Source organism: Xenorhabdus anantnagensis (assembly GCF_028598555.1).
Taxonomy (GTDB): domain Bacteria; phylum Pseudomonadota; class Gammaproteobacteria; order Enterobacterales; family Enterobacteriaceae; genus Xenorhabdus; species Xenorhabdus anantnagensis.
In genome coordinates this window covers 1-57,671 of the sequence record NZ_JAQRFN010000007.1, presented here as the reverse complement: position 1 = coordinate 57,671, position 57,671 = coordinate 1, and the positions used below count along the sequence as shown (strand labels likewise).

Genomic DNA, 57,671 nt, shown 5'->3' with positions numbered 1-57,671 from the left:
ATTTCTCCGGGCGTTTATGCACGTGCATTCCTTGAAGGTCGTCTGACTGAAGAACAGATGAATAATTTCCGTCAGGAAATCGGGGGTAATGGCCTGTCTTCTTACCCGCATCCAAAACTGATGCCTGATTTCTGGCAGTTCCCTACTGTTTCAATGGGTCTGGGACCAATCTCCGCTATTTATCAGGCTAAGTTCCTGAAATATCTGGAGCACCGTGGCCTGAAAAATACTTCTAAACAAACCGTTTACGCTTTCTTGGGCGACGGTGAAATGGATGAACCAGAATCTAAAGGTGCGATCACTATCGCAACTCGTGAAAAACTGGATAACTTGGTATTCATCATTAACTGTAACTTGCAGCGTCTGGATGGCCCAGTAACCGGTAACGGCAAAATCGTTAACGAACTGGAAGGTATCTTCGACGGTGCTGGCTGGCAGGTACTGAAAGTCCTGTGGGGTGAGCGTTGGGACGAACTGCTGCGTAAAGACACCAGCGGTAAACTGGTTCAATTGATGAACGAAACGCTGGACGGCGACTATCAAACATTCAAGTCCAAAGATGGCGCTTATGTTCGTGAGCACTTCTTCGGTCGTTACCCAGAAACTGCGGCATTGGTCAAAGATATGACTGATGACGAAATTTGGGCTCTGAACCGTGGTGGTCATGATCCGAAGAAAGTTTACGCTGCACTGAAAAAAGCGCAGGAAACTACGGGTAAACCAACTGTAATCTTGGCTCAGACTATCAAAGGTTACGGCATGGGTGATACCGCTGAGGGTAAAAACATTGCTCACCAGGTTAAGAAAATGAACATGGAAGGCGTTCGTCAATTCCGTGATCGTTTCAATGTACCTGTATCTGATGAGCAGATCGAAAGCCTGCCATACGTGACTTTCGACAAAGATTCTGAAGAATCCAAATACCTGCATGAGCGTCGTAATGCACTGGGTGGTTACCTGCCAAGCCGTCGCGTTAACTTCGACGACAAACTGGAAATCCCAGCTCTGGAAGACTTCAGCTCTCTGCTGGAAGAACAATCCAAAGAAATTTCTACCACTATCGCTTTCGTTCGTGCATTGAACGTCATGCTGAAGAACAAGTCGATCAAAGATCGTCTGGTTCCAATCATTGCTGACGAAGCACGTACTTTCGGTATGGAAGGTCTGTTCCGTCAAATCGGTATCTACAGCCCGAATGGTCAGCAGTATACTCCGCAGGATCGTGAGCAGGTTGCATACTATAAAGAAGATTCTAAAGGCCAGATCCTGCAAGAAGGTATCAACGAACTGGGTGCTGCTTCATCTTGGCTGGCTGCTGCAACGTCTTACAGCACCAACAACCTGCCAATGATCCCATTCTACATCTACTACTCCATGTTCGGATTCCAGCGTATCGGTGATCTGTGCTGGGCAGCGGGTGACCAGCAAGCTCGTGGCTTCTTGGTTGGTGGTACTTCTGGTCGTACAACTCTGAACGGTGAAGGTTTGCAGCACGAAGATGGCCATAGCCATATTCAGTCTCTGACTATTCCTAACTGTATCTCTTATGATCCAGCATTCGCTTATGAAGTTGCTGTTATCATGCATGATGGTTTGGAGCGTATGTATGGTGAGAAACAAGAGAACATCTACTACTACATCACCACACTGAACGAAAACTACCACATGCCAGCAATGCCTGAAGGCGCTGAAGAAGGTATCCGTAAAGGTATCTACAAACTGGAAGTCTTGGAAGGCGCGAAAGGTAAAGTTCAGTTACTGGGTTCAGGCTCTATCCTGCGTCATGTTCGTGAAGCAGCGAAGATCTTGTCCGCTGAATACGGCATCGGTTCCGATGTATACAGCGTAACTTCCTTCACTGAACTGGCTCGTGATGGTCAGGATTGTGAACGTTGGAACATGCTACATCCATTAGAAGAACCTCGTGTTCCTTATATTGCTCAGATCATGAATGAAACTCCAGCAGTTGCTTCTACTGACTACATGAAACTGTTTGCAGAACAAGTACGTAACTTCGTTCCTGCAAGTGACTATCGTGTATTGGGTACTGACGGTTTCGGTCGTTCTGACAGCCGTGAAAACCTGCGTCACCACTTTGAAGTTGATGCTTCTTATGTGGTTGTGGCGGCTCTGGGTGAATTGGCTAAACGTGGCGAAGTTGATGTAAAAGTCGTTGAAGAAGCTATTAAGAAATACAACATCAACCCAGAAAAAGCTAACCCACGTCTGGCATAAGAGGTAAAGATTAATGTCTATCGAAATTAACGTACCTGATATTGGTGCAGATGAAGTTGAAGTTACCGAGATTCTGGTGAAAGTAGGTGACACAGTTGAAGTAGAGCAGTCGCTGATCACGGTTGAAGGTGACAAGGCTTCTATGGAAGTCCCATCTCCACAGGCGGGTGTAGTTAAAGAAATTAAAGTTGCGGCTGGCGATAAAGTTGAAACTGGCAAACTGATCATGATTTTTGAATCCGCAAACGGTGCAACAGAAGCTGCACCTGTACAGCAAGCAGCGCCAGCGGCGGCACCAGCAGCAGCCGAAAGCAAAGAAGTGAACGTACCAGATATCGGTGACGATGAAGTTGAAGTTACCGAAATCATGGTAAAAGTGGGTGATACCATCACTGAAGAGCAGTCACTGATCACAGTTGAAGGTGACAAGGCTTCTATGGAAGTTCCTGCACCATTCGCGGGTACTGTGAAAGAGATCAAAATTGCCGCTGGCGATAAAGTCAAAACCGGCTCTTTGATCATGGTATTCGAAGTTGCGGGTTCTGGTGCAGCACCTGTAGCATCTGTGGCAGCGGCTCCAGCAGCGCCTGTAGCATCTGCGGCAAAAGAAGTGAACGTACCGGATATCGGTGGTGACGAAGTTGAAGTTACCGAAATCATGGTAAAAGTGGGTGATACCATCGCTGAAGAGCAGTCACTGATCACGGTTGAAGGTGACAAGGCTTCTATGGAAGTTCCTGCACCGTTCGCGGGTACTGTGAAAGAGATCAAAATTGCCGCTGGCGATAAAGTCAAAACCGGCTCTTTGATCATGGTATTCGAAGTTGCGGGTGCAGCACCTGCGGCGGCGGCTCCAGCTCCAGCTCCTGCGGCTGAACCTGCGAAAGCAGCACCAGCTCCAGCAGCAAGCAAGCCAGCAGAAGGCAAAAGCGAATTTGCAGAAAATGACGCTTATGTTCATGCAACTCCAGTGATCCGTCGTCTGGCACGTGAATTTGGCGTAAATCTGGCTAAAGTTAAAGGTACTGGCCGTAAAGGTCGCATCCTGCGTGAAGACGTTCAAACTTACGTGAAAGATGCTATCAAACGTGCAGAAGCAGCTCCTGCTGCTGCGGGCGGTGGTTTGCCTGGCATGTTGCCTTGGCCGAAAGTTGATTTCAGCAAGTTCGGTGAAATCGAAGAAGTTGAAATGAGCCGCATCCAGAAAATCTCCGGTGCTAACCTGAGCCGTAACTGGGTCATGATCCCTCACGTTAACCTGTTCGATGAAGCGGATATCACTGAAGTTGAAGAGTTCCGTAAACAACAGAACAAAGAAGCTGAGAAGAAACAGCTGGGCGTGAAGATCACTCCGCTGGTATTCGTGATGAAAGCAGCCGCGAAAGCACTGGAAGCAATGCCTCGCTTTAACAGCTCCATTTCTGAAGATGGTCAGAAGCTGATCCTGAAAAAGTATGTCAACATCGGTATCGCGGTTGATACACCTAACGGTCTGGTTGTTCCTGTATTCAAGGATGTCAACAAAAAAGGCATCATGGAACTGTCCAGAGAATTGGCTGAAGTTTCCAAGAAAGCTCGTGCTGGTAAATTGACGGCTTCCGACATGCAGGGTGGCTGCTTTACCATCTCCAGCCTGGGTGGTATCGGTACTACCGGTTTTGCACCAATTGTAAATGCGCCAGAAGTGGCAATCATGGGTCTGTCTCGTTCTTCCATGAAACCAGTCTGGAATGGCAAGGAATTCGTTCCTCGTCTGATTCTGCCTATGTCTTTGTCTTTCGATCACCGTGTGATCGATGGAGCAGATGGTGCGCGCTTCATCACTTATATTAATCAATTTATGAGCGATATCCGCCGTTTGGTGATGTAATTCAAAGGCCGGTATATTTACCGGCCTAATGATTACTATCGTGACAGATATTTTCTTCTTGTATCTGGCAGGTTGGGATTTCTGTCACGTTAACGCGCTTTTCAGGTTATTTACAATTCTGTAAACTGCTCGCGGTGTGTACGTCCCGGTGGAATATGGTTTTTTTTCGTCTGACCCGCCGGACAAACAATTAAGAGGTCATGATGAGTACTGAAATTAAAGCCCAGGTAGTGGTGCTTGGAGCAGGCCCAGCAGGGTATTCTGCTGCTTTCCGTTGTGCAGACTTAGGTTTGGATACTGTTCTGGTTGAACGTTACTCTACTTTGGGTGGTGTTTGTCTTAATGTTGGTTGTATCCCATCCAAGGCGCTGCTTCATGTTGCAAAAGTAATTGAAGAAGCAAAAGCACTGGCACAGCACGGTATCGTGTTTGGTGAGCCACAAACTGATATCGATAAGATCCGCCTGTGGAAAGAAAAAGTTATTTCCCAGCTGACAGGTGGTCTGGGCGGCATGGCTAAAGGCCGTAAAGTTAACGTTGTTAATGGTGTTGGTAAATTTACAGGTGCTAACACTCTGGTAGTTGAAGGCGAAAACGGCGCAACAACGATTAATTTTGATAATGCCATTATCGCAGCGGGTTCACGCCCAATTCAGCTGCCATTCATTCCACATAATGATCCTCGCGTATGGGATTCTACCGATGCACTGGAACTGAAAACTGTTCCGGGACGCCTGTTGGTAATGGGCGGCGGTATTATCGGTCTGGAAATGGGTACTGTTTATCATGCTCTGGGTTCCCAGATTGATGTGGTAGAAATGTTCGATCAGGTTATTCCTGCTGCGGACAAAGACATTGTTAAAGTGTTCACTAAGCGCGTCAGCAAGAAATTCAACCTGATGCTGGAAACTAAAGTGACAGCGGTAGAAGCTAAAGAAGATGGCATCTACGTAACAATGGAAGGCAAGAAAGCCCCTGCTGAACCACAGCGCTATGACGCAGTTCTGGTTGCTATCGGTCGTGTACCAAACGGTAAACTGCTGGATGCAGGTAAAGCTGGTGTAGAAGTTGATGAGCGCGGCTTTATCCATGTGGATAAACAAATGCGTACTAACGTACCTCACATCTTTGCTATCGGTGATATCGTTGGTCAGCCAATGCTGGCGCACAAAGGTGTCCACGAAGGTCACGTTGCTGCTGAAGTTATTTCTGGCAAGAAACATTACTTCGATCCAAAAGTTATCCCATCCATTGCTTACACTGAACCAGAAGTGGCATGGGTTGGTCTGACTGAGAAAGAAGCGAAAGAAAAAGGCATCAGCTACGAAACTGCAACTTTCCCATGGGCAGCATCTGGTCGTGCAATTGCATCTGACTGTTCAGATGGTATGACCAAGCTGATTTTCGATAAAGAATCTAACCGTATTATCGGTGGTGCTATTGTTGGTACTAACGGCGGTGAACTGCTGGGTGAAATCGGTCTGGCTATCGAAATGGGCTGTGACGCAGAAGATATCGCTCTGACTATCCATGCTCACCCAACTCTGTACGAATCAATCGGTATGGCTGCGGAAATTTACGAAGGCAGCATTACTGATTTGCCAAACCCTAAGGCAAAGAAAAAGAAATAATTCTTTAGTTCTTGTTATAGCTTAATATAGCTTAAGCAAAATTTTAAACGGCTTTCCAATTGGAAAGCCGTTTTTATTTGATAACTGCTATCGTGCTTTTCCATAAAAAACTCGATTGAAACTACAGTAAATGACATCGCCAACTCGAATTATGTGGACGAGGGATTCTTTTAAGTTGATATTCTCCGTTGATTTGATGCCATTTATTGCTATCAGCTGGGGTTAATTTCATCGGTTTCAAATCAAAAAAATCATCATTAATAACAACAAAGCCTAATTTTTGGTAAAAAATTTCGGCATCACGTTCTGCTTTAACTTCTAATATACCTTGATGGCCTAGGGTGAGGGATATATTGATCACATGTTGAATAAGCAGGCCACCATAACCATAACCGTTAGGATAAGTTACTATGAATGATATTTGGTCAACGTCATTATCAGATAGATTAGATTTGGCAGGACTCAATATTATGATCCCAACGGCTTTCGCTGTAACTGAACATGAACAAATAAAATGGCGATAGTTTTGTAGACCCCCAGTGACACTTATGTCATTAAAGATTTTTTTTATGGAGTCACAAGTCTTGATGAATGTGGCATGCCTATTGCTAATCGACATTGTCCCTATTATAGGCTCATAATACCAACTAGATTCGTTTCTCTGAAGTTCGTTAAGTGCAGATAGCATACCATGTTGACTCACTTCCTTAATTTTGGCTTGATATTCAAGGTAAAGTTTTTCCTCCATAATCATTGCAGAATGATAATCAGCTCTAGCTCTTGCTGTAGCCTCAAGTTCTTCTCTCTTGGGCATAATGATATCCTTTTAAATGATGTTAGCCTCAGCGTTGAAATGCCCCCTGCTTTATTTAGATACAATATGAAGTGTTGCTGATTTGTTGATATTGAAAGATTTTTGAGTTGTGTACTATGATTAGAAACTCGGTTAAAAGAAAACGCAGCATAGGCAGTTAGACAGTATAGAAAATCCGCGCATTCCATAAAAATTCCGATAGAAATTAAGAAATTTTTAGACTGAAATAGCAACAAATAGCATTTAAAACCTTAATACTCTCTTTATGCATATTTATCTAGCATTTTATTATTGTTCAATGTTGATTTTATGTGAATGAATTAACATGCCATTCAAATTTTGGTATGCTAAGCGCCCGAAGCTGGGCATAATTCTAATGTTATGCGAGCAAAATCCTCTGACCTGGCACCCTTGATGATTGTTTTAGGTGATTGTTTTTGGATGATCGTTTTCGATGATCGTTACCGGGTGCAGACAGCCGGGTATATAAAATGACAATGAGAGCGAGGAGTAAGTCGTGCTAGAAGAATACCGCAAGCACGTAGCCGAGCGTGCAGCTCAAGGCATCGTCCCTAAACCGTTAGACGCAGCTCAAGTAGCAGCGCTGGTCGAATTACTGAAGAACCCACCTAAAGGTGAAGAAGATTTCCTGGTAGATCTACTGACCAATCGTGTTCCTCCTGGTGTAGATGAAGCCGCTTATGTTAAAGCAGGTTTCCTTGCTGCCGTTGCTAAGGGAGAAACGGCCTCTCCTTTGGTTACACAGGAAAAAGCCATTGAATTATTGGGGACTATGCAGGGTGGATATAATATCCACGCTTTAATTGATGCCCTTGATGATGAAAAACTCGCTCCGATTGCGGCGAAAGCACTTTCTCATACTTTGCTGATGTTCGACAGTTTCTATGATGTGGAAGAAAAAGCAAAAGCGGGTAATGCCCATGCCAAACAGATCATTCAATCATGGGCTGATGCAGAATGGTTCCTTGAACGCCCTGAATTGGCAGAAAAAATCACAGTTACAGTCTTTAAGGTCACGGGTGAAACAAACACCGATGATCTTTCTCCTGCTCCTGATGCGTGGTCACGCCCTGATATTCCTCTACATGCTTTGGCAATGCTCAAGAATGCCCGTGAAGGTATTGAGCCTGATCAAGCCGGTGCCGTAGGGCCGATTCAACAAATCGAAGCACTGAACAAAAAAGGTTATCCATTAGCCTATGTTGGTGATGTTGTTGGTACGGGTTCCTCCCGTAAATCGGCAACTAATTCCGTCTTGTGGTTCATGGGAGAAGACATTCCATTTGTACCCAATAAACGCGGGGCAGGCGTGGTACTGGGCGGAAAAATTGCACCAATTTTCTTCAACACTATGGAAGATGCAGGTGCGTTACCAATCGAGGTAGATGTTTCTAGACTTAATATGGGTGATGTGATTGATATCTACCCGCATAAAGGTGAAATCCGCGATCACGAAACAAATGAGTTGCTATCTACTTTTGAATTGAAAACCGATGTTCTGATTGATGAAGTACGTGCCGGTGGCCGTATTCCATTGATTATCGGGCGCGGTTTGACTGGCAAGGCACGTGAATCACTGGATTTGCCACATAGTGATGTATTCCGTCAGGCAAAAGCAGTTGCGAAAAGTGATCGTGGCTTCTCATTGGCACAGAAAATGGTTGGCCGTGCTTGTGGTACAGTCGGTATCCGTCCGGGGGAATATTGTGAACCTAAGATGACCTCTGTTGGCTCTCAGGATACCACTGGGCCAATGACACGGGATGAATTGAAAGATTTGGCGTGTCTGGGTTTCTCTGCGGATCTGGTTATGCAGTCATTCTGTCATACAGCCGCTTATCCAAAACCTGTGGATGTGACGACCCATCACACTTTGCCTGATTTCATTATGAACCGTGGTGGGGTATCTCTGCGTCCGGGAGATGGCATTATCCATTCATGGTTAAACCGCATGTTGCTGCCAGATACTGTGGGTACAGGCGGCGATTCCCATACTCGTTTCCCAATTGGCATTTCTTTCCCGGCTGGTTCAGGGCTGGTGGCATTTGCGGCCGCAACAGGTGTAATGCCATTGGATATGCCAGAATCCGTACTGGTTCGCTTTAAAGGAAAAATGCAACCAGGAATCACTTTGCGTGATCTGGTTCATGCCATTCCTTACTATGCAATCCAACAAGGTCTGCTGACTGTTGAGAAGAAAGGCAAGAAAAACATTTTTTCTGGCCGTATTCTTGAGATTGAAGGTTTGCCAGAACTCAAAGTCGAGCAGGCATTTGAGTTGGCTGATGCATCGGCGGAACGCTCTGCGGCAGGATGTACCATTAAACTGGATAAAGAACCAATCATTGAATATCTGCAATCGAACATTGTATTACTGAAATGGATGATTGCGGAAGGTTATGGTGATCGCCGGACACTGGAACGCCGTATTATAGGTATGGAAAACTGGTTGAAAGATCCTCAATTGTTGGAAGCGGATGCCGATGCAGAATACGCGACTGTTATTGAAATCGATCTGGCGGACATCAAAGAACCCATTTTGTGTGCGCCTAACGATCCCGATGATGCGCGTTTGTTATCTGAAGTTGCTAACAGCAAAATTGATGAAGTTTTCATTGGTTCTTGCATGACCAATATTGGTCATTTCCGTGCAGCAGGTAAATTGTTGGATCAGCACAAAGGCCAGCTACCGACTCGCTTGTGGGTTGCTCCTCCGACTAAGATGGATGCAGCACAGTTAACGGAAGAAGGCTATTACAGCGTCTTTGGCAAGAGTGGGGCACGTATTGAGATCCCGGGTTGTTCGTTGTGTATGGGAAATCAGGCGCGTGTGGCTGATGGTGTAACCGTCGTATCCACTTCTACCCGTAATTTCCCTAACCGCCTTGGTACAGGTGCAAATGTTTACCTTGCGTCTGCGGAATTGGCTGCGGTGGCTTCTTTGTTGGGGCGCTTGCCAACGCCAGAAGAGTACTTGCAGTTTATGGATAAAGTCGATGAAACCGCAGCAGATACTTATCGCTACCTCAATTTTGATCAATTGAGCCAATACACTGAAAAAGCGGATGATGTGATCTTCCAAACCGCAGTATAAAAAAGTATATTGAAATGAATGGGGAGGCAAATGCCTCCCTTTTTTTGTATCAGTTTGTGGACTGCTTCAGAGGTGGAAGTAGCAGAAATGTTTAAAATCCAAATGGGTTATTTGGAGTCTGTAAAAATGGGAGGTATGTGATGGAATATGAATTTATGCAGGATATTACCGGTCAGGTAACAACATCCTTTTCAATGGATCATGAAGCTATCGGTCATTGGTTGAATGAAGAAGTGAAAGATGATTTGAGTATATTGGATAAAATCACTGTAGCTTTGCAAGAGATTAAAGGTAGTGAACGTCAGTGGCAGTTGTCTGGTCATGAATATACGCTATTGATGAGCGAAGATGAGATCATGGTCAGGGCTAATCAACTCCAATTTGATACAGAGGTTATCGAAGAAGGAATGAGTTACTACGATAACGAGAGTCTGGCCTTTTGTGGAACAGACGATTTTATCGATATGTTGGCTGATTACAGAGAATTTATTTTGCAAAAAAAGAGAGCATAAGTGTTAATGTTCAATCAATGGAGGCTTTCTGCCATAATCTATATTCCATCACATTTTTGTGTTGTGACAGTGGCTTTCTATTTTTTGAACAGGAAACTGTTTTTAAACAGAAATCTATTTTTGAACAAAAACCTATTTTTGAACAGGAGCCTATATCTGTTGTTGGTGTTGATTGCGAATTACAGCATTGAATGGAAATAGGTTTCAACAATAACGGTGGGCTTTGTATGGAAGAGATCAATCTGTCAAATGAGATTGATAAAGCGGCAAACTGGTTTGCCAGCAATCAGGATCTACTGATTCAGTATGCGGTAAACATTGTATCTGCCATTTTGATTCTTATCGTTGGCTTATTTGTAGCTAAATTGGTTAGTAAAGCAGTTAAGCGTGTTATGTCATTGCGTGGCATTGATGCCACCATTTCTGATTTTCTATCCGCGATTATTCGTTATGCCATTATAGCGTTTACGATTATCGCCGTTCTTGGGAAATTGGGAATTCAGACTGCATCTGTGATTGCAGTCATCGGTGCCGCAGGTTTGGCGGTTGGTCTGGCATTACAAGGTTCATTGTCTAATTTTGCAGCCGGTGTTTTATTGGTAATTTTTCGTCCACTTCGTACTGGTGAATATGTCATTATTGGAGCGGTGGAAGGAACTGTCGTGCAAGTACAGATTTTCTCGACAACATTGCGCACGGCAGATGACCGCATCGTCGTGATTCCCAACGGTAAGATTATTGCGGACAATATTATCAATACCAGTCGTGAACCTAACCGCCGTACCCAAATTATGGTAGGAGTTGCGTATAATGCGGATATTGATGAAGTGAAAAGAGTGTTGGGTGATGTGATTAAAGAAGATAAACGCATTCAACATGAAAAAGGTGTCACTATTCGCCTACATGAAATGGCGCCTTCATCATTAAATTTTGTGGTTCGCGTGTGGACCATCAATGGTGATGCCTGGAGTGTATATTGGGATTTGATGGAAAACTTTAAGCGTGCTTTGGATAAGCACAATATCAACATTCCATTCCCACAAATGGATGTTTATCTGTATCAGCAAAATATGGCCTTACAGAAGAAGGCAGACGAATAATTAAAATATCGCGGTGTGAGAATTTCTTTTTCTCACACCAAATTAGATTTCTCTCATTTTTTGATTTTAAGTCTGGATAAAACCACCATTATTTTTTCTAATGATGTATTAGAATGATTCATTTCTCCTAATCCTTAATCTTACCTAATATGCATGGATAACGTAACTAATTGAATATTTATTAGGGATCTTTGCATGTTTTCGACATTTATCCAGGGCTTTTTTCTCAGTGCTGCGATGATTCTCCCGCTTGGACCACAAAATGTATTTGTAATGCAGCAAGGGAGTAGGAAGCAGTTCCATTTAATGAGTGCCGCGTTATGCTCGGCCAGTGATGCTTTCCTCATCGCTGCGGGGATATTTGGTGGAAGTGCTTTGCTGGGGCAATCGATACTTTTATTGCAGGCTGTGACATGGGGAGGTGTTGTATTTTTACTATGGTATGGATGGGGCGCTTTTCGAACAGCGCTATCAGCGGAAATCGCCCTTTCCCGTACTGAAAAAATTATCCAAAGCCGTTGGCGAGTCATAGTAACGTTATTCGCAGTAACATGGCTGAATCCCCATGTTTATTTGGATACCTTTGTTGTATTAGGAAGCATAGGGGGACAATTATCAGCAGAGCTTAGACCATGGTTTACCACCGGAGCGGTAATAGCATCGATTAGCTGGTTTTTTGCATTGTCATACTTGTCCGCATGGTTTTCACCTGTGCTCAATCAGCCTCGAGCACAACGAATCATCAATATTTTTGTTGGCTGTGTAATGTGGTACATCGCTTGGGAATTAATTAAGCAAGGATACAGATTTTTTATTGATTACAATACTTCTCTATAGATAGTGTGCTAATGTTTTTGCAAGCACCTTACTAATGTAACTTTGCTGTATTTAAGGAGGTTTTGTGAAACATAAATCACTGGTATTGGCCACGATAATGGCTCTGGGAAGCTTATCTTGCATGACTGCTTCCGCTGCTGATTCGCTCTCTGTTCCACATATTTCTACTTCTGGCAACGCGATAGTTAAAGCGGCACCAGATATGGCTACGTTGATAATCTATGTGAGTGAAACTCAGAAAAGTGCGGCAGATGCAAAGAAAAAAGTAGATACACGCGTCGCGAAATATTTTGATTTTCTAAAAAGTAGTGGCATCGAAAAGAAATATATTGATGCTGCCAATTTGCGCACTCAGCCTGAATATCAATATGAACAAAAGACGGGAAAATCAAGTATTACGGGTTATAAAGCGTCACGTTCGGTTGAAGTGAAGGTTCACAAACTGGATAAACTGAATGCTTTACTGGATGGAGCCTTGAAAGCAGGTTTGAATGAAATCAGTTCCGTTCAGTTTAGTGTAGATAATCCACAACGTTATCGTGATGAAGCCAGACAAAAAGCCATCCAGAATGCCATTCAACAGGCAACTGTATTGGCAAAAGGGTTCAACGGTAAGTTAGGCCCAGTATACAGTATTAACTATCGTGCACCTGAAGCTGTGCCTATACCAATGAGCCGTCTGAAATATCAGACAGCTCTGATGGCAGCATCAGCTTCTGATTCGGCCAGTGAAACTTACGAACCTCAGAGCATTGAGTTTTCTGATCACGTTGATGCGGTTTTTGAGTTACAGCGTTAATTAGCATCATCTTCCTGACGTAGCATCTGGCGCCCTAGTTTTAGCAGGGCGTCAGTGACTTTTCTCATCGCTCCACTTTCTGGGGCAAAACGATGCCAATAAAGCATACGGCGTTGATACAGTCCTGGCGTTAGATCGACTAATTCACCGGCTCTCAGCTCTTTGTCGATTTGCAGGTGTGGGATCATACAACAAGTCGAACCTTGTTTTGCCAATTGAACGAATGCCTCGGAAGAATTCATGATATGGCAGGGCACACTTCCCGGTGATAAATCAAAATTCTGCTGTAAAAATGCTTGGTGCATATCATCTAAATGGTCGAATGCAACAGCAGGTGCTTTCAGTAGTGCCGAACGCGTGACACCATTCTGGAAAAAACGGTTTGCAAACTCTGGAGAGGCAACAAACAGATAATCCAGGGCACCTAATTTATCAACCAAACAGCTTGGTAGAGGCTGAGGCTGAATACTAATCGCCCCGACGACTTCGCCACGCCGTAAACGCTCTTGAGTCCGGGTTTCATCTTCCACCTGAATATTTAGCCGAATGGGTAAATCAGACAAAACAGGGTGGAGAGCCGGTAAAAACCATGTTGCCAAACTATCCGCATTAACAGCAAGAGAAAGTAATAACGGGATCTCGTTACTATTTTCATCGCCGAGCCATTGCGCTTCCAGCAGTTCTACCTGATGTAATAGCGCAAGCAGCTTTTGCCCTTGTTCTGTGGGGTGGGGGGGCACAGTGCGTACCAAGAGCGGTTGACCAAACATATTTTCTAATTGTTTGATTCTCTGAGATACCGCTGATTGGGTAATACAAAGTTTTTGCGCTGCTCGCTCGAAACCACGTTCTCTAATCACTGCATCTAATGCTTGCAATGATCGATAATCAGGACGTTTCATTGAAAATAAGATTCTCCGTGTTTGCTCTTTTTGTGTGATATGGCCCAATATCTTGAAGCGTTAAAACCATTATGTGGCCTAAATAGCACTATGCCATAAATAGCACTATGCCATATTTTTTCATGAGATGAGCCAATATTGTTTATACTAGCTGTCAGATTTTTTCTTGTAACTGATTATAGGCTGTGATTGATATGACTCAGGATGAACTGAAAAAAGCAGTAGGTTGGGCGGCATTAGAATACGTTAAACCAGACACCATTGTCGGTGTTGGTACAGGTTCTACGGCTGCGCATTTTATTGATGCGTTAGGAACTATCAAAGATAAAATTGAAGGTGCGGTATCTAGCTCAGAAGCATCGACAGAGAAACTAAAAAGTCTTGGCATCCCTGTGTTTGACTGCAATGAGGTTGACACTTTGGATATTTATGTTGATGGCGCAGATGAAATTAATGATCAAATGCAGATGATCAAAGGCGGTGGTGCAGCATTAACTCGAGAAAAAATCATTGCTGCGGTTGCAAAGAAATTTATCTGTATTATTGATTCATCTAAGCAAGTCGATGTGTTAGGTAAATTCCCTCTGCCAGTTGAAGTCATCCCAATGGCACGAGCTTATGTGGCCCGTGAGTTGGTGAAACTGGGTGGAACACCGGTTTATCGTGAAAACGTAGTGACAGACAATGGCAATGATATTTTGGATGTTCACAATCTCTCTATTGTTGATCCTGTTGAGTTAGAAAATAAAATCAATGGAATCGTTGGTGTGGTAACAGTGGGACTTTTTGCTAATCGAGGAGCTAACGTGGTACTGGTAGGTACTGCGGATGGCGTTAAAGTGCTCGCTAAATAATCGTTTTTGAGGGTGGAATATCCTGCCCTCAAAATATTTTTGTATTTTTTCAAAAAAAGAAATTTAGTGATATATATCACTCCGTTGTCTAACGAAAACTCAAAATCCCGTCTTTGTTCCGTAACGAATTATTTTACTTTGCATAACAACTTATTTACTGTTGCTTATTCTGTAATATAAGCAATCGATTGTATTGCCGTTGCTGTTTTTTTTGTTATTTTGATGGAATCGATATGCATTATGAAAGTTAGTGCAATTTTAGTACAACTTTAGTACAACTAGGGCGGGCAAATGGTTAAGGTATCTTTAGAAAAGGATAAAATTAAATTTCTGCTACTGGAAGGTGTTCATCTAAGCACAGTAGATAACTTAAAAGCAGCAGGATACAGCAATATTGAGTATCACAAAGGAGCATTAGAGCCTGAAGCGTTGAAAGAAGCGATTCGTGATGCCCGATTTGTGGGGATTCGTTCCCGTACTCAGCTGACGGAAGAAATTTTTTCCGCAGCGGAAAAGCTGGTTGCAATCGGGTGTTTTTGTATTGGCACTAACCAAGTTGACCTGAAAGCCGCTGCAAAACGTGGTATTCCTGTATTTAATGCACCTTTTTCCAATACTCGTTCAGTAGCTGAAATGGTATTGGGTGAGTTGCTGCTGCTATTGCGTCGTATTCCTGAGGCAAATGCAAAAGCGCACAATGGGGTATGGGATAAGCAGGCAAAAGGCTGCTACGAAGCGCGTGGGAAAAAATTAGGTATTATCGGTTACGGGCATATAGGCACACAGCTTGGTATTTTAGCTGAAAATATTGGTTTGAATGTCTATTTCTATGATATTGAAAATAAATTACCACTGGGTAATGCACAGCAAGTTCATCATTTATCTGAATTGTTGAATATGAGTGATGTTATCAGCCTGCACGTCCCTGAAACAGTTTCAACTAAGAATATGATTGGTGTGGCAGAATTAGAATTAATGAAGCCAGGTTCAATTTTGATCAATGCTTCACGTGGTACTGTAGTTGATATTCCGGCACTCAGCGAAGCGCTGGAAACAGGGCATCTCTCTGGTGCAGCTATTGATGTTTTTCCTCAGGAACCTACAACAAACAACGATCCTTTCATCTCACCATTAAGCAAGTTTGATAACGTATTGTTGACACCACATATTGGAGGATCAACACAAGAAGCCCAGCAAAATATTGGTTATGAAGTCTCAGGTAAGCTGGTCAAATACTCTGACAATGGTTCTACATTGTCGGCAGTTAACTTCCCTGAAGTATCACTTCCTGTTCATGCCAAAGATAGTCACCGATTACTGCATATCCATGAAAACCGCCCTGGTATTTTAACCAGCATTAACCAAGTGTTCACTGAGCAAGAAATCAATATTGATGCTCAATATTTACGGACTGACAGCGATATTGGTTATGTGGTGATTGATATCACGACGCAAAATTCAGCCCAAGCTGAATTGGTCTTGCAGAAACTGAAAGCCTTGCCAAGTACTATCCGTTCTCGTTTGCTTTACTGAAATATGATTGGTTGAGATATAATTGCCCGTTAACAAGAGCAATTATTGATTAAAACGAGATTCATTAGAAAAGGGGCTATTGAAAATACAATAGCCCCTATTAATCATTTAGAGATTTATACCCATCGCCATACTTTTTCTGGTGTAATAATTTCTGGCAGAGGGATATCCCAACTCGCACTGGGTAATTTCTCAACTAACTGAAAATTGTGAGCTAACCCAATAGGATAAAAATTCTGTTGTTGCCATCTTGCGAGGGTTCTATCGTAGAATCCCCCCCCCATACCTAAACGTTGCCCTGTATAATCGAAAGCGACAAGTGGAATAAGCATGACATTCAGTTCAGAGATGGGTAAAACCTGTCGGACATCCAATTGAGGCTCTTCTATATTAAAGCGGTTCCGAATAAGGGGGGTATCGGCGCAATAACGAAGAAACAGCAGGTGATTCCGGCTGAAGGGATGCAAGATTGGCAAATAGACCTGTTTATTTTGTTGCCAAAGTTGTTGAATCAGCGGCCGTGTATCTAATTCCCCATCAAAGGAGAGATAGAGGGCGATTTTATCTGCTTGCTGGATCTTAGGGTGAGCCATGACCTGTTTAACGGCTTGCTGGGCAAACTGTGATTGTTGTTCAGGAGATAGGCTTTGACGTAATTGGCGAACTTTTTTTCTAATGGATTTACGGAGAGAAAAGAAAGAATCTGATTGCATGATACCTGCCTATTAATTAATGCAGAAAAGGATACAAAACAGATAAAAATGTGGGGTTCTCCAAGATGCCGTTGCAGGTGGTAACCCTTGAACCCTTGGTTCAAGGTGAACGCAGAGTCGTTTCTATTAGGCTTCTTGGTCTAGGCCAAGCATGCTCACAAGAAACAGAGCACTACATTCTATGGATATAAAATATCGGCTCAGGGGACTTACCTGCTCACGAACACCTCAGAGAAATTTTTTGCTGCTTAACTACCTAAATAGACTCTAAGCAACGTTATGAAGCCTATTGTATGGAACTAAATGAAGAAAGCAACTGCTTATATTAATCTCTAGTGACTACTGCCTGATTTATCAACAAAATTCAGTTGATGGGTCGGAGTATCAGGTAATTTTACCTTGTTCTAACAGTGCTTTTTCAATGGACTGCTGGAGCATTCTTATTTTTTGTTCCATATTGTAGGCATAATCACGGGTTTTCATCTTCTCCTGTGCCAACTCGTGACAAACATTCAGTGCCACAATAAAAACCAGTTGCTCAGTGTTAGTTACTCTGGTGCGTTCTTTGAGGTTATGCAAACGCTGATCAAGTTCCTCAGCAGCAGCTTGCAATGCTTCAATCTGCTCTGGAGGACAATTGACACGTAATGACCGCCCAAAAATCTGAATATCTACTGGCTGTGCAGACATGACACCTTCCTGATTTATTACTGTGCCGACACCTTGTTTTTGACATATACCCCTTATCTTTCAAATTGCGGCTTTATTTGGCGGAGCTGCAATTTGAAATCTATTGGGCATAAATACATTTTGGTATAAAAACAAGGCCGACACCAATCATTACCGTACAATACCAAAAGCTTCCCTTTTTCTTCCCTTTATCTTTCAAGCCGCTGCTTTTGGGCAATGTTCATTCATCCCAGTCAGTTAGTTATAGATACAAAATGATCTATATCTCTGGGGATGGATGTCCTTGCCCTCACGCTGCAACTCGAAATCTATTGGGGATATATCGGTGTGTGCTGTCTGGTATAGCGACTCCCCTTGATGGTAGCATAGCATGAACTTATATCGCCAACGATGATCAATATACATGTCTATACAAAACTCATTACCTAATTATCAGTCATTTGATGAAATTTTGCATCAACAGTCCGTTGCGCTGACAGCAGCAGAAATGCATGGCTTAATCAGTGGATTACTATGTGGTGGAAGTCATGATAGTAGTTGGCAGACATTGGTGCATGATCTCACTAATGATGGTTTGGCATTTTCTCAGGTTTTGGCTCAGCCACTCAGGGAATTGTATGAAACGACGTTTGAATCACTGGATAACAGTAATTTCTCGTTTCATCTGTTACTTCCTGATGACGAAGCCGGGATTTTTGAATGCGCAGATGCGTTGGCGGGATGGGTGAATCACTTTCTGTTGGGGTTGGGAGTAGCGAATCCCAAATTAACAGAAAGGCCGGAAATTAAGGAAATTATCACCGATTTACGTAATATCGGCATGTTGGGCTATGACGAAAGTGAAGATCAGGAAGAATTATCTCAAGCCCTTGAAGAAATACTGGAATATATTCGTGTTGCAGTTCAACTCTGCTATATCGCGTTAGTGACACCTAAAACAGCAGGCAATGTAAAAAACGAAAAGCCAACGTTGCACTGATTGGCGATATTTATCCAATAGATTTCAAATTGTAGTGTAATGGCTGAAAGGAATCCTCAGAGACGTAGCTGATTGTATGATCAGGGAGGGGGAGTTAATACGACTAACCAAACAGCGATTTGAAAGATAAAGAGCATAATAATCAACAATGGAATTGCAGGAGAGGGTATGACTAAGCAAGAGTATTTATCCCGTCGTCAGGCATTATTGTCAAAAATGGCACCGGCCAGTGCTGCTATTATTTTTTCAGCCTCGCCTGCGACACGTAATTCAGATAGTGAATATCCCTACCGTCAGCACAGTGATTTTTTTTATCTGACAGGGTTCAATGAGCCGGAAGCCGTTCTGATACTGATCAAAAGCAATGAAACCCACAATCATAGCGTGTTGTTTAATCGAGTTCGTGATTTAACCGCGGAAATTTGGTCTGGTCGTCGCCTTGGTCAAGAAGTTGCACCGGAAAAATTGGGGGTGGATCGCGCCCTGCCATTCGATGATATCAATGAACAACTTTATTTGTTGCTGAATGGCTTGGAAGTGATTTATCACGCTCAAGGAGAATTTGAGTACGCTGATAAAATCGTATTTGATGCTTTGGATAAATTGCGCAAAAACGGCCGCCGTAATTTCAGTGCACCAATGGTTATGGCAGATTGGCGTCCGTGGGTGCATGAAATGCGTCTGTTCAAATCAAAAACAGAATTGGAAATCATGCGTAAAGCTGGGGAAATCAGTGCCCAGGCGCATACCAGAGCGATGCAGGTTTGCTGTCCTGACATGTTTGAATACCAGCTTGAAGCCGAAATTCACTATGAATTTACCCGTCAGGGTGCCCGTTACCCTGCTTATAACACCATCATTGGGGCGGGAGAAAACGCTTGTATCCTGCATTACACTGAAAATGAGCGTCGCATGAAAGACGGCGATTTAGTGTTGATTGATGCGGGTTGTGAATATGAGGGATATGCTGGTGATATTACGCGGACATTCCCGGTAAATGGTAAGTTTACGCGCCCTCAACGTGAAATCTATGACATTGTGCTGGAAGCCATCAATCTTTCCCTTGAACTGTACAGACCGGGTACTAGCATAAACAAGGTTACGGAGCAAGTTGTACGCGTCATGGTGGAGGGATTAGTTAAATTGGGAATTATGCATGGCGAAGTCGAACAATTGATCGAAACCAATGCTTACCGCCAATTTTTCATGCATGGTTTGAGTCACTGGCTGGGGCTGGATGTGCATGATGTCGGCGATTACGGTGTTGATCGTAATCGCATCCTGGAACCCGGTATGGTGCTGACTGTAGAGCCTGGGCTTTATATTGCACTGGATGCGGATGTCCCGCAGGAATACCGTGGTATCGGTATCCGTATTGAAGATGACATTGTGATAACGGAAACAGGAAATGAAAACCTGACTGAATTTGTCGTGAAAGATCCGGATGAGATAGAAGCTCTGATGGCACAGGCAAAGCACAATTAAGATAAAAGTAATCAGGAAGCTATAATGAACGTGATTATTGTGGGCGGAGGAATGACGGGAGCTACATTGGCTCTGGCTATTGCTTCGCTGAGTCGGGGGCAATTGCAAGTCTCCCTGATTGAAGCAGCAGAACCCACTCAGGAACATCCCGGTTTTGATGCAAGGGCTATTGCTTTGGCTTATGGGACATGTCAGCGCTTGAATCAGATTGGTATCTGGCCTGCGCTACAACATTGTGTTACCCCAATAACTCACGTTCATGTCAGCGACCGTGGTAATAGCGGTTTCGTCAATATCAGCGCTGGTGATTATGATATACCGGCATTAGGCAATGTGATTGAATTGCATGATGCTGGAATCCATCTTTTTGATTTATTAAAACAGTCTCCAAATATTAAACTTCACTGTCCGGCCAGAGTGAGTTCCGTTGACCGTTTGGAAAGTTCTGTGGTGGTTACGCTGGATAATGGTGAAAAATTAACAGGAGAACTGTTGGTGGCTGCGGATGGTAGCCACTCTGCAATAGCTCAAGCGTGCAATATACCATTTCAGCGGCAATCTTATGAGCAGACAGCAATTATTGCCAATGTACTGACTTCTGAACATCCTCAAGGAAGGGCATTCGAGCGTTTTACCAAACATGGCCCATTGGCGCTGTTACCTATGTCCGAGGGACGTAGTTCGCTGGTATGGTGTCACCCACTGGAAAAACAGTCAGAAATCAATAACTGGAACCAAAACGAATTCCGCCAACATCTGCAAAAAGCATTTGGCTGGCGTTTGGGGAAAATGCTGGAAACCGGCCAACGACACAGCTATCCATTAGCTTTGTCGACAGCCAGTAGGCAAGTTAGCCACCGTCTGGCCTTGGTAGGCAATGCATCCCAAACTTTGCACCCTATCGCTGGGCAGGGTTTTAACCTTGGGATGCGTGATGTTATGGCTCTGGCACAGGTTATTTCAGCAGCGGTTACTTCAGGGCAAGACATTGGTTCCTATAAGGTACTGGCACAATATCAGCAACAGCGTCAGGCAGATCGTGAAACCACCATTGAAATCACAGATGGATTGGTCAGGTTATTTGCCAATGACTATTTACCGTTAAGAATTGGGCGTAATTTAGGCTTAATGACGATGGAAATATTACCACCAATGCGGGATTTATTTGCCTGTCGGACATTGGGTTGGGTTGCACAGTCACCATTGGCAGATTAAGAGGAAAGAAAAAATGCAATCATTTGATGTGGTGATCGCAGGGGGCGGAATGGTTGGCCTTGCGCTGGCCTGTGGTTTGCAAGGTAGCGGTTTGCGCATCGCGATTGTAGAAGAATACCCACCGATAAAGCCATTTGATGCCAATGATGAATATGCGTTGCGGGTTTCAGCCATCAATGCAGCCAGCGAACGATTACTAACCCACCTTGGTGTCTGGCAGGATATCCTCGCGATGCGAGCCAGACCTTATCAGGGCATGGAAGTTTGGGATCAGGATAGTTTCGGGCGTATTCAGTTCAATGTGGCAGAAAATGGCCTGACACACTTGGGCCATATCATCGAAAACCATGTAATCCGACAAGCGCTCTGGCAACGTGCGGAAAGTCTGCCAAACGTGATGATTTTTACTCCATCCTCTCTTAAGAATGTTGCTTGGGGAGAAAACGAAGCCTTCATTACTTTATCTGATGAAAGAATGCTGACTTCACGTTTAGTCATTGGTGCAGACGGCGCTCATTCTTGGTTGCGCCAACATGCAGATATTCCGCTGACTTTCTGGGATTATGAACACCATGCGCTGGTGGCGACAATTCGTACTGAGGAACCGCATGACAATGTTGCGCGGCAGGTTTTCCATGGTGATGGAATACTGGCTTTCTTGCCACTGCCAGATCCTCACCTATGTTCGATTGTTTGGTCATTACCGGCTGGATCTGCACAACAGCGTAAATCTATGGAGCCGGAACTGTTTAATCGGCAACTGAGCGTGGCATTTGATATGCGTCTTGGTCAATGTGAACTGATCAGTGATCGACAAACCATTCCATTGATAGGGCGTTATGCCCGCAATTTTGCTGCTCATCGATTGGCACTATTGGGTGATGCGGCACACACTATCCACCCACTGGCTGGTCAGGGCGTCAATCTAGGGTTTATGGATGTGGCAGAACTGATCGGTGAATTGAGTCGCTTGAACCAACAAGGAAAAGATATCGGTCAGTATCTCTATCTGGGGCGCTATGAACGTCGCCGCAAACACAGTGCTGCGGTTATGCTCGCGGGTATGCAGAGTTTCCGCCAGCTATTTGATGGCAATAATCCAGCTAAAAAATTATTGCGTGGAATTGGATTAACACTGGCTGATCACTTACCAGGAATGAAACCGCAGTTGCTTCGCCATGCAATGGGACTCAATGATCTCCCTGATTGGCTAATGTCTCAAACCTCTTCAGTTGAAAAAATCTAATTCAGCTCATTATTTATAATTAGTTTTTCTAATGTTGATCTAAAGTGTGTTAAGTGGATTTGCTTCACACTTTAGTCTTTTTTTAACCTAAAAATATTGTTTCTGGCTGTTTATTAAAAATTTTGAGTGTTATGACACAATAAATTAGATAAAAATTCCGCATGATAGTGAGTGGTTTTCAGGATTATCACTACAGCGTAGCTAATTTATTTTATGGTTCATTTCCTGTTTCAGTGATAACTTCTGATCCCAAGGTATCGTTTGCGTTATTAACCGCTTCTTTGCTTCATGATCCAACACCTGTCGGTTAATACGCCGTATGTTTTTTCAGGTCACGAATGTTTTCATGTCAAGAATGGAAAGAGGGAAATAATGTCAAAACACACCCCACTATATGATCAACATCTGGCATGCGGAGCACGCATGGTCGATTTTCATGGCTGGATGATGCCTCTGCACTATGGCTCACAAATCGACGAGCATCATACAGTGCGTACTGATGCCGGTATGTTCGACGTTTCCCACATGACAATTGTGGATCTACACGGTACTGGTTGCCGTGATTTTCTCCGTTACCTTCTGGCCAATGACATTGCCAAGCTGACCGAGCAGGGCAAGGCACTTTATACCGGAATGTTAAACGCTTCTGGCGGTGTCATTGATGATCTGATTGTCTACTTCTTCACCAATAACTTTTATCGTATGGTTGTTAACTCGGCGACCCGTGAGAAAGACTTAGCATGGATTAACCAACATGCTGGGAAATATGACGTTGAGATTACCGTGCGTGATGATTTGGCTCTGATTGCTGTTCAGGGGCCAAACGCGCAAGCTAAAGTTCAATCGTTGTTAAGTGATGAACAGAAGCAAGCAGTAATCGGGATGAAACCTTTCTTTGGCGTTCAGTCGGGAAATCTATTTATCGCAACGACGGGTTATACCGGTGAAGCAGGTTATGAAATCGCATTGCCTAAAGAACAAGCGGCAGATTTCTGGCAACAGTTGTTGGTAGTCGGCGTGAAGCCCGCTGGATTGGGGGCACGTGACACATTGCGTCTCGAAGCAGGTATGAATCTTTATGGTCAAGAAATGGATGAAACCATTTCACCACTGGCAGCCAACATGGGATGGACAGTAGCTTGGAAACCGGAAGATCGTCAGTTCATTGGCCGTGAAGCATTGGAGAAGCAACGTGAAACAGGCACTGAACAATTGGTTGGATTGGTCATGCGTGAAAAAGGAGTATTGCGTGGCGGTTTAACGGTCAGCTTCACTAATGATTCAGGCGAAATGCGCTCCGGAATTATTAGCAGTGGAACATTCTCCCCAACCTTAGGATTTAGCATCGCTCTTGCACGTGTACCGCAAGGTATTGGTGAACAGGCGGTTGTCCAGATCCGTAATCGTGAAATTCCCGTTCAGGTTGTTAAACCGGGCTTTGTGCGGATGGGTAAATCGCTCGTAGAGTAATTTTTTGGTTGTAATGCTTTGATTATTGTAATGTTTTAGTTGTTGTAACATTTTGCTCAATGAACAAAAAACAAGGAGATGGCAACTATGAGTCATGTACCAGCAGAATTAAAATATACAGAATCACATGAATGGGTTCGTTCGGAAGGTGATGGTGAATACACCATAGGTATTACCGAACATGCCCAGCAATTATTGGGAGATATGGTATTTGTTGATTTGCCTGAAATAGGCACAGCGGTAAATAGTGGTGATGATTGTGCCGTTGTAGAATCAGTCAAAGCGGCATCTGATATTTACGCGCCACTGAGCGGTAAGATTATCGCTGTTAACCCTGAGCTGGAAGGTTCTCCCGAATTAGTGAACAGTGAACCCTATAACGAAGGTTGGCTGTTCCGCATCAAAATAACTGATGAGAGTGAACTCGCTAATTTGCTTGATGCTGAAGGTTATCAGTCACTCTTGGAAGAAAACGAGTAACTGTATTTGAGCGCCCCATTCACAATGTGATATGGGGCGTTTTTTTATATGCCGTTTTTTATAGCCGACAAATTTCAAGTAACAGAACATAACGCTGTAACTTGCAAGATAAAGGCATAGTTAGTTTCAGGAAATTATCATCAATGACTCAGACATTAATCCAACTTGAAAATCAAGGTGAATTCATTCGTCGCCACATTGGTTCTTCTGCTGAACAGCAAACAGAAATGCTGGCAATAGTAGGCGCAAATTCTCTTGATGATCTGACCAATAAGATCGTTCCCCGTGATATCGCATTATCAGAGCCTCCTGCGGTTGGTGAAGGCGCAACTGAACAGCAGGCATTGGCTGAATTGAAAGCGATGGCGAGCCAGAACCAACGCTATCAATCGTATATCGGCATGGGATACACACCCTCAATACTTCCCCCTGTCATTTTGCGTAATTTGCTGGAAAACCCTGGCTGGTATACTGCATATACCCCCTACCAACCAGAAGTTTCTCAAGGCCGATTAGAAGCTTTGCTGAATTTTCAGCAAGTTACCATTGACCTGACGGGATTGGATCTTGCTTCTGCTTCATTACTGGATGAAGCAACGGCAGCGGCAGAAGCCATGGCAATGGCAAAACGGATCAGCAAGCTGAAAGGTGCTGAGCGTTTCTTTGTGGCAGATGACATTCATCCACAGACGTTGGATGTTGTGCGTACCCGTGCTGAAACATTTGGATTTGAAGTCATTGTTGATAAAGCAGAAAAAGTACTGGAACTGGAAGGGATCTTTGGTGCCCTGCTGCAACAAGTGGGAACAACGGGCGAAGTTCACGATTACAGTGACCTTATTGCAAAACTGAAAGAACGTAAAATCATCGTCAGTGTTGCTGCGGACTTTATGGCACTGGTCATATTGACCGCGCCGGGTAAACAAGGTGCTGACATTGTATTTGGTTCTGCACAGCGTTTTGGTGTGCCGATGGGATACGGTGGCCCTCATGCCGCTTTCTTTGCCTGCCGTGATGAATCCAGGCGTTCCATGCCGGGTCGTATTATCGGTGTTTCCCGTGATGCAGCAGGTAACAGGGCGCTGCGCATGGCGATGCAAACACGTGAGCAGCATATTCGCCGTGAAAAAGCGAACTCCAATATCTGTACTTCTCAAGTTTTGCTGGCGAACATTGCAGGAATGTATGCCGTTTACCACGGTTCAGAAGGTCTGAAGCGCATTGCTGGCCGTATCCATCGATTGACAGATATTCTGGCTGCTGGCTTGCAAAAAGCGGGTGTCACACTGCGTCATAAAACATGGTTTGATACGTTGACCATTGACGTATCGGATAAGGCCCAGATACTGGCAAGAGCGGAAAAAGCGCACATTAACCTGCGTACCGATATTCTTGGTGCTGTTGGGGTATCATTGAGTGAAAAAACCAGCCGTGATGACTTGATAACCTTGTTTCAAGTGATTACGGGTTCTGACTCAATACTGGATATCAAAGCTCTTGATCTTGAAATAGCGGCAGACAGCCAATCCATTCCTGCCTCCATGCTGCGTAATGACGAAATTTTGACACATGACAACTTCCGTCGTTACCACAGTGAAACCGACATGATGCGATATATGCATAGTCTGGAGCGTAAAGATCTGGCGCTGAATCAAGCCATGATTCCGCTGGGTTCATGTACCATGAAACTGAATGCAGCAGCGGAAATCACACCGATTACATGGCCTGAATTTACCGATATGCACCCTTTCTGCCCAGCAGAGCAAGCGGAGGGTTATCATCAGCTGATCAGCCAGCTTTCCCATTGGTTGGTACTGTTGACCGGATATGATGCATTTTGCATGCAGCCCAACTCCGGTGCACAAGGGGAATATGCTGGTCTGCTGGCAATTCGCCGCTATTACATCAGCCGCGGGGAGCAACACCGCCATGTTTGCCTGATCCCAAGCTCGGCTCACGGTACAAATCCTGCCTCTGCGCATATGGCGGGCATGGCCGTTGTTGTTGTGAACTGTGATAAAGAAGGCAACATCGATCTGGTTGATTTGCGCGAAAAAGCGGAAAAGCACAGCAACGATCTTGCTTGTATCATGGTGACTTACCCCTCAACTCACGGTGTATATGAAGAAACCATCCGTGAAATCTGCGATGTCATTCATCAAAATGGCGGTCAGGTTTACCTTGATGGCGCGAACATGAACGCTCAAGTGGGGATTACCACACCGGGTTTTATTGGCGCAGATGTTTCACACTTGAACCTGCATAAAACCTTCTGTATCCCACATGGCGGCGGTGGCCCAGGCATGGGGCCGATTGGCGTGAAAAAACATCTTGCCCCATTTGTGCCGGGTCATTCAGTGGTAGAAATGGATGGAGTCACTACATTAGGTGCAGTATCCGCAGCGCCATTTGGCAGTGCATCCATTCTGCCAATTAGTTGGATGTATATTCGCATGATGGGAGCAAAAGGGTTGAAACAAGCCAGCCAAGTTGCGATCTTGAATGCAAATTACATCGCATCCCGCCTGAAAGGAGCCTATGAGATCCTCTATACCGGACGTGATGGATATGTTGCCCACGAATGTATTCTGGACATTCGCCCATTGAAAGAAGAGTTCGGTATCAGTGAAATGGATATCGCCAAGCGTTTGATTGACTACGGTTTCCATGCTCCAACCATGTCATTCCCAGTTGCGGGAACTTTGATGGTTGAGCCAACGGAATCAGAAAGTAAAGTTGAAATTGATCGCTTCATTGACGCAATGCTGGCAATTCGGGAAGAAATCAGCAAAGTGGCAAGAGGAGAATGGCCTTTGGAAGATAACCCATTGGTCAACGCACCACACATCCAGACTGAATTGATTTCTGATTGGAATCACGCATACAGCCGTGAAATTGCCGTTTTCCCAACCGTGGAAACCAAAGCCAATAAATACTGGCCGACAGTTAAACGTCTCGATGATGTCTACGGTGACCGCAATTTACATTGCTCTTGTGCGCCGATTGACGATTATCGTTAATGGCGATTTATAAATATGCGATTAAACCTTCGTCCAGCAGGACGGGGGTTTATCATTAGTGAATATATCGAAAGTGTTTTCACAACACGCTAGCGACTTTTTCTTCAAAGTATTTTTTAGTATATGGAAAAGGCGTAATATAGCGACTACGATTTCATAGGCAGCCAAGGAAGAATAACCTAATATCCAATTTTGCTTTTTGTTACCTTCACTCTGGTCGTTAGATACAATATCGGACATTCTTACTATGACGATGCTTCAAATTTCACGTACATTTATTTCTCAAACAACCTCCACCAGCGTACCGGTCTGGATGGAGTTTTATTATTTCTATAGTTAGCTAAAGTTAACCCTCCCTTTAATCGTAAACATAATTCCCTGTGTTTTTATTAATAACACACAATTATTGTTTAGTGATTTCATAACTTACATTATTTCTTAAATAATCCCATTAAAATTTAAAAAATAGGGTAAAGGCAACATTGGCTTTGGCTAATTTGTGGCGCGCTTTTTCCATACTTGAATTATGACCGTAGGAGTTAATCGGTAATGTCATTTTATAAGAAAATCAGTTCGAATAAACCAGCTGGGATGCGCAATTGGTTTGGATTGTTGGTATTAATGTTGCCTGTTTTATTAGTTACTGTGGACAATACTATTTTGGGGTTTGCCTTGCCCAAAATAGCCAGAACCTTGGCTCCGAGTGCCAATCGGCAATTATGGATAATAGATGCTTATTCTTTGGTGCTGGCAGGATTGTTGGTTTCTATGGGGAGCATTGGGGATCGAGTCGGACACCGTAAGTTATTGCTATTAGGATCGTTGGGATTCACCGTTGTTTCAGTTTTAACCGCATTATCTGCATCGCCAGAACAATTAATTGTTGGCCGCGCAGCTCTTGGTTTTTTTGGTGCGATGCTGATGCCATCAACGCTGGCTTTGATTAGTTGTCTTTTTGAAGATCGTGAACAGCGTCGTATTGCTGTTGCTATTTGGGCAACAACTCTAACCGTTGGTTCGGCTCTGGGGCCTGTTATTGGCGGCGTTTTATTGCAATATTTCGACTGGAATTCTATTTTCTTGTTGGCTGTTCCTGTATTGATCCCTTTATTGATTTTTGGCCCCATTTTATTACCTGCATCTGACCAAAAACAGACCAAATTTATTGACGGTTATAGTGTCTTATTATCAATTATCGCGATGGCAAGCATTGTATATGCTATTAAGCATATTGCTAGTGATGGATTTGAAATCGGTGTCATTGTTGCATTAATTATAGGTTTGATTACGGGAGGATATTTTATACGCAGACAGCGGGAATTACCCGTGCCGCTGCTGGATATTTCCTTGTTCCGTAATGGCGTATTTGCGGGTTCGGTGATGGTGAATTTATTGAGTTTGGGGTTATTGGTCGGTTTTGTCTTTTTTGCCACTCAGTTTCTGCAAATAGTGTTAAATATGGAACCGCTATTCGCTAGCTTTGCATTGATGCCGGGACAAATTATGGCAATTATTGTCGGAATGGCAATAGTCCCCGTCGCTCAAAGAATATCAGCACATTGGCTTATGTCTATTTTGCTCGCTTTAGCAGGATTGGCATTTTTCTTAATAGCTTGTGTCGGCAGTGATCTGATTTCCATCATTATCACTTTTGCATTGTTGTGTATAGGTGTAGGGGCGATTGCTTCTGTTTCCAATGACTTGATACTTTCAGCCGTTCCCTCTTCGAAAGCCGGCGCAGCTTCAGCCATCAGCGAAACAGCATATGAAGTTGGTGTTGTTTTTGGAACAACTATAATCGGTGGATTATTGACCGCTTTTTATCAACTGAACCTGAAATTGCCTGATGAAATTTCTCAAGAGCAGGCCAGATTGGCACTGGAAACACTGGCTGGTACTTATGCAGTCGCTGATTCATTGACTGGCATAGAAAAGCAGCTACTGGTGGATGCAGCGAAGTACTCTTTTACCAATGCCATTTATATGACAAGTTGGTTAACGGCAGTATTGACCGGAATTGTCGCTTTAGTTGCTTGGCATTTAATTAGAAAATCTGAAAAAACAAATATAATTTAACCTTAATAATCTGATAGATATTTTGATGAAATATAGGCACGTTTTTTAAGTGCCTATTTCCATATCTTAAAATAAAATTATTAGTGAAATTTAATTCCAATAAAATTGATATTATTAATTTGGAATCTCTCTTTTTATCTGTATTTTTATTGTTTTTGATATTTATATCTGAAATGAGTTAATCTAAAAATAAATCAATAAATGATCTATCGGCATCCATGAATAGGAATGCCAAATCAGAAAGAAACCGCCACCATATAGAACGAAACGGGAGTCATCCCAAAACCGGTTTTTCATTGACGACCGGTTGGTACAAAAATAATAGAAGGAGGCGTTTATGAATGGCGCGGAAAGTCTATTGAGATCGTTAATCGCCAGCGGCGTAACGGTCTGTTTCGGAAATCCTGGCACCTCGGAAATGCATTTTGTCTCGGCTCTTGATAGCGTCAGTGAAATGCGATGTATACTTGGTCTTCACGAAAATGTTGTTACGGGCGCGGCTGATGGCTATGCCAGAATGGCGGAAAAGCCTGCCTGTACTTTACTTCATCTTGGACCCGGCCTATCAAACGGACTTGCCAATCTTCACAACGCCCGTCGGGCATCCAGTGCGATTGTAAATATCGTCGGTGATCATGCCTTATCCCATGCCGGTATTGATGCGCCATTGGCATCGGATATCATCGGTATCGCTCGCCCGGTATCAGATTGGGTTTATACCTCCATCAGTGCGAGAAATGTTGGTGCTGATGCAGCAAGGGCTGTACAAGCCGCAAATAGAGCGCCTGGTAGTATTGCTACTTTGATCTTGCCAGCAGATACAGCATGGAATGATGCTGATGATATTGCGAATCCGCTTCCATTCGCATCCCCCATTGACGTTTCACATCACACAATTGAGCGAGTGGCAGCGCAATTACGTCATGCCTCATCTCCTGCCATCTTATTGCGAGGTAATGTACTCAAAGATGAGGGCCTCATCTTTGCAGGCCGAATAGCAAAACATACAGGAGCCAGATTGTTGTGTGATACTTTTGCTCCTCGTTTGCAACGTGGCGCGGGTCGGGTAGTGGTGGAAAGGTTACCCTATTTTGCCGAGCAGGTATTGGAAAGTTTACGGGGAATTGATTTGCTGGTGCTGGTCGGAGCTAAACCCCCTGTTAGCTTCTTTGCCTATCCTGAGAAATCTGGTTGGTTGACACCGGAAGGATGTATGCTTTCTGTACTTTCCCATTCCCATGAAAATGGCTGTAGTGCATTGTCTGCGTTGGTTGAAGCTCTTGGTGCGGGCAAAGATTCGTTTTCGGTTGCTAGGTTGAGTCTCCCGGAATTTTCACGCTCAGGTGCATTGGATGCGCGGGCAGTGATGCAGGCAGTGGCACGGCATATGCCAGAAAATGCAATTTTGGCGGATGAATCTGTCAGCTCTGGCTTTGCTCATTATGGTATTACAGCATCATCAGTGCCGCATGATTATCTGAATCTGACCGGAGGAGCCATTGGCAGTATGATGGCAGTATCGATAGGTGCTGCGGTGGTTTGCCCTGACCGCAAAATCATTACATTAGTGGGGGATGGCAGCGCTATGTATACTCTCCAGTCTCTTTGGACTCAGGCGCGAGAAAAACTGAATGTCACAACTGTCATTCTGGCAAACCGAGGATACAAAGTGCTCCACAATGAACTGATACGAGTAGGAGCAGCTCAGAAAGGAATAAAAGCTCACTCAATGATTGAACTGACTGATCCACAAATTGATTGGGTTTCTCTGGCGCATGGCATGGGGATTGAGGCGGTACGAGTGGAATTACACGCGGGATTTGAAGATGCCTTTTTATCTGCCATGCGACATCAAGGCCCTCGCTTGATAGAGGCGGTTATTAACTGAATATGTTTAATTACTTGAATACGTTTAAAAAGTTAATTTGAAGCTGTCAGAGTCTGTATCTGACAGCTTGGTTTAGAAGATCAAGGTGAAAATTATTTTAACCAACCTTTTTCTTTTGCTGCTTCCAATTGTGGCAGCAGATATTCCCATAGCTCAGGGTAACTTTCGGAAACAAAATGAAGCAGGTTGTAAACTTGCTCAAAGCGAATATTGTTCTCAACCCAGCTCTGCCCTTGGTTATGCAGGTTCATAAATACCGGCATAATTCTATCGAGTGTTTTGGCAAATAATGCTTCAGGAGTGATGGAATCTTCGTATTCGTACCAAAGTTCCAGAAAATAATCTCGCTGAGTTTCCGGCAATAACCCAAAAATACGGTTGGCCGCTTTAACTTCCTGTTCGTGAATGGCTTCACGGGCAGCCAGATCGAACGCGATAACATCACCTGCATCGATCTCAACAATGTCATGAATCAAAGCCATTTGCACGACGCGACCAATATTGACATCCCCGGCATAAGGAGCAAAGCCAAGCACGGCAAGAGCAAAGTGCCAGCTATGTTCAGCAGAGTTTTCATGGCGCATGTTGTTCAATAATTTCGTTTTGCGATGGACATATTTTAACTTATCCAGCTCCATGATAAACGCAATGATATCGGTGAAAGGGCCAAAATTAACAGGAGGTACAGCTAATGACATACAAAAACCTCAATAATTATTTTTCTTCGTCTAATGAATAGGGCAACACTTGAATGGTAAGAGTACTACCTTCATCTTCACGGATACGGAATACGCTTTCTATTTCCATATCATTATTCATGACCACTTGTACCCAGATTGAACCATCAACCAATTTGACCGCCGCCAGCACCGAACCTGTCCGACGCCATTTATCGCCTAATTGCCATTCCAAATCGTCACCAGCGACAGGCAGAGACGAGGCACTACCTGCCAGCCAATACATGGCACGCTTGTTTGCCCCACGATACTTGGCCCGGGCGACCATTTCCTGACCGGTATAACAGCCTTTCTTAAAGCTGATACTGTTTTCGATTGCCTGAAGATTTGTCGCTTGTGGAATAAATTGTGCGCTATTGGCCGCATCAATCACAGGTGAGCCTGCTTCAACCTCCAGTGCCAGCCATTGCTGACTATCATTCAACTGCGACTGGAACTCTTCGGTTAATGCTTCAGTTAATTTAACGGCAGTTGTTCTGTCTGTAACTAAAAGGAAACGTTCAGCGGGAAGCCCAAAGTGGAGAAGCGTTGTAGTTTCGTGCTGAATAACGGGGGATTTGGCATCGGGCAGGGTTGGGAAGAATGTTGCCAGAGCTTCCCGGCTTCCTGTACCGGCTACACCAAGCAAGATACTTTCTTCATCTTTGGTAAACGTCACTTTGGAAAACACGGCATATTTTTTTAATTCAGTTAATTGCGTTTCCAACAATGAGCGGCGTGCAATATAGGCAAAACCTCCACCGCGTTGAAACAGCCGTAAGTTACTCCACATTTTGCCTTTGGCATCACAATGTGCGGTTAACACATGCTGGTTATCATTCAAAGAGGTAAGATCTGCTGTAATTTGTCCTTGCAGATACTTTTCCGCGTCAGCCCCAGTAGCAGTCACTATTCCCCAATCATCAAGGGAAATTAAAGTTAGTGGGAGTGTTGCTGAAGGAGATGGATATTGTGCAGAAAACGGAATTTGGTAAGCCATAGCAGCTCCTGCCAGTAAACTATCTGAGAAATAACACTAATGGTAAAAGAGAAGTAGCTTAATGCAAAGGGGTTATTCTTGTTATTTATAGATGATGCATTTATTACCAATCTGTTGCGATATGCTTCGCAACTTGTCGATATATCTGGTGATTCTACCCCGGTTGGTGATGAAAAACAGGTCAGAATCGTTGATAATCTTGCCCGACTATGAAATTTTGTAACCGTGATCATATTTGAAACGACGGGTGACTTGTTAATCTTTCGCGATCTAATTGTCACGATCTTATTCTTCCCTGATCTTAATATTGCTGTCTCAATGGCACGAATGAAAATGATAAAGAGGCTTTTTAAACATGGATATTGATAATAAAGCACGTATTCACTGGGCATGTCGTCGTGGAATGCGTGAACTGGATATTTCTATCATGCCATTTTTTGAGTATGAATATGATTCATTGAATGATAATGACAAACGAATTTTTGTTCGTTTGCTGGAATGTCCAGACCCTGATCTTTTCAATTGGCTCATGAATCATGGACGACCGGAAGATGATGAGCTTTACCATCTGGTGAAATTAATCCAAAGCAGAAACCAAGCCCGTGGTCCTGTGGAACAATAAACTAAGGGAATCTCGCCATACTCGCCTGTTTTCCACGGGCGTACATGGTGCAGTTGCAATTGCGGCTTTATTGGCTCCCTGGTCAATTAACAGTGTTCTCTTCTGGCTTCCATTGTTTGCCATCATCATAAGCAGTTGGATGTGGAGTCAGAAAAATATCCGGCGATGTCAGGGCAGGCTAGTACTGTTCAAAGGCAAAAAAGTGCATTGGCAAAAAGCGGCTTGGAGCATTACTCAGCCACCGTGGTTCCATCGCTATGGAATGGTCGTTATGCTCCATGCTTTTAATCGAACAGAAAACGGTCGGGCAGAAAATATGCGCTATCAACCGCCAATCCGATTATGGGTGGCATCAGATAGTATGTCACCTGAGGCGTGGCGCCATTTGAATCAACTAATGCGCCAATACTCTGATAGCTAAAATGGATAGCTAAAATGGATAGCTAAAATGGACAGTTAAAACAGTGCTTCCATTTCAGCCAATATTTGCATGCACCATTCGCTTAAACGTTCATCTGTTTGTTCGAATTGGTTTACATCGTCCAGAGCTAGCCCGACAAATTGTTTGCCATCTTCGGACAAAGGTTTCGGGCTGGTAAATTCATAACCTTCTGTCGGCCAGAACCCAATAAACTGTACACCTGTCGGTAGCAAGTGGTGATACAGCATTCCCAATGCATCCAGAAACCATTCACTATAATCGATTTGATCCCCCATTCCATACATGGCAACGATTTTTCCTGCCAGATCCAACGAGGGAAGCTGATCCCAAATAGCCTGCCAATCTTCCTGCAACTCCCCGAAATCCCAAGTTGGGATACCGAGGATCAGGACAGAATATTCTTCCATCAATTGGGGATCACAATCTTTGACATTATGTATGTCGATCAGATCTTCACCGAGTATATCGCGTATTTTTTCTGCTACCATTTCTGTATAACATGTACTGGAACCGTAAAAGAGACCAATTTTCATCATTATTTATCAGGGAGTTTCGAATATCAGGGGCGGTATTGTAACAGAATAATTGCTTTTTCAGGCATAATAGCCGACAGGAAGGCACAGATAGGCAGACAGAAAGGAGGGCTTGTGCCAAAAGAACACAACCTGTCAGACAACCATTCATCGGACAATCCTCTGATAGAGCAATTTCTCGATACTATATGGCTGGAAAAAGAGCTGGCCGAAAATACTTTGACTTCTTATCAGCTTGATTTGCAAGCCTTAAACAATTGGTTAGTGCATTATGGCCATGATTTACTGTCAGTACAGTCGATAGAACTACAATCATTTTTGGCTGAACGGGTGGATGGTGGTTATAAAGCGAGTAGCTCAGCCAGATTACTGAGTGCAATGAGAAGGTTGTTTCAATATCTTTATCGTGAAAGAATGCGGGAAGATGATCCAACAGCGTTACTATCTGCGCCTAAATTACCTAAGCGTTTGCCCAAGGATTTAAGCGAAAAACAAGTTGAAGATTTGCTTGGTGCTCCTTTAACTGACCAACCAATTGAACTGCGGGATAAAGCTATGTTAGAAGTGCTTTATGCTTGTGGGTTACGAGTTTCAGAATTGGTTGGCTTGACCCTGTCTGATGTAAGCCTACGTCAGGGAGTGGTCAGAATTGTGGGTAAAGGAAATAAAGAAAGATTGGTTCCTCTGGGAGAAGAGGCTGTTTATTGGCTGGAAAAATATCTGGAATATGGGCGTCCATGGTTATTGAATGGCTCTGTCTCTGATGTATTCTTTCCCAGTAAGCGGGGAACGCAGATGACACGCCAGACATTCTGGCATCGGATCAAACACTATGCCATATTGGCAGGGATTGACGCTAAACGCTTGTCACCTCATGTGCTACGGCATGCTTTTGCAACACATTTACTCAATCATGGCGCTGACTTACGTGTTGTGCAAATGTTATTAGGTCATAGTGACCTCTCGACAACTCAAATATACACTCATGTAGCAACCGAACGTCTTAAGGCGCTTCATCAACAACATCATCCCCGTGGATAGCTTCAAAGTTAGATGAACATAAAGGAACAAATCATGAAGAAGATTACGTTTTGCCTTTCATTACTGTTGGCTGCTGTTGCCAGCAATGCTTTTGCTGGTGAGAGTGCTATCAATAAGTCATTGTCCAAACTGAAAATAACCGCAGAAAGCATTACTCCATCACAATTTCCAGGTGTGAGTGCAATTTTAACCGATCATGGTGTTGTTTACATGTCTAATGATGGTAAGCACATGTTAATGGGGCGACTTTATGATGTGAGTGGCAAAGCACCGAAAGATATTGGCAATCCGATTTTGGTTAAAAAATTGGAATCTTTTAAAAATCAAATGATTATTTACAAGGCGCCAAAAGAAAAATATGTTGTCACTGTTTTTACTGATATCACTTGTGGTTATTGTCAGAAATTGCATGGGGACATGCAAAAATATAACGATCTGGGGATCACTATTCGTTATCTGGCGTTTCCTCGTCATGGAGAGCACCATCAATCGGCTAAAGATATGCAGTCCATTTGGTGCAGTGCGACACCGAAAAAATCATTGGACGCTGTTTTTAAAGGTGAAAAAGTCTCTCCAATTAAAGAATGCAAAATTGATATCATGAAACAATATCAGCTGGGCCGCCAATTTGGCGTTCAGGGTACGCCAGCCATTATCCTGAAAGATGGCTATGTGCAGCCTGGTTACTCGGAACCGAAAGATTTGCTGGATACATTGAAGAAACATAGCAATTAATTGAAATAGATAATGCATCCCATTCAGTGAATGCAATTTAGTGAATACAATTTAGTGAATGCAATTTAGTGAATACAATCTAGTGAATAAAAACCTGTGAATAGAGAAACACAACTCCGCCGTCGACCAGCGGCGGATTCCAGCCATCTTCCCAACAATATCCATCCGTTATTGCGCCGTTTATACGCTATACGTGGCATACGCCAAGCTGATGAACTGGAACGTGGCGCAAGTGGTCTCCTCAATTATCAATCCCTTAATGGCATTGAGCAGGCCGTTTCCTTTCTGGTTACAGCATTACATGAACATTGGCGCATCATGATTGTTGGGGATTTCGATGCAGATGGAGCAACCAGCACCGCATTGGGTATTCGCGCTTTGCGTGCAATGGGATATCGTCACCTTGATTATCTTGTTCCAAACCGTTTTGAAGATGGTTATGGATTAAGCGTTCAGGTGGTTGATGAGGTTGTCAAAAAAAGCGCGGATTTGATTATCACCGTGGATAATGGAATCTCATCCCATGATGGTGTTGCAGCGGCACATCAACACGGAATCAAGGTGATTATTACTGATCATCATTTACCGGGTGAAACATTGCCAGACGCGGATGCCATTATTAATCCCAATTTAATAGACTGCGCCTTTCCTTCTAAAGCCTTGGCAGGCGTTGGTGTCACATTTTATCTGATGTCTGCACTCAGGGCAGAATTGCGCAAATTGGCATGGTTTGAGCAGCAAGGCATTCCATTACCCAATTTGGCTGAGTTATTGGATCTAGTGGCATTGGGTACAGTGGCCGATGTGGTTCCTCTCGATACCAATAACCGAATTCTGGTATATCAAGGATTAAACCGCATTCGTGCAGGACGTTGCTGTGCGGGGATAAGAGCACTGCTCGAAGTTTCTAAACGGGAATCGACAAAATTAGCAGCCAGTGATTTGGGCTTTTCATTGGGGCCAAGATTAAATGCCGCCGGGCGTCTGGATGATATGTCTGTTGGCGTGGCGTTATTGTTGACCGATGATATGGCCCATGCCCGCCAGATTGCCTGTGAATTGGATGGCCTGAACCAAACTCGCCGGGAAATCGAGCAGGGAATGCAGCAAGAAGCCTTACAGATTTGCGATAAAATCGAGCGGACCCATACTCAGCTACCTTACGGGTTAGCAATTTACCATCCTGAATGGCATCAGGGCGTAGTGGGCATTTTGGCATCACGAATTAAAGAGCGTTTTCACCGTCCGGTTATTGCTTTTGCTCCGGCAGGTGATGGTACTTTGAAAGGTTCGGGACGTTCCGTAAATGGTTTGCATATGCGTGATGCACTTGAACGCCTTGATACCCTGTATCCGGGGTTGATGTTGAAGTTTGGTGGTCATGCAATGGCAGCAGGTTTGTCAATCGAACAAGACAAATTTGACCTGTTTCAGCGTCATTTTTCCGAGTTGGTGGCAGACTGGCTGGATATCGCCCAATTGGAAGGTGTGATCTGGAGCGATGGTGAATTGGCGTTAGGAGAACTATCACTGGAAGTTGCTGAAATCCTGCGTGACGGAGGTCCGTGGGGGCAGGCATTTGCAGAACCGGTTTTTGACGGTAAATTCAAACTACTGCAACAGCGCATCGTTGGTGAAAATCACCTGAAAGTCATGCTTGAGCCATTAAATGGTGGGCCTATGTTAGATGGCATTGCATTTAACATTGATGTCAGTCGCTGGCCGGATAATAGTGTCAAAACGGTAGAATTAGCCTATAAACTGGATATTAACGAATTTCGTGGTAATCGTAATGTTCAGCTTTTGATCCAACATATTTGGCCCTACTGAATTATCAAATCTCCGGTAATGCTATATATCCAATTAGCTTTTACCCTTCATCTTTTAAATTGCAATTTTGTTGGTTGCTATTTAAAAGATGAAGGGTATAAACCCTTTGATAGATCCGTTACAATACGCGGTTCGAAAATATCCATGCGACCATCATTTATTCATAATACACAACGTATAAGACACAAAATATGTTTGAAATTAATCCGGTAAAAAATCACATTCAGGACCTGTCTGAGCGGACAGCAGTTCTGAGGGGGTATCTTTGACTATGATGCCAAGAAAGAGCGCTTAGAAGAAGTCAATGCTGAACTCGAACAGCCTGATGTCTGGAATGAACCGGAGCGGGCACAGGCGTTGGGTAAAGAGCGTTCGTCACTTGAAATCATCGTGGAAACAATTGATCAGCTCGTTCAGGGATTGGAAGATGTGAACGGCCTGCTGGAATTGGCAGTTGAAGCTGATGACGAAGAAACCTTCAATGAAGCAGTCGCTGAATTGGAACAATTAGAAGAGAAACTGGGTCAACTTGAATTCCGTCGCATGTTTTCTGGCGAATATGACAGCGCAAACTGCTATTTGGATCTTCAGGCGGGTTCAGGTGGAACAGAAGCTCAGGATTGGGCCAGCATGTTGATGCGCATGTACCTGCGTTGGGCTGAATCCAAGGGCTTCAAGACTGAAATTATTGAAGAGTCTGATGGTGACGTTGCTGGTTTGAAATCTGCAACCATCAAGATCATTGGCGAATATGCTTACGGTTGGCTGCGCACAGAAACGGGCGTTCATCGCTTGGTACGTAAAAGCCCCTTCGATTCAGGTGGTCGTCGCCATACATCATTCAGCTCTGCTTTTATCTACCCAGAAGTGGATGATGATATTGATATCGAAATCAATCCGGCTGATTTACGCATTGATGTATACCGAGCCTCTGGTGCTGGTGGTCAGCACGTTAACAAAACTGAATCTGCTGTACGTATCACCCACGTACCGACGGGTGTTGTAACTCAATGCCAGACCGACCGTTCTCAGCATAAAAACAAAGACCAGGCGATGAAACAGTTGAAAGCGAAACTGTACGAACTGGAAATGCAGAAGAAGAATGCAGATAAACAAGCAATGGAAGAGAACAAATCGGATATCGGTTGGGGCAGCCAGATCCGCTCTTACGTTTTGGATGATTCCCGTATTAAAGATTTGCGTACCGGTGTAGAAACCCGTAATACACAATCTGTGCTGGATGGGGATTTGGACAAATTCATTGAAGCAAGCTTAAAAGCTGGCCTATGAGGAACTAAAATGTCACAACAACAGCAGGGAGCTGAACAGGCTCCTGATTTAAATAATGAACTGAAAACCCGCCGTGAAAAATTGGCTGCTCTGCGCAGCAACGGCATTGCTTTCCCGAGTGATTTTCGTCGCGAAAACATTTCCGAAGATCTGCATGCAAAATATGATGACAAGACTAAGGAAGAACTGGAAGAGCTGGACATCGAAGTGACCATTGCTGGTCGTATGATGACACGTCGCATCATGGGCAAGGCATCTTTTGCAACCCTACAAGATATGGGTGGTCGCATTCAGATCTACGTTTCCCGTGATGATCTGCCGGAAGGCATTTACAATACTCAGTTCAAGAAATGGGATTTGGGTGACATTTTAGGCGCACGCGGTAAGCTGTTCAAAACTCAAACGGGTGAGCTTTCCATTCACTGTACTGAGCTGCGTTTGTTGACTAAAGCACTGCGTCCACTGCCGGATAAATTCCACGGTTTAGCAGATCAGGAAACCCGTTACCGTCAGCGTTATTTGGATCTGATTGCGAACGATGAATCACGCAAGACATTCCAGATCCGCTCCCGCGTAATGTCTGCATTACGTAGTTTCATGATCAAAAAAGACTTCATGGAAGTTGAAACACCAATGATGCAGGCGATCCCTGGTGGTGCAAGTGCGCGTCCATTCATCACGCACCATAACGCGCTGGATATCGACATGTACCTGCGCATAGCACCGGAATTGTACCTGAAACGTTTAGTGGTAGGTGGTTTTGAGCGCGTTTTCGAAATCAACCGCAACTTCCGTAACGAAGGTGTTTCTCCGCGCCATAACCCAGAGTTCACCATGATGGAACTCTACATGGCTTATGCAGATTACCAAGATCTGATCGTATTGACCGAAGATCTGTTCCGTACTTTGACTCAAGACGTACTGGGTACAACATTAGTGCAATACGGCGAACAAGAGTTCGATTTCGGTAAGCCTTTTGTCAAGATGACCATGAAAGAAGCGATTTGCAAATATCGTCCAGAAACCAACATCGCAGATCTGGAAGATATGGATAAAGCGGTTGCTATCGCGAAATCTTTAGGGATCGACATTGAAAAGGGCTGGGGCTTGGGTCGCATCCAGTGTGAAATTTTTGAAGAAACCGCTGAAAGCCACTTGATTCAGCCGACATTCATTACGGAATATCCGGCAGAAGTTTCTCCGTTGGCGCGTCGTAACGATGACAATCCGTTCATTACTGATCGTTTTGAATTCTTCATTGGCGGCCGTGAAATTGGTAACGGCTTCTCGGAGCTGAACGACGCGGAAGATCAGGCAGAACGTTTCGCAGAGCAAGTTCGCCAGAAAGATGAAGGTGATGACGAAGCGATGTTTTATGATGAAGACTACGTGACTGCGCTGGAGCACGGCCTGCCACCAACAGCAGGTTTGGGGATTGGTATCGACCGTATGGTGATGTTATTCACTAACAGCCACACCATCCGTGACGTTATTCTGTTCCCAGCAATGCGTCCGAATAAATAATCATTTTTGATTAAAACCAGTTAAACGCCCTGTCCGGTTAACCGGACAGGGCGTTTTTCATTCCAAATATATCAATATATTACAGGATGAACAGTTTTCAGGAGAATTCTCTAATAGCGAGAAGATAAGCGTAGCACGGCAGCGTGATTTTTATTCACTATTGAATTCATAAATAATTCTGTTACATCTTTTCTCATAAATTTACCTAAAGCATGTAATTATCGTTAATAAAACAAGAAGGTTTTAGCAGATGCCGATTATCAGATGTAATAAAGTTATATAGCTCAGGTGATTTCAATAGAAAAACTAGGATGGTATGATTTATGTCACACACAATTTATTTATCGTTAAAAGGTAAAAAGCAAAGTTTAATTTATGCTGGATGTTTAACCCCAGAATCTGCTGGGATAAATGGAATATAACAGATATGGTGAAAAAAATTATGCTATTGGTTTTTGCTGCTTTTTTCGGTGCGGGTATCGTAATGCTAATCCAATGGATGCATCCCCAAAAAATGACCCTTACTTTTTTTAAATCCGAAATCAACATCATATCAACCAATTGAAATCCCTATTAAACTTTATGAGAAAGGGGAAAATATAGAGTTAATATTTTGGAATGTTCCTCAACTTCAACCTAAAATTTTATATCTTTTCCCTGGTCATACTCCTGAACCTAGAGTTATGTTAAAAATAAAAAGGCATAAAGAAGGTGAGCTAACTTATTATACCCCTGATTTATTCAAGAATGATGGCCCATTAGCTAAACCCAAAGATGCTCCTATGTTATCTATAAAATTACATAGAATTAATGAGGATTTCACTGAAACATTAGTGTTTAAAAAAACATACTCTGAACCTGACTCCATTGCAGGTACTGCTGATGGAATTTTATGGGACGACATAATGAAATACTACAAAATATTTAGCGCTGAAAAAATGCGTTCTGGCGGTAAGACAGATACGGCGGGAAGCAGTCACGTAATCTCAGATAAAAAAATGACTGTCACAATAACAATACCCGGATAACGGTCAAAGCCTTGTATTAATCTCAATTTTATAATTTAATTTTATCTAAATAAGATTGCTTTGTTAATGCAATTACGTTTAGTGATGAAGGATCTAAGTACCCTAATTTTTCAAAGAATTTTATTGCATGATCCCGCATCGCAATTAAAAATTCATTTTTATCGATAGAGCTTTTAACCTCTGAGCAGAAAGGACGGCGAACACTTACACATACTCTTTTGTGCCCTTTTAACGGAATGAATTTCACTTCTATTGGTTGATCAGGGAAAGTACTTTCAAATTCTTTATTTTCATAGATTAATGATAATCCCTCCGAGAAATAACCCCAAATTTGATCTATGTAATCCCACATTACTTTAGTGATTAGAGGTTTGCCATTGATAGTTAATTCCAATGCACCTTCTAAATAATCAGGGTCTTTTATATTACCTTCATATTGAAAAAAATCAATAAACTCATCTCCAATTTTAATATACGAATTGATACTTATATTTGTATTTGTCATTTTTACTTTGATCCTAGTCTAACTTCGGGTAAAACTGGCCTACTCTTCCTTTTTTGAATCCTACAGTATACCAATGCCACTTATATTTTCCGTTAATTTTGAAGAACAAAATTCTTTTTTTTATTAAAACAGCCCTGTTTTTCTGCATTATACTCTCAATGGCGTTAACAATCTCGTTTACTGTCATTTTACTAGAAAAAAACTTTGTGTATCTTTAATTGAGCCATCCCAGAAACAAGGGTGATGCCGTTCAAGGATGTGTTTCAGTCCTTTTCTATCTAATTTAAAAGTCTGATTTCCAAAATGATAAATTTTCCCTTGAAATGATCTAAGTTGATTAACAACACGATGTTTACACACTTTCTTATCAGGAACGTCCATTGAATTCGCATGAGACAGTGAACCGAATGCCACACAAAAAATCGTCAAAATGACGACGAATAACTTTTTCATCATTGTTTCCTATCTTAAAATAAAAGGTTTCCCATGCCATTTTGACATGAGGTATTTGCTATTATGGGATATTATGAACATACCGTATGCATAGATGTAAAGAATATAAAATCTAACTCATTCGATTAAATAACTGAAATAGATTTCATAGATTGGTTTTTAAATAATTAACTGAATTTAATTTATAATAAATTAATGATTAACTGATCTAAAATACAAACATTATGATTTGTAATAATTTTAATTTAATGAATAAATAAATAAATTTTGTAGGCGGACAAAATAATTGTTATCAACTCGACTGCTTACCCAAACCAAGAAGTGAATTATGCGGCAGGAAAGCCATGTGCTACATGCCCCCTCCACATGCAAGACCTGAGTTTGTAGAAAACTTAATAAGATCTTTAGGTAAAAGATATACCGTCACCATCTATGCTGCTCATCCCGGAACTCCTCTTAATGAGGATAATGGAGAACCCAAATTTAAGAATGGAGAACGTGTGACATCATTTGCAGGGCATATGTGGTATGAAATCTCAGATGGAAAATCTGGTCATGTATTGAATGGTTAGTTATTGTGATATGCTCTAACTTTTTAAGGGTGGAGTATGGCTAAAGTTGACGTTTATTGTCGTTATTGTCACACATCAGAACAGGTCAAAGGACATGGAAAAGGAAATGGCGGCCATCGCTGTTATGCTTGCTGTAAGGTCTTTCAGTTGGAATACACCTATCAAGCCTGTAAACCCGGTGTTAAAGAACAGATTATCAATATGGCAATGAATAACGGAGGGATCTGCGACACCGCCCGTGTCCTGAAAGTGGCCACAAGTACCGTCATGACAACGCTAAAAACTTACCCCCCGAAACGTGACGACGCTTCCTCTTGACGGGGATAACATTCAGCTTATCTGTGAAATGGATGAGCAATGGTCGTTTGTGGGGAACAAGAAAAATCAACGCAGGCTCTGGTATGCTTGGGAACCCCGTCTGAAACGAATAGTGGCGCCTGTTTTTGGGGATCGCAGCCGGAAAACATTAGACAAACTGCTTACCCTTTTATCGCCCTTTAATATCCGGTTTTATTGTACGGATGATTATGCTGTGTATGACAGCCTCCCAGAAGAAGAACACCTGACAGGGAAGGCATTCACCCAACGTTTAGAAAGAAACAATTTAACGCATCGAATCCGGATAAAAAGACTGAATCGAAAAACGATAGGGTATTCTAAATCAGAGGAAATGCACGATAAAGTGATTGGTACTTTCATTGAGCGTGAGAACTATTTTTAATAAGAGCTCTAACTATTTAATACATAACCCCATGGAGCGTTTACCGACAGAGAGAGCCATTAAAAATACCATAGAAGTATTTAAACAAATAAAACGGAATTAATGTCTGCCATTAATATCCTTAAATAAAAAATGGCGGAATAACAATCAGATTACCGCCCTATAAATTCTAAAAATTATATTAACCCCTAGTGAACTTAGTATTCATGCGGTTTACTCGTAGGATTTTTCCTCACCAGACTCCAGCAGAAAGGAACTCATATTAACGGTTTTAGGCGAACTCATTGCTTATTGCCTTAAAAAGAATAAACCGCCACTGAATATTTTCTATTTGGAAAAGAATTTCTTAGTGACGGCTTAAAAAGGACTCAGATTAAATAATTTTTAAATCTTGAAACCTGCATCTTCAAGTTAATTGGATAGAGTATGTTAATGAATTATCACCTCTTCAAACAACCTTCACTGCCGTCCCTGATACCGTGACCATCAACATGCCGCCATTTTTGCCAACGGTTTCATAGTCAATATCAATACCGACAACCGCATTGGCTCCTAACGCCTGAGCCTGTGCATTCATTTCTGCAAAGGCGATTTCCCGTGCATTTTTTAATTCCTTTTCATAAGCACCAGAACGCCCGCCGACGATATCTCTCACTCCGGCAAAAAAATCCTTAATAATATTGACCCCAAGAATCGTTTCCCCTGTGACGACACCCAGATAATCTGTGATGGTATGGCCTTCTAGTGTGGGTGTTGTTGTATTTTTCATAATCGATCTCCGTTTGATATCACATCACTTTGATTTTTCTTGGCACTTAGGTGGCCTTATTTGCCACCTGAGCTTGATATCTTACCTTGGGATCATTTTAAACACTTTCTCATTTTTCCCAATATATTGGCGGCAAGACGTTGAATACCTGCGAGCATTATCGCTTCAATCAAAGCAATTTCTGCTTCAACCCACTGATATTGCAGATCATCGCTGGCGCTTTGAGCCAGCGCCTCAGACCAATAAGCTGCACTTTGATGTTGAATTTGATGCTCAATACTCCAGATATTTTTTGCTTTGGCTAATTTTGCGGGGGTAATCGCCCCTTGCTGAATCTGCGCCAGAGTCTGGTGGGCGAGTTCGTGAAATTCAGCCGTGCAAGATGGCCGGGTGAAATTTATTGCACCTATCATGTTTGATGCAGTGGCTATTTAACGAAAACGCTGTTGGTCCGTTGCTGGTGATTGCCCGATTCCTGTATGAAACCTATAAAGCTACGACCTACCTACGCACAGATTGCGGTTATCTGCCAACTTCTGTGTTTCGTTTTCTGTTCCATACGTCGGTCGCGAGCCATCATGATATAATCAGCTCAAATATGTCGCTTTTTGCTGGCTGTTTTAATTCTAAATAGATTAATTTTTAGCAAGATGGGGTAAGTAATATGCAACCGCGGGATAACTGCCTGACAGCTATTATCAAATGGGCAGAGAATGCAGACAACGTTCAAGCTCTGATTCAAACGGGTTCTCTGGCCCGAAAAGATAATTCCAGCGATGATCTTTCGGATATTGATATTGAAATTATTACATCCGACCCCGCATTATTGATGAAAGATGAGCAGTGGATGCATCAATTTGGTGAACTTATTACGGTGCTTAGTCTTGATCCAGATGAACATCAGAAATGGGCCACACGTCTAGCTATTTATAATAGCGGCGTAAAAGTCGATTTCACTCTGACTGGTATTGATCGTGTTCGTCATATGGCAGATAGCGGAATGCTTGATGATCTCTATGAACGTGGATATAGAATACTACTCGATAAAACGTCGATTACTCAGGGGATTCCGGCTTCAACATACGGATTTCCAGTGAGACAACTTCCATCACAGAATGAATTCAAAATTTCGGTTGAAGAATTTTGGTTTGAAGCATTCCATATACCTAAGTATTTAGCTCGCGGAGAACTCTGGTTGGTTAAGTTTCGTGACAACACGATGAAAGAATTGTTGATGTGTATGCTGGAATGGCATGCACTTGCTCGAAATAACAAACCAACAGACCTATGGCACAATGGCTTGCATGTAAGAGAATGGGTTGATTCGCAAACCTGGGCTGAATTGCAGAATACTTTCGGACGGTTTGACACATCTGATGCACTACGCGCATTTGAAGCAACGACTCAACTTTATGGGCGTTTGGGGCGGGAGGTTGCCCAATATGCCGGCTTCGATTATCCGCAGGAGTGTGAAACCCGTATAACCGAATTGAATCGGAAGATTTTGTCACAGCATCTGACCTGAGTATTCTCGATATATTTGATTTACTCATCGAACTTACACGTTCGATTATTGAATTAGATAACGCAATCCATTAAAGCGAAAAAGCTATTGGTAAAATCTGAATCTGATGGTCAGGGAATCTCACCCTTGATAAGGGTAACCCACTGGTAGGAATTTTCTGCCAGTGGGGCTGCTATCTCTATTTGGAAAGGCCGTGTTTCCAGATAATGCCTAATAGGTGATCCCTCTCTGCTATTACGGATAAGAGCCGCAGACCGGATTGTGATAAATGATAACGTTAGCCATGATATTTTTACTCATTAAGCTGTGAAAGATAGACGAAGTGCTAGTGCGGCAAGTGTCACGAACAAAACAGGGAATGTCATAATGATGCCGACACGGAAGTAATATCCCCAACTGATATTGATATTCTTTTGTGACAGGACATGAAGCCAGAGTAAGGTAGCAAGACTACCAATCGGGGTGATTTTAGGCCCAAGATCGCAGCCAATGATATTGGCGTAAACCATAGCTTCCTTAATCACACCCTGAGCTGAACTTTCATCAATGGAGAGGGCACCAATAAGCACAGTTGGCATATTGTTCATGATTGAGGACAATATAGCTGTAATAAAACCCGTTCCCAGCGTGGACTCCCACAAACCCTGATTAGCGAATGCACTGAAGATTTGAGCCAGAAACTCTGTTAACCCCGCATTACGGAGACCATATACGACAAGGTACATGCCAAGAGAAAAAATAACAATTTGCCAGGGTGCATTGCGCAGAACCTTTCCGGTATCAATAAATTTCCCTTTTCTGGCAACCAGAAACAGGATTAAAGCGCCAATAGCAGCAATTAGGCTTACTGGGACGCCAATAGGTTCAAGTAGGAAAAAACCAGTCAGCAAAAAGATAAGGATTACCCAGCCAGTGCGAAAAGTTATGGGATCTTTGATAGCATTCCGGGGAATTTTAAGCTTTGCCTGATCGTAAGCTACGGGAATATCTTGACAAAAGAAGAGATACAGCATTAGCAGTGAAGCAAGGGTTGCTACAACATAAACCGGCACCATGACCGAAGCATAGTGATTAAAACCTATGTGAAAAAAGTCAGCAGAAACAATATTAACCAAATTAGAGACGATAAGAGGCAGACTTGCCGAATCGGCTATAAATCCTGCTGCCATCACAAATGCGAGAGTGGTAGCCCGACTGAACCCCAGAGCCAGTAACATGGCGATGACAATTGGTGTGAGGATAAGCGCTGCCCCATCATTTGCGAAAAGGGCTGAGACGACAGCACCCAGCAGAATGATGAAGGTGAACAGTAATCGCCCATTACCCTTTCCCCAGCGTGCAACATGTAAGGCACTCCATTCAAAAAAACCAGACTCATCAAGTAACAGACTGATGATAATAATCGCAATAAAAGCAGCTGTAGCATTCCAGACAATATTCCAGACAATGGGAATATCGTTCAATTGAATGACTCCTGTCAGCAGGGCAAGTATGGCTCCCAGTGATGCGCTCCATCCAATACCTAACCCTCGTGGCTGCCAGATGACCAGAATTATCGTCAGGATAAAGATCGCTCCTGCAAGTAACATGTTATCTCCTGTAGAATATAAATTCTTCTGCTTTAGTTTGATTTTTATATATGAATTAACATATGTGTTTGGGTGGGAATTTTAACGGCAGAGTGCCTTGCCATCAGGCGTACAGTTTGAATCTGCCAGTTTATTTACCAGAGCTTTGATTTCTACTTGTTGGCAGTTCCATGACGCCTCAATAATATTGGCCGCCCACGCAGGAATATGGGGTGATAGACGATAATGAATCCACTTACCTTCGCGACGATCCAGTAACAACCCTGTATCACGCAGTAGTGCGATATGTCGTGAAATTTTGGGCTGAGACGCATTGAGCACGGTACAAATATCGCAGACACACAGTTCACCTGCTTCGCGTAGCAACAATACGATGTTAATACGGGTTTCATCCGCAAGAAGTTTGAAAAGCTGAACGGGGGATAGCACGATTTTATTCTCCACTGATAATTTTATACATATGTTAATTCATATATGATTGAGTTTAAAGTGGCGCTCATAAAATCAATTCAGAGGGGATTTTCGATACTGACATTGCGGGTAAATTGTCCGTCACTGCCGGTGATTCACGATGGATTCATGAAAAGGATAGCCTTAATGCGGTCGTGTATTCGTCCATCACGCGTCGTATTATGCATTAATTCAAGGGATTGTTTTTGTGTTGGCGTCAGATGAATTTTCATGGAGGCTAGTAGATCGGGTTTGCATGAAAACTCAGGCATCTTCAATGACGATAGGTATATAACGGGTTATTACAGCCAGCTTCGCTGGGCAAATAAATTGTAGCGGTGTCAGTGGCACCGCTACAATTTGTACAGAACTTATTATTTATTGTCTGCTGCGATACGATCACGAACGTGTTGAGCGCGTTCCTGTGAAGGCGGGTGTGAATTAAACATGCTGGTTTCACCACTGCCCAGTTTAGCCAGTTTCTCGAAGCTGGTTGCTAAACCTTCAGTTTTGATACTGCGTTTTTTCAGCAGATCATAAGAGAAGTCATCAGCCTGACTTTCCTGATGCTGTGAGAACTGCGAGTTGATCAGTTTTTCACCCAGTGCTGCAAGCTGAGAATCGCTTAGCTGTGCTGCTATACCACCGGCTGATGCGGCGGCGGTACGTGCAGCAACTGTAGCATAAGCAACCTGCATTGCTTTACGGGTGTGGCCCAGTGCAACGTGACCCATTTCATGACCCAGAACGCCTTCGACTTCATTGTCGTTCATCATGTTCATCAGGCCGCTGTATACACGCACACAACCGTTAGCCATTGCCCATGCGTTCACATCATCAGTCAGATAAACTTTATAGTTAACCGGCGTACCGTTAACTTCGCTACCTAATGCTTTGGCGATTTTGTTCAGACGTTTAGTGTATTGGCTGGATGCCGGTGCAATTTTATTCTGTGCATCCATATCCTTACATGCTTGGTCAGATAACTGTTTGACATCAGAGTCACTTAGCGTCGCCGCCTGAAATAATTGCATTCCTGAGTTAGCCAACATTCCCTGATCAATATTCTTACAACCTGTCAGAATTACAGCAGAAACTGCCACTGCAACAAGAGCTTTAATTTTCATAATATTGTTTTTTCCTTTGCAATATATGCAACTATAATATTTTAAGAGCATTAAAAGACTATGAATTTTGCTGAAAATAACAATAGGAATAAACCCCAATATTTATGATTATGTGAATTTGATAACACTTTAAACAAAATAATCAAATCATCAGCAGAATAATTTAGCTTAAATTTACTTAGCCAAATAACTTTACATCTATTTAAATAAGTTCTCAAAATGCTAGATCACTTTCTTACTCCTCGCATCGCGAGGAGTAAGAGAGCTACAAAAGCTAAATGTATCACTATTATGAAAAGGCATTTATTTCCTATATTAGGAAGACCCTGTACGTAATTCTGTTTATTTGTTTTATGGATGATATTATCCTCAGTATTTTTCAGGTTGTCGCTTTGTTGGTTGTGTTCACAGGGCTAACGCATGAATTTTTTTCATCAGTTGCGATGAAAAGTTAGCCTCTTAGCTGGCTTTTAACTTATTCAATTAATTGAATGGACTAATTGATTGGATAGACAGCGGCACCGAATAAAATAGGTGCCGCTATGACGGTATATGTTAAGTGATATTCATGATGTTACTTGTACTGCTCAGGCTCTTCGCTCCAGTTATCATTTTCTGAACTGTCGTTTTGACTTGGTATCCTTTTGTCCTCGCTGGCCCATTCACCCAAATCGATTAATTGGCAACGTTTACTGCAAAATGGGCGATAAGGGCTAATTTCTCCCCATATTAATGTGTTGCCACACGTTGGACATTCGACAGTCAATACTTTAGACATATTACTTTTCTCCTGCTTAATTTGAAGGTCATACCCTCCATTCTTCACGCCGTGCTTTACTTGAAATTCATTGGGCATATGTTAGCAGCACGCCAATTCAAATGATAAATGAGTAGGCATAACACCATGCTCATTATCCATTGGTAAGAAACGGATAGCAAAGCGCGTCTTGTAGCCGGAGACTTGTGGGTAAACTAATGAATTTGGCATAACGTCCAATTTTAATCTCAGCAAATCGGCTTCATCTGCGTTCCCTTGATAAAACCCATTATGGCTGTCTTTAGGAGTGAAAATGGCGGACTGGCGTATGAGACCCAGAATGCTTTCCAAGGCTTGTTGTAATGGTCGAAGGCTATCTAGCCAGATTTTGACGGATTCATCCCTGACAGATTGTGGTAAATGCAGCCACAGATGCAATGTTGGTAAGTCAAAGCTACAACATCCCCCGGGGATATTGAGCCGTTGACGTACCATGCTGATAATACGATCTTCTTTAATATGTTGGCTAAGCCGAGGGGCTTGGTTCAAGGCAATACTGCGTTCTTTAAGTTGCTCTGACAAACTATGGATCATAATTGTGTCGGCATTTGGAGCACCGAGCCATTGTTTTAATTTTGCTTGCTGGCGATCTAGCTCTTTCAATAGTTCAGAACGGACTTCACCGCGTTCTAGAATCTCAATTAATTCGGCAATTGTACGGAAAAACGAGAGGCTACTCGCTTGAGAATCCAGATAACGTTGTTTTTCCAACTGTTGCAGTGAAGACTCAATCCTCAACCATGAACGCATTTTTTCATTGAGTGGATGTTCAAAAATAATAGTAGAGGTTGCGTCACTCATTACGGTTTTCCTGTCTGACTGATTCTGCTTGTTTTAAATACTGTTGATGTAATTCGACCACACGAGAGGCAATATCCTGTTCGCTGTTGTGGTTAAAAATGACATCATCTGCCTTTTCCAGTCTGCCCTGACGGCTGGCTTGTGCAGCCAGAATATTTTCTACTTGCTCACGGCTCACTCCATCACGAGCCATTGTTCGGCTAATTTGTATTTCAGCTGGAACATCAACAACTAAGACACGATCTGCCAAATGCATTAAATTATTTTCAATTAGCAGAGGAACTACCCAAATGGCATAGGGAGTTATCAATTGGTTTAATTGCCGCTGTGTTTCCACTTGTATCAATGGATGCAAAAGTGCATTGAGCCACTTTTTCTTTTCTGGGGCAGCAAAAATTTTTTGACGCAGCATCAAGCGGTTAAGGCTGCCATCGGGCAATAATATATCGGCCCCAAAATGCTCTGTGATTGCTTGTAATGCAGTAGTGCAAGGAGCGACCACTTCTCTGGCGATAATATCTGCATCAACAATCGGGACACCAAGGGATGAAAATACATTAGAGATAGTCGTTTTACCGCTACCAATTCCACCTGTAAGCGCAACAATATAAGTCATTCTATCCCTTTAAATATATCTGATAGCATAATTAAATTGTAACTCAAGGGAAGCTGATGAGCTATAAACAAACACATACAATTCCTGATTTTGCGACCTTGAGAAAAGGTAATGAAATATGTAAGTATGTTGTTATGTTAATATTGCACCTAATTGAAAAATAGGCAAATACATAGCCAGCAATAATAAACCGACGATCAATGCCATTATCAGCATCAACAAAGGCTCCAATAATTGAACCAAACTATCAGCAAGATTGATTGACTTTTCTTGATACCATTCTGCAAGATTGCATAAAAATAATTCTAACTCTCCTGACTCTTCACCTATTGTGACAAATTGTTGACATAGAGAAGGGAAATGTGGCGTTTGTTTTAATGCATCACTCATTGGAATACCTTGTTGAATTTGCCTGTACAGGCTTTTTACTCCGGCAATAAAAACAGGGTGTTGGGTTGCACTCATTGCACATTCAAGCCCTGTCATTAGTGTCAATCCAGCTTTTTGTGTCATGAACAGGATATGAAATATTTGATTAGTCTGTTGGTAAATGGTGAGCTGTTTAAAAATAGGGAGCCTCATAAAGAACATTTTTTCCTTTGCTTTAAAAATTGGAAAACGATGTCGTAACCATAGATAACTAATTAACAATATAAATATTATTATCATTAACAATACGCCATGATGGATCAATAAATCAGAGCCTGATAGAACCCATTGTGTTAACAGAGGCAAGTTGGCATTTAGCGAGAAATAAACTTGCCGAAATTCTGGTAGAACAAAAATCAACATTAGAGTAATAACTAAAAAGCTTACAAAAGCGACAATTAAGGGATATTGATAAGCTTTTTGAACTTTCTTCTTCAACTTATTCTGCTGTTCCAACCGATTAATGATTAATTGGCAGCAATTTTCAAGCTGACCGGTTTGTTCTCCTACTGCGATCATTTGACAAAATAGGGGGGGAAATAGTTTCGGATAATGCTTAAGTGTTGTTGAGAATGATTCCCCCTGACGAATTTTCTGAATTATATCGGTTAGTACACATCGCCAGAGAGCATATTTACATTCTTGCAACAGGATGGTCAGCCCCCTGAGAAGAGGAATACCTGATGCCAGTAATGTGTTTAACTGATGAATAAAGTGCAGGCGATATGCAATTTCCTTTTCACTGTAATAAATAATTTTTTTGCATTTAATGGCATAAGGTTGAAGATCGAGATGGCTGAGATATTGGAATATACTCTTTTTGCTGTGACCAATGCTCTCACCTTTTATGGCATTTCCTTTTTTATTAATGGCTTGCCATTGGTAAATATATTCTATTTTCATACTGTTTCATGGCCTGTAATCTGATAAATCTCTTCAAGGGTGGTTATTCCTTTTTCCACCAATGCAAGCCCTGCTAAAAAAAGAGTTGAATCCTGCTGTGAGGCAAGTAAATGTGAGAAATTGGTGTTGGAATGCTCTGACAGGGCTTGCTGGAGTTCGGGCTTTATTTCGAGAAATTCATAGATGGCGGTTCTGCCATAATAGCCAGAAAAGCAGTGATCACAACCCACTGCATTCCATTTTTTTATAGAAAGCGATTGTTTTATAGAACTGGATTTTACGGTAGTACATTTGGAGGATACGGAAATATTTTCTAAATTATTAGCAATATCAGAATTAGTGATATTAGGTATCACTGTGGAAATGCTGTCTTGTTGTCGGCAATGAGGGCAGAGCTTACGAACCAATCGCTGTGCAATAATCAATTTCACACATGAAGCTGTGGTATAGCCAGAAATTCCCAAATTTTGCAGGCGAGATAATGTATCAATAGTTGAATTGGTATGTAGTGTTGATAAAACTAAGTGACCAGTTTGCGCTGCTTTCATTGATATTTCGGCAGTTTCATTGTCACGGATCTCACCAACCATAATAATATCGGGATCTTGCCGTAGTAACGCCCTCAGAACTTTGGCGAAATCGAGACCAATCTTGTTATTCACAGGCGTTTGATTAATGCCATTTAAAGGGATTTCAACAGGATCCTCGACGCTACAGATATTCTTTTTAGCATGGTTTAAATATTGCAGGCAGCTGTACAGTGTGACGGTTTTTCCGCTGCCTGTTGGGCCTGTTACTAAAATCATCCCTTGTGGCAAATGAAGCTTCTGTTTTAAAAGTTGGAATTGTGATTCAGGCAGGCCTAATTGTTCCAACGATAATTGGTGTATGGTATTTAAAATACGCAGGACTATTTTTTCTCCATGTAAAGTAGGTAATGTTGATATACGTATTGCATAACTGTTTTTATTGTCATTCCAATCAAATTGCCCATCTTGCGGCTGACGTTTTTCAGCAATGTTGAGTTTTGCCATGATCTTTAAACGGGCAGGAATACCCGTATTCATTTGAGGGGGTGGTGTTTGCATGGTATGCAATGCACCATCAACTCGAATACGTATTTGATAGCCACGTTGAAAAGGTTCAAAATGAATATCTGAAGCTCTTTTTTGTATTGAAGTTAAGATTGTCTGATTAATTAATTGAATAACAGGTGTATCTATTTCTTCATCATGGAGATTGTTTGCTTGTATTGCATCATGATGAGCATAGCTGCTATCAAGACGATCTAGACGATACGGTTCCTCTTCATTATTTTCTGAACAGTAATTTTTTACAGATATTAATGAGTTTTCTTGTGTCAGCATGGATTCTATTTTTGCCTGAGGCCAAATATCTATATTAACGATTAAGCCTGAAATAAATCTCAGTGCAGCTATGAAATCCTCATTAGGTGATTGACTACAGGCGATTGTGATCGTATAGGAATCTTTTTTTATAATAATCGCGTGATGTCGTTGACACAGTTCCTTTATTTCTTTTTCCATCAAAAGATACTCCTTATTTATCATTATCCTTATTCCTTTAATATTTCGTTGATTTGATTGTTTTCTTTTTTGAAAGACAATATGTATTCTCTTTCTAATTATTTTTGTTACTTTTTTAGCTGCATTTGTTTGATTGATTTTCTTCTTTTATCTTGTATTTAAAGCTTGTTGGAGTGAAAGGAGATGTTTAAAACTTTAAGGTTTCCTGACATTTTAGTTTTAACGATTCATCTTTAGATTCACAAATCGTTTTCCACTGAGTAAGGCCACTCTTAGTATCTCGAATGGGTTTTAGAGTGGCATGAAGTCCACTGAGATTTTGTTGGCCTAGTATGCTTATTTCCCCCTCTTTTACTGAAAGAGTGCTGATATAGCGGCTATTGTGGCCTGATGGGATGGAAGGATGATCAGAGTGGCAATCTTTGTAATTTTCAGATTCAAAGCGACAAAGTTCCACACCGGATTTATAGGGCACAATAGCTTGTAGCATATCGGTTAACGCTGCTTTTTGGATATATCCCTGATAACTGGGAATAGCAATTGCGCCAAGAATAGACACGATAGCCATAACAACCATCACTTCAATTAATGTAAATCCTTGTTGTTTCATTTTTCCTCCTTTGTGCGTATTTGGGCAGCTTATTATGTTCGATAGCAGATAGATGCCGGTGCCAATAAGCATGAAGAAAAAGAAGAAAAATAAAATATCGTTAGTAAAATTTATGAAGTTGGCTCGAAAAAATAACTTTATATTACATTTTCTTGCAAAAATTTTTCGAGGCCGCTCGTAAATAAAAAAACGCCAGAAATATTAGCGGATGGAAGGTGCTAACATGCTCACCTGTTACACTTTAAACAGCAGCATGACGCATAGCGAAGGCTCTTGATGTTATTAAATATTTAAGGGGAGAGTAAAAGAATGAAACTGTATGAAGGGTGGATTGCTGGCGCGCGAAAGGTTATTTCACCACATTGTGATTTGCGCCCAGAGGGAGAGACACCATCATTACTGGTCATTCATAACATCAGCTTACCTCCCGGCAAGTTTGGAGGCCCTTATATTGATCAATTATTTATGGGAACACTGGATCCGAAAGATGATCCTTTTTTTGGTGAGATCAAACATTTGTGTGTTTCTGCCCACTGCTTAATCCGGCGTGATGGAGAAATTGTGCAATATGTCCCTTTCAATAAAAGAGCTTGGCATGCTGGCGTTTCCTGCTACTGTGACCGTGATAAGTGCAATGATTTTTCGATAGGCATTGAACTGGAAGGCACAGATTATGAGGAATTTACTGAAATTCAGTACACCAAGTTAGCAGAAGTTACTGAGCTGCTTATTGGTCAATATCCTGATATTCGTGACAATATTACAGGACACAGCGATATCGCTCCGGGTAGGAAAACTGATCCCGGGCCTTATTTTTATTGGGAACACTATCGTCAATTATTGAAGGAGTGAGTTGAATGACTCTCTTTATTCTATTGTTAATACTGGCATGGGAACGTGTTTTTAAGATGGGGGATCACTGGCAACTGGAACGCTACTTAGCCTCATTTTTTGCCAGAGTAAAATCACATTCACTATGGAGTAGTCTGGGCATGACTTTTCTGGTTGCCCTATTAACTTGGATGTTTATTGCTATTTCCAGCTCTGTGGCTTTTGGTATTCCCGCGATTGGGCTGAGTATCATAATCAGTCTGCTATGTATTGGTGCAGGTGGGTTGCGTCATGATTACCGTGGGTATCTTCAGGCCGTGCGTCAAGATGATCCTGAGCAGCAGAATAAATATCTTGCTCGCTTGACAATGATTCAGGGAGCATTGCCTGATACCACAAAAGAAGAGCGGTTGCGTGAGATACAGAATTCATTGATTTGGATAAACTTCCGTTATTATCTCGCCCCAATTTTTTGGTTGGCTGTATTGGGTAAATTTGGGCCTGCCATTTTGATGGGATATGGTTGTCTCAGAGCTTACCAAGGTTGGTTGGCACAACACGCAACGACAGTACAGAGAGCACAATCGGGAGTAGATAGAATATTGCATTGGCTGGATTGGCTTCCTACACGTTTGGCTGGTGTTACCTATGCTTTGCTGGGGCATGGCGAGAAAGCCTTACCAGCCTGGATTGCATCACTTACTGATTTTCGATCATCGCAATATAAGGTAATCAGTCACTTGACACAATTTGCATTAAGTAAAGAGCCTCATCTGAATCCTATAGAAACGCCTGTTGCTGCTGTAACGTTGGCAAAAAAGGCGACTTTTACTATTGTGATTATTGTTGCGTTGTTGACGATCTACGGAGCATTGGTTTAACAATCGAGGGATAGGGGATTGGTGTTAGCAATCATCTGTCTCCTATCTTTTAAACCAAGGATTCGTTGCCTTACCGTTGTGACTTACCGGATTACAGGTCAGTTTGACGAAAGACACTTGCCATAGCGATAAGGATGGGATTGAAAATCCCCTGCTAAGTTAAGAAAATGTAACCAATTGATTTTTTACTTAGTTTGTATGCTCAAACGACTGAATGTACAAAATGATAATTCTTCCGATAATTTCTCCCAAAGGTGGCGAAGGTAAATCCACTCATGCTGCAAACCTGACCGGCTTTTT

Annotated in this window: 53 protein-coding genes, 1 other RNA gene and 1 pseudogene (1 of these 55 running past the window's edge); 34 read left to right on the top strand and 21 right to left on the bottom strand. The window is 42.6% G+C overall.

Going from position 1 to position 57,671, the window contains the following annotated elements:
* The 3 genes from aceE to lpdA all read left to right on the top strand — a co-directional run.
* Positions 1-2,235, top strand: the 3' portion of a protein-coding gene (aceE, locus tag PSI14_RS07300; RefSeq protein WP_273575278.1) for a pyruvate dehydrogenase (acetyl-transferring), homodimeric type. Its footprint begins 429 nt before the window's first position; the window shows 2,235 of its 2,664 coding nt (coding positions 430-2,664); its start codon lies beyond the left edge, outside the window; its stop codon occupies positions 2,233-2,235.
* A 13-nt stretch (positions 2,236-2,248) separates the two neighbouring features.
* On the top strand, positions 2,249-4,105 hold the full coding sequence (aceF, locus tag PSI14_RS07295) for a pyruvate dehydrogenase complex dihydrolipoyllysine-residue acetyltransferase (protein WP_273575276.1): 1,857 nt from the start codon (positions 2,249-2,251) through the stop codon (positions 4,103-4,105).
* A gap of 203 nt (positions 4,106-4,308) precedes the next feature.
* Positions 4,309-5,736, top strand: a complete 1,428-nt coding sequence (gene lpdA, locus PSI14_RS07290; RefSeq protein ID WP_273575274.1) for a dihydrolipoyl dehydrogenase — start codon at positions 4,309-4,311, stop codon at positions 5,734-5,736.
* Positions 5,737-5,857: 121 nt separating this feature from the next.
* On the opposite strand, the gene PSI14_RS07285 is transcribed toward lpdA, so the two are convergent.
* The gene (locus PSI14_RS07285; protein ID WP_273575273.1) at positions 5,858-6,550 is read right to left on the bottom strand and encodes a GNAT family N-acetyltransferase; all 693 of its coding nucleotides are present in this window, start codon (positions 6,548-6,550) and stop codon (positions 5,858-5,860) included.
* 517 nt (positions 6,551-7,067) lie between these two features.
* On the opposite strand from PSI14_RS07285, the gene acnB reads away from it, so the two are divergent.
* From acnB to PSI14_RS07260, 5 genes are all read left to right on the top strand, one after another.
* On the top strand, positions 7,068-9,665 hold the full coding sequence (acnB, locus tag PSI14_RS07280; RefSeq protein WP_273575272.1) for a bifunctional aconitate hydratase 2/2-methylisocitrate dehydratase: 2,598 nt from the start codon (positions 7,068-7,070) through the stop codon (positions 9,663-9,665).
* Between the two features lie 140 nt (positions 9,666-9,805).
* Positions 9,806-10,177, top strand: a complete 372-nt coding sequence (locus PSI14_RS07275) for a YacL family protein (protein WP_273575271.1) — start codon at positions 9,806-9,808, stop codon at positions 10,175-10,177.
* 227 nt (positions 10,178-10,404) lie between these two features.
* A complete protein-coding gene (mscS, locus tag PSI14_RS07270; RefSeq protein WP_273575270.1) occupies positions 10,405-11,277 on the top strand; it encodes a small-conductance mechanosensitive channel MscS in 873 nt (290 codons plus the stop codon).
* Between the two features lie 195 nt (positions 11,278-11,472).
* A complete protein-coding gene (argO, locus tag PSI14_RS07265) occupies positions 11,473-12,114 on the top strand; it encodes an arginine exporter ArgO (protein ID WP_273575268.1) in 642 nt (213 codons plus the stop codon).
* A gap of 64 nt (positions 12,115-12,178) precedes the next feature.
* Entirely contained in the window at positions 12,179-12,913 is a 735-nt protein-coding gene (locus PSI14_RS07260; protein WP_273575267.1) for an oxidative stress defense protein, read from the top strand.
* Here the strand turns inward: PSI14_RS07260 and PSI14_RS07255 are convergent.
* The gene (locus PSI14_RS07255; RefSeq protein ID WP_273575266.1) at positions 12,910-13,815 is read right to left on the bottom strand and encodes a LysR family transcriptional regulator ArgP; all 906 of its coding nucleotides are present in this window, start codon (positions 13,813-13,815) and stop codon (positions 12,910-12,912) included. The two genes, PSI14_RS07260 and PSI14_RS07255, sit on opposite strands and share 4 nt — an antisense overlap.
* A gap of 194 nt (positions 13,816-14,009) precedes the next feature.
* Here PSI14_RS07255 and rpiA point away from each other — a divergent pair, with 194 nt between their 5' ends.
* The gene (rpiA, locus tag PSI14_RS07250) at positions 14,010-14,669 is read left to right on the top strand and encodes a ribose-5-phosphate isomerase RpiA (protein ID WP_273575264.1); all 660 of its coding nucleotides are present in this window, start codon (positions 14,010-14,012) and stop codon (positions 14,667-14,669) included.
* Positions 14,670-14,960: 291 nt separating this feature from the next.
* The gene (gene serA / locus PSI14_RS07245) at positions 14,961-16,202 is read left to right on the top strand and encodes a phosphoglycerate dehydrogenase (RefSeq protein WP_273575263.1); all 1,242 of its coding nucleotides are present in this window, start codon (positions 14,961-14,963) and stop codon (positions 16,200-16,202) included.
* 116 nt (positions 16,203-16,318) lie between these two features.
* On the opposite strand, the gene PSI14_RS07240 is transcribed toward serA, so the two are convergent.
* The 3 genes from PSI14_RS07240 to zapA form a co-directional block, all read right to left on the bottom strand.
* Positions 16,319-16,915 carry a 5-formyltetrahydrofolate cyclo-ligase gene (locus PSI14_RS07240; RefSeq protein ID WP_273575262.1) on the bottom strand — a complete coding sequence of 199 codons (597 nt, stop codon included), beginning with the start codon at positions 16,913-16,915 and terminating at the stop codon, positions 16,319-16,321.
* Positions 16,916-16,968: 53 nt separating this feature from the next.
* Positions 16,969-17,153: non-coding RNA, 6S RNA (ssrS, locus tag PSI14_RS07235), on the bottom strand.
* 146 nt (positions 17,154-17,299) lie between these two features.
* Positions 17,300-17,605, bottom strand: a complete 306-nt coding sequence (gene zapA, locus PSI14_RS07230; protein ID WP_273575260.1) for a cell division protein ZapA — start codon at positions 17,603-17,605, stop codon at positions 17,300-17,302.
* Between the two features lie 403 nt (positions 17,606-18,008).
* Between zapA and PSI14_RS07225 the strand changes: the two genes are divergently transcribed.
* From PSI14_RS07225 to PSI14_RS07185, 9 genes are all read left to right on the top strand, one after another.
* Positions 18,009-18,584, top strand: coding sequence for a YecA/YgfB family protein (locus PSI14_RS07225; protein ID WP_273575259.1), 576 nt, complete (start codon positions 18,009-18,011; stop codon positions 18,582-18,584).
* A 168-nt stretch (positions 18,585-18,752) separates the two neighbouring features.
* Positions 18,753-20,069: a Xaa-Pro aminopeptidase gene (pepP, locus tag PSI14_RS07220; RefSeq protein ID WP_273575257.1), complete on the top strand. Its 1,317-nt coding sequence runs from the start codon at positions 18,753-18,755 to the stop codon at positions 20,067-20,069.
* Positions 20,070-20,093: 24 nt separating this feature from the next.
* A complete protein-coding gene (gene ubiH, locus PSI14_RS07215) occupies positions 20,094-21,284 on the top strand; it encodes a 2-octaprenyl-6-methoxyphenyl hydroxylase (protein ID WP_273575256.1) in 1,191 nt (396 codons plus the stop codon).
* Positions 21,285-21,297: 13 nt separating this feature from the next.
* Entirely contained in the window at positions 21,298-22,530 is a 1,233-nt protein-coding gene (ubiI, locus tag PSI14_RS07210; protein ID WP_273575255.1) for an FAD-dependent 2-octaprenylphenol hydroxylase, read from the top strand.
* A gap of 372 nt (positions 22,531-22,902) precedes the next feature.
* A complete protein-coding gene (gene gcvT, locus PSI14_RS07205; protein WP_273575254.1) occupies positions 22,903-24,000 on the top strand; it encodes a glycine cleavage system aminomethyltransferase GcvT in 1,098 nt (365 codons plus the stop codon).
* 87 nt (positions 24,001-24,087) lie between these two features.
* Entirely contained in the window at positions 24,088-24,480 is a 393-nt protein-coding gene (gcvH, locus tag PSI14_RS07200) for a glycine cleavage system protein GcvH (RefSeq protein WP_273575253.1), read from the top strand.
* A 143-nt stretch (positions 24,481-24,623) separates the two neighbouring features.
* Positions 24,624-27,500 (top strand): aminomethyl-transferring glycine dehydrogenase, encoded by a 2,877-nt coding sequence (gcvP, locus tag PSI14_RS07195; RefSeq protein ID WP_273575252.1) that lies wholly within the window; start codon positions 24,624-24,626, stop codon positions 27,498-27,500.
* Between the two features lie 549 nt (positions 27,501-28,049).
* Entirely contained in the window at positions 28,050-29,576 is a 1,527-nt protein-coding gene (locus PSI14_RS07190; RefSeq protein WP_273575251.1) for an MFS transporter, read from the top strand.
* A 337-nt stretch (positions 29,577-29,913) separates the two neighbouring features.
* Positions 29,914-31,464, top strand: coding sequence for an acetolactate synthase large subunit (locus tag PSI14_RS07185; RefSeq protein ID WP_273575250.1), 1,551 nt, complete (start codon positions 29,914-29,916; stop codon positions 31,462-31,464).
* 92 nt (positions 31,465-31,556) lie between these two features.
* Here the strand turns inward: PSI14_RS07185 and PSI14_RS07180 are convergent, their stop codons facing one another.
* Both PSI14_RS07180 and ygfZ read right to left on the bottom strand, forming a co-directional pair.
* Positions 31,557-32,162 carry an HD domain-containing protein gene (locus PSI14_RS07180; RefSeq protein ID WP_273575248.1) on the bottom strand — a complete coding sequence of 202 codons (606 nt, stop codon included), beginning with the start codon at positions 32,160-32,162 and terminating at the stop codon, positions 31,557-31,559.
* Positions 32,163-32,178: 16 nt separating this feature from the next.
* The gene (gene ygfZ, locus PSI14_RS07175; RefSeq protein WP_273575246.1) at positions 32,179-33,180 is read right to left on the bottom strand and encodes a tRNA-modifying protein YgfZ; all 1,002 of its coding nucleotides are present in this window, start codon (positions 33,178-33,180) and stop codon (positions 32,179-32,181) included.
* 78 nt (positions 33,181-33,258) lie between these two features.
* On the opposite strand from ygfZ, the gene PSI14_RS07170 reads away from it, so the two are divergent.
* The 3 genes from PSI14_RS07170 to PSI14_RS07160 all read left to right on the top strand — a co-directional run bounded on the left by PSI14_RS07170 (position 33,259) and on the right by PSI14_RS07160 (position 34,223).
* Positions 33,259-33,393, top strand: a complete 135-nt coding sequence (locus tag PSI14_RS07170) for a hypothetical protein (protein WP_273575245.1) — start codon at positions 33,259-33,261, stop codon at positions 33,391-33,393.
* 142 nt (positions 33,394-33,535) lie between these two features.
* Positions 33,536-33,802: an FAD assembly factor SdhE gene (gene sdhE, locus PSI14_RS07165; RefSeq protein WP_273575244.1), complete on the top strand. Its 267-nt coding sequence runs from the start codon at positions 33,536-33,538 to the stop codon at positions 33,800-33,802.
* A complete protein-coding gene (locus tag PSI14_RS07160) occupies positions 33,783-34,223 on the top strand; it encodes a protein YgfX (RefSeq protein WP_273575243.1) in 441 nt (146 codons plus the stop codon). The genes sdhE and PSI14_RS07160 overlap by 20 nt, the downstream gene beginning before the upstream one ends.
* 35 nt (positions 34,224-34,258) lie before the next feature.
* On the opposite strand, the gene fldB is transcribed toward PSI14_RS07160, so the two are convergent.
* The gene (gene fldB / locus PSI14_RS07155; protein ID WP_273575383.1) at positions 34,259-34,777 is read right to left on the bottom strand and encodes a flavodoxin FldB; all 519 of its coding nucleotides are present in this window, start codon (positions 34,775-34,777) and stop codon (positions 34,259-34,261) included.
* A 114-nt stretch (positions 34,778-34,891) separates the two neighbouring features.
* On the opposite strand from fldB, the gene xerD reads away from it, so the two are divergent.
* The 6 genes from xerD (at position 34,892) to PSI14_RS07125 (ending at position 42,225) form a co-directional block, all read left to right on the top strand.
* Positions 34,892-35,818: a site-specific tyrosine recombinase XerD gene (gene xerD, locus PSI14_RS07150; protein ID WP_273575242.1), complete on the top strand. Its 927-nt coding sequence runs from the start codon at positions 34,892-34,894 to the stop codon at positions 35,816-35,818.
* Between the two features lie 33 nt (positions 35,819-35,851).
* A complete protein-coding gene (dsbC, locus tag PSI14_RS07145) occupies positions 35,852-36,553 on the top strand; it encodes a bifunctional protein-disulfide isomerase/oxidoreductase DsbC (RefSeq protein WP_273575241.1) in 702 nt (233 codons plus the stop codon).
* 96 nt (positions 36,554-36,649) lie between these two features.
* A complete protein-coding gene (gene recJ, locus PSI14_RS07140; RefSeq protein WP_273575240.1) occupies positions 36,650-38,383 on the top strand; it encodes a single-stranded-DNA-specific exonuclease RecJ in 1,734 nt (577 codons plus the stop codon).
* Positions 38,384-38,574: 191 nt separating this feature from the next.
* A protein-coding gene (prfB, locus tag PSI14_RS07135) for a peptide chain release factor 2 (protein WP_273553521.1) occupies positions 38,575-39,673 on the top strand; the annotation gives its coding sequence in 2 pieces (ribosomal slippage) (positions 38,575-38,649 and positions 38,651-39,673; 1,098 coding nt in all).
* Between the two features lie 9 nt (positions 39,674-39,682).
* Positions 39,683-41,197, top strand: a complete 1,515-nt coding sequence (gene lysS / locus PSI14_RS07130; RefSeq protein ID WP_273575239.1) for a lysine--tRNA ligase — start codon at positions 39,683-39,685, stop codon at positions 41,195-41,197.
* A 683-nt stretch (positions 41,198-41,880) separates the two neighbouring features.
* Complete coding sequence (locus PSI14_RS07125) at positions 41,881-42,225, top strand: hypothetical protein (RefSeq protein WP_273575237.1); 345 nt, start codon at positions 41,881-41,883, stop codon at positions 42,223-42,225.
* 28 nt (positions 42,226-42,253) lie between these two features.
* On the opposite strand, the gene PSI14_RS07120 is transcribed toward PSI14_RS07125, so the two are convergent.
* Positions 42,254-42,730 carry a hypothetical protein gene (locus PSI14_RS07120; protein WP_273575235.1) on the bottom strand — a complete coding sequence of 159 codons (477 nt, stop codon included), beginning with the start codon at positions 42,728-42,730 and terminating at the stop codon, positions 42,254-42,256.
* 183 nt (positions 42,731-42,913) lie between these two features.
* Positions 42,914-43,183 (bottom strand): hypothetical protein, encoded by a 270-nt coding sequence (locus tag PSI14_RS07115; RefSeq protein ID WP_273575234.1) that lies wholly within the window; start codon positions 43,181-43,183, stop codon positions 42,914-42,916.
* A 353-nt stretch (positions 43,184-43,536) separates the two neighbouring features.
* Between PSI14_RS07115 and PSI14_RS07110 the strand changes: the two genes are divergently transcribed.
* The 3 genes and pseudogenes from PSI14_RS07110 to PSI14_RS20360 all read left to right on the top strand — a co-directional run.
* A complete protein-coding gene (locus tag PSI14_RS07110) occupies positions 43,537-43,755 on the top strand; it encodes a hypothetical protein (protein WP_273575233.1) in 219 nt (72 codons plus the stop codon).
* Between the two features lie 36 nt (positions 43,756-43,791).
* A protein-coding gene (locus tag PSI14_RS07105) for an IS1 family transposase (protein ID WP_273575231.1) occupies positions 43,792-44,476 on the top strand; the annotation gives its coding sequence in 2 pieces (ribosomal slippage) (positions 43,792-44,036 and positions 44,035-44,476; 687 coding nt in all).
* A 244-nt stretch (positions 44,477-44,720) separates the two neighbouring features.
* Positions 44,721-44,837: pseudogene (locus PSI14_RS20360) on the top strand (IS982 family transposase); the annotation flags it as partial.
* 87 nt (positions 44,838-44,924) lie between these two features.
* Here PSI14_RS20360 and PSI14_RS07095 read toward each other — a convergent pair.
* Together PSI14_RS07095 and PSI14_RS07090 are read right to left on the bottom strand one after the other, a co-directional pair.
* Positions 44,925-45,245, bottom strand: a complete 321-nt coding sequence (locus PSI14_RS07095) for a heavy metal-binding domain-containing protein (RefSeq protein ID WP_092517886.1) — start codon at positions 45,243-45,245, stop codon at positions 44,925-44,927.
* A 92-nt stretch (positions 45,246-45,337) separates the two neighbouring features.
* The gene (locus PSI14_RS07090; protein ID WP_273575230.1) at positions 45,338-45,658 is read right to left on the bottom strand and encodes a peptidase M16 family protein; all 321 of its coding nucleotides are present in this window, start codon (positions 45,656-45,658) and stop codon (positions 45,338-45,340) included.
* Positions 45,659-45,909: 251 nt separating this feature from the next.
* On the opposite strand from PSI14_RS07090, the gene PSI14_RS07085 reads away from it, so the two are divergent.
* Complete coding sequence (locus PSI14_RS07085; protein ID WP_273575229.1) at positions 45,910-46,770, top strand: aminoglycoside 6-adenylyltransferase; 861 nt, start codon at positions 45,910-45,912, stop codon at positions 46,768-46,770.
* A 299-nt stretch (positions 46,771-47,069) separates the two neighbouring features.
* Here PSI14_RS07085 and PSI14_RS07080 read toward each other — a convergent pair whose 3' ends face one another.
* From PSI14_RS07080 to ppdD, 9 genes are all read right to left on the bottom strand, one after another.
* Positions 47,070-48,359 (bottom strand): arsenic transporter, encoded by a 1,290-nt coding sequence (locus PSI14_RS07080; RefSeq protein ID WP_273575228.1) that lies wholly within the window; start codon positions 48,357-48,359, stop codon positions 47,070-47,072.
* An 81-nt stretch (positions 48,360-48,440) separates the two neighbouring features.
* The gene (locus PSI14_RS07075; RefSeq protein WP_273575382.1) at positions 48,441-48,791 is read right to left on the bottom strand and encodes a transcriptional regulator; all 351 of its coding nucleotides are present in this window, start codon (positions 48,789-48,791) and stop codon (positions 48,441-48,443) included.
* A gap of 392 nt (positions 48,792-49,183) precedes the next feature.
* Positions 49,184-49,936 carry a metalloprotease LoiP gene (gene loiP, locus PSI14_RS07070; RefSeq protein WP_273575227.1) on the bottom strand — a complete coding sequence of 251 codons (753 nt, stop codon included), beginning with the start codon at positions 49,934-49,936 and terminating at the stop codon, positions 49,184-49,186.
* Positions 49,937-50,510: 574 nt separating this feature from the next.
* A complete protein-coding gene (yacG, locus tag PSI14_RS07065) occupies positions 50,511-50,714 on the bottom strand; it encodes a DNA gyrase inhibitor YacG (RefSeq protein WP_273575226.1) in 204 nt (67 codons plus the stop codon).
* A gap of 81 nt (positions 50,715-50,795) precedes the next feature.
* The gene (gene zapD / locus PSI14_RS07060) at positions 50,796-51,554 is read right to left on the bottom strand and encodes a cell division protein ZapD (protein ID WP_273575225.1); all 759 of its coding nucleotides are present in this window, start codon (positions 51,552-51,554) and stop codon (positions 50,796-50,798) included.
* Positions 51,547-52,170, bottom strand: a complete 624-nt coding sequence (gene coaE / locus PSI14_RS07055) for a dephospho-CoA kinase (RefSeq protein ID WP_273575224.1) — start codon at positions 52,168-52,170, stop codon at positions 51,547-51,549. The genes zapD and coaE overlap by 8 nt, the downstream gene beginning before the upstream one ends.
* 132 nt (positions 52,171-52,302) lie before the next feature.
* Positions 52,303-53,502 carry a protein transport protein HofC gene (hofC, locus tag PSI14_RS07050; protein WP_273575222.1) on the bottom strand — a complete coding sequence of 400 codons (1,200 nt, stop codon included), beginning with the start codon at positions 53,500-53,502 and terminating at the stop codon, positions 52,303-52,305.
* Positions 53,499-55,073 carry a type II secretion system protein GspE gene (gene gspE / locus PSI14_RS07045; protein WP_273575221.1) on the bottom strand — a complete coding sequence of 525 codons (1,575 nt, stop codon included), beginning with the start codon at positions 55,071-55,073 and terminating at the stop codon, positions 53,499-53,501. The genes hofC and gspE overlap by 4 nt, the downstream gene beginning before the upstream one ends.
* Before the next feature lie 163 nt (positions 55,074-55,236).
* Entirely contained in the window at positions 55,237-55,659 is a 423-nt protein-coding gene (gene ppdD / locus PSI14_RS07040) for a prepilin peptidase-dependent pilin (protein ID WP_273575220.1), read from the bottom strand.
* Positions 55,660-55,968: 309 nt separating this feature from the next.
* Here ppdD and ampD point away from each other — a divergent pair, with 309 nt between their 5' ends.
* Positions 55,969-56,511, top strand: a complete 543-nt coding sequence (gene ampD, locus PSI14_RS07035; protein WP_273575219.1) for a 1,6-anhydro-N-acetylmuramyl-L-alanine amidase AmpD — start codon at positions 55,969-55,971, stop codon at positions 56,509-56,511.
* Positions 56,512-56,516: 5 nt separating this feature from the next.
* Positions 56,517-57,371 (top strand): beta-lactamase regulator AmpE, encoded by an 855-nt coding sequence (ampE, locus tag PSI14_RS07030; protein WP_273575218.1) that lies wholly within the window; start codon positions 56,517-56,519, stop codon positions 57,369-57,371.
* Positions 57,372-57,671 lie beyond the last annotated feature (300 nt).

Bases quoted from the DNA above. Each gene is read 5' to 3' on its own strand.
- aceF (WP_273575276.1), top strand. From the start codon at position 2,249: ATGTCTATCGAAATTAACGTACCTGATATTGGTGCAGATGAAGTTGAA.
- lpdA (WP_273575274.1), top strand. From the start codon at position 4,309: ATGAGTACTGAAATTAAAGCCCAGGTAGTGGTGCTTGGAGCAGGCCCA.
- PSI14_RS07285 (WP_273575273.1), bottom strand. From the start codon at position 6,550: ATGCCCAAGAGAGAAGAACTTGAGGCTACAGCAAGAGCTAGAGCTGAT.
- PSI14_RS07275 (WP_273575271.1), top strand. From the start codon at position 9,806: ATGGAATATGAATTTATGCAGGATATTACCGGTCAGGTAACAACATCC.
- mscS (WP_273575270.1), top strand. From the start codon at position 10,405: ATGGAAGAGATCAATCTGTCAAATGAGATTGATAAAGCGGCAAACTGG.
- argO (WP_273575268.1), top strand. From the start codon at position 11,473: ATGTTTTCGACATTTATCCAGGGCTTTTTTCTCAGTGCTGCGATGATT.
- PSI14_RS07255 (WP_273575266.1), bottom strand. From the start codon at position 13,815: ATGAAACGTCCTGATTATCGATCATTGCAAGCATTAGATGCAGTGATT.
- rpiA (WP_273575264.1), top strand. From the start codon at position 14,010: ATGACTCAGGATGAACTGAAAAAAGCAGTAGGTTGGGCGGCATTAGAA.
- serA (WP_273575263.1), top strand. From the start codon at position 14,961: ATGGTTAAGGTATCTTTAGAAAAGGATAAAATTAAATTTCTGCTACTG.
- PSI14_RS07240 (WP_273575262.1), bottom strand. From the start codon at position 16,915: ATGCAATCAGATTCTTTCTTTTCTCTCCGTAAATCCATTAGAAAAAAA.
- zapA (WP_273575260.1), bottom strand. From the start codon at position 17,605: ATGTCTGCACAGCCAGTAGATATTCAGATTTTTGGGCGGTCATTACGT.
- PSI14_RS07225 (WP_273575259.1), top strand. From the start codon at position 18,009: ATGTCTATACAAAACTCATTACCTAATTATCAGTCATTTGATGAAATT.
- pepP (WP_273575257.1), top strand. From the start codon at position 18,753: ATGACTAAGCAAGAGTATTTATCCCGTCGTCAGGCATTATTGTCAAAA.
- ubiH (WP_273575256.1), top strand. From the start codon at position 20,094: ATGAACGTGATTATTGTGGGCGGAGGAATGACGGGAGCTACATTGGCT.
- ubiI (WP_273575255.1), top strand. From the start codon at position 21,298: ATGCAATCATTTGATGTGGTGATCGCAGGGGGCGGAATGGTTGGCCTT.
- gcvT (WP_273575254.1), top strand. From the start codon at position 22,903: ATGTCAAAACACACCCCACTATATGATCAACATCTGGCATGCGGAGCA.
- gcvH (WP_273575253.1), top strand. From the start codon at position 24,088: ATGAGTCATGTACCAGCAGAATTAAAATATACAGAATCACATGAATGG.
- gcvP (WP_273575252.1), top strand. From the start codon at position 24,624: ATGACTCAGACATTAATCCAACTTGAAAATCAAGGTGAATTCATTCGT.
- PSI14_RS07190 (WP_273575251.1), top strand. From the start codon at position 28,050: ATGTCATTTTATAAGAAAATCAGTTCGAATAAACCAGCTGGGATGCGC.
- PSI14_RS07185 (WP_273575250.1), top strand. From the start codon at position 29,914: ATGAATGGCGCGGAAAGTCTATTGAGATCGTTAATCGCCAGCGGCGTA.
- PSI14_RS07180 (WP_273575248.1), bottom strand. From the start codon at position 32,162: ATGTCATTAGCTGTACCTCCTGTTAATTTTGGCCCTTTCACCGATATC.
- ygfZ (WP_273575246.1), bottom strand. From the start codon at position 33,180: ATGGCTTACCAAATTCCGTTTTCTGCACAATATCCATCTCCTTCAGCA.
- sdhE (WP_273575244.1), top strand. From the start codon at position 33,536: ATGGATATTGATAATAAAGCACGTATTCACTGGGCATGTCGTCGTGGA.
- fldB (WP_273575383.1), bottom strand. From the start codon at position 34,777: ATGAAAATTGGTCTCTTTTACGGTTCCAGTACATGTTATACAGAAATG.
- dsbC (WP_273575241.1), top strand. From the start codon at position 35,852: ATGAAGAAGATTACGTTTTGCCTTTCATTACTGTTGGCTGCTGTTGCC.
- lysS (WP_273575239.1), top strand. From the start codon at position 39,683: ATGTCACAACAACAGCAGGGAGCTGAACAGGCTCCTGATTTAAATAAT.
- PSI14_RS07125 (WP_273575237.1), top strand. From the start codon at position 41,881: ATGTTAAAAATAAAAAGGCATAAAGAAGGTGAGCTAACTTATTATACC.
- PSI14_RS07120 (WP_273575235.1), bottom strand. From the start codon at position 42,730: ATGACAAATACAAATATAAGTATCAATTCGTATATTAAAATTGGAGAT.
- PSI14_RS07115 (WP_273575234.1), bottom strand. From the start codon at position 43,183: ATGAAAAAGTTATTCGTCGTCATTTTGACGATTTTTTGTGTGGCATTC.
- PSI14_RS07110 (WP_273575233.1), top strand. From the start codon at position 43,537: ATGCCCCCTCCACATGCAAGACCTGAGTTTGTAGAAAACTTAATAAGA.
- PSI14_RS07095 (WP_092517886.1), bottom strand. From the start codon at position 45,245: ATGAAAAATACAACAACACCCACACTAGAAGGCCATACCATCACAGAT.
- PSI14_RS07090 (WP_273575230.1), bottom strand. From the start codon at position 45,658: ATGATAGGTGCAATAAATTTCACCCGGCCATCTTGCACGGCTGAATTT.
- PSI14_RS07085 (WP_273575229.1), top strand. From the start codon at position 45,910: ATGCAACCGCGGGATAACTGCCTGACAGCTATTATCAAATGGGCAGAG.
- PSI14_RS07080 (WP_273575228.1), bottom strand. From the start codon at position 48,359: ATGTTACTTGCAGGAGCGATCTTTATCCTGACGATAATTCTGGTCATC.
- loiP (WP_273575227.1), bottom strand. From the start codon at position 49,936: ATGAAAATTAAAGCTCTTGTTGCAGTGGCAGTTTCTGCTGTAATTCTG.
- yacG (WP_273575226.1), bottom strand. From the start codon at position 50,714: ATGTCTAAAGTATTGACTGTCGAATGTCCAACGTGTGGCAACACATTA.
- zapD (WP_273575225.1), bottom strand. From the start codon at position 51,554: ATGAGTGACGCAACCTCTACTATTATTTTTGAACATCCACTCAATGAA.
- coaE (WP_273575224.1), bottom strand. From the start codon at position 52,170: ATGACTTATATTGTTGCGCTTACAGGTGGAATTGGTAGCGGTAAAACG.
- hofC (WP_273575222.1), bottom strand. From the start codon at position 53,502: ATGAAAATAGAATATATTTACCAATGGCAAGCCATTAATAAAAAAGGA.
- gspE (WP_273575221.1), bottom strand. From the start codon at position 55,073: ATGATAAATAAGGAGTATCTTTTGATGGAAAAAGAAATAAAGGAACTG.
- ppdD (WP_273575220.1), bottom strand. From the start codon at position 55,659: ATGAAACAACAAGGATTTACATTAATTGAAGTGATGGTTGTTATGGCT.
- ampD (WP_273575219.1), top strand. From the start codon at position 55,969: ATGAAACTGTATGAAGGGTGGATTGCTGGCGCGCGAAAGGTTATTTCA.
- ampE (WP_273575218.1), top strand. From the start codon at position 56,517: ATGACTCTCTTTATTCTATTGTTAATACTGGCATGGGAACGTGTTTTT.